Origin of the sequence: Leclercia sp. LTM14 (assembly GCF_023736175.1) — a bacterium.
Taxonomy (GTDB): Bacteria; Pseudomonadota; Gammaproteobacteria; order Enterobacterales; family Enterobacteriaceae; genus Enterobacter; species Enterobacter barmai.
This window is the reverse complement of record NZ_JAIKTT010000015.1, coordinates 1-57671: the sequence shown is the minus strand read 5'-3', so window position 1 is coordinate 57671 and position 57671 is coordinate 1. Positions and strand designations below refer to the sequence as shown.

Annotated in this window: 51 protein-coding genes, 1 rRNA gene and 4 pseudogenes (1 of these 56 running past the window's edge); 32 read left to right on the top strand and 24 right to left on the bottom strand. The window is 55.5% G+C overall.

The window, feature by feature from the left end; all coding sequences use genetic code 11:
* Both rhaR and rhaS (K5I40_RS22255) read right to left on the bottom strand, forming a co-directional pair.
* Positions 1-834, bottom strand: partial view of an HTH-type transcriptional activator RhaR gene (gene rhaR / locus K5I40_RS22260; protein ID WP_139563839.1) — the 5' portion only. Its footprint begins 15 nt before the window's first position; only the first 834 of its 849 coding nucleotides appear in the window; it begins with the start codon at positions 832-834; its stop codon lies beyond the left edge, outside the window.
* A gap of 74 nt (positions 835-908) precedes the next feature.
* Positions 909-1745 carry an HTH-type transcriptional activator RhaS gene (gene rhaS, locus K5I40_RS22255; protein ID WP_223075627.1) on the bottom strand — a complete coding sequence of 279 codons (837 nt, stop codon included), beginning with the start codon at positions 1743-1745 and terminating at the stop codon, positions 909-911.
* A 303-nt stretch (positions 1746-2048) separates the two neighbouring features.
* Here rhaS (K5I40_RS22255) and rhaB point away from each other — a divergent pair, with 303 nt between their 5' ends.
* The 9 genes and pseudogenes from rhaB to rhaM all read left to right on the top strand — a co-directional run bounded on the left by rhaB (position 2049) and on the right by rhaM (position 11916).
* Positions 2049-3518: a rhamnulokinase gene (gene rhaB / locus K5I40_RS22250; RefSeq protein WP_223075628.1), complete on the top strand. Its 1470-nt coding sequence runs from the start codon at positions 2049-2051 to the stop codon at positions 3516-3518.
* Positions 3515-4774, top strand: coding sequence for an L-rhamnose isomerase (gene rhaA / locus K5I40_RS22245; protein ID WP_223075629.1), 1260 nt, complete (start codon positions 3515-3517; stop codon positions 4772-4774). Before rhaB ends, rhaA begins: the two co-directional genes overlap by 4 nt.
* Before the next feature lie 96 nt (positions 4775-4870).
* Positions 4871-5701 carry a rhamnulose-1-phosphate aldolase gene (gene rhaD / locus K5I40_RS22240; protein ID WP_223075630.1) on the top strand — a complete coding sequence of 277 codons (831 nt, stop codon included), beginning with the start codon at positions 4871-4873 and terminating at the stop codon, positions 5699-5701.
* An 81-nt stretch (positions 5702-5782) separates the two neighbouring features.
* On the top strand, positions 5783-6769 hold the full coding sequence (gene rhaS, locus K5I40_RS22235) for a rhamnose ABC transporter substrate-binding protein (RefSeq protein WP_032615332.1): 987 nt from the start codon (positions 5783-5785) through the stop codon (positions 6767-6769).
* A gap of 81 nt (positions 6770-6850) precedes the next feature.
* Entirely contained in the window at positions 6851-8353 is a 1503-nt protein-coding gene (locus K5I40_RS22230) for a sugar ABC transporter ATP-binding protein (protein ID WP_039032156.1), read from the top strand.
* The gene (locus tag K5I40_RS22225; protein WP_156655385.1) at positions 8353-9357 is read left to right on the top strand and encodes an ABC transporter permease; all 1005 of its coding nucleotides are present in this window, start codon (positions 8353-8355) and stop codon (positions 9355-9357) included. The genes K5I40_RS22230 and K5I40_RS22225 overlap by 1 nt, the downstream gene beginning before the upstream one ends.
* The gene (locus K5I40_RS22220) at positions 9354-10358 is read left to right on the top strand and encodes an ABC transporter permease (RefSeq protein ID WP_039032158.1); all 1005 of its coding nucleotides are present in this window, start codon (positions 9354-9356) and stop codon (positions 10356-10358) included. The genes K5I40_RS22225 and K5I40_RS22220 overlap by 4 nt, the downstream gene beginning before the upstream one ends.
* Before the next feature lie 99 nt (positions 10359-10457).
* A pseudogene (gene fucO / locus K5I40_RS22215) lies at positions 10458-11605 on the top strand (lactaldehyde reductase).
* A complete protein-coding gene (gene rhaM, locus K5I40_RS22210) occupies positions 11602-11916 on the top strand; it encodes an L-rhamnose mutarotase (RefSeq protein WP_039032160.1) in 315 nt (104 codons plus the stop codon). The pseudogene fucO and the gene rhaM overlap by 4 nt, the downstream one beginning before the upstream one ends.
* On the opposite strand, the pseudogene K5I40_RS22205 reads toward rhaM, so the two are convergent.
* The 4 genes and pseudogenes from K5I40_RS22205 to K5I40_RS22190 all read right to left on the bottom strand — a co-directional run bounded on the left by K5I40_RS22205 (position 11904) and on the right by K5I40_RS22190 (position 17015).
* A pseudogene (locus K5I40_RS22205) lies at positions 11904-13177 on the bottom strand (MFS transporter). The gene rhaM and the pseudogene K5I40_RS22205 sit on opposite strands and share 13 nt — an antisense overlap.
* A gap of 44 nt (positions 13178-13221) precedes the next feature.
* Entirely contained in the window at positions 13222-15345 is a 2124-nt protein-coding gene (locus tag K5I40_RS22200) for an alpha-galactosidase (protein WP_223075633.1), read from the bottom strand.
* A 104-nt stretch (positions 15346-15449) separates the two neighbouring features.
* Positions 15450-16445, bottom strand: a complete 996-nt coding sequence (locus K5I40_RS22195; RefSeq protein ID WP_039032163.1) for a LacI family DNA-binding transcriptional regulator — start codon at positions 16443-16445, stop codon at positions 15450-15452.
* Positions 16446-16466: 21 nt separating this feature from the next.
* Positions 16467-17015, bottom strand: a complete 549-nt coding sequence (locus K5I40_RS22190) for a helix-turn-helix domain-containing protein (protein WP_039032164.1) — start codon at positions 17013-17015, stop codon at positions 16467-16469.
* 103 nt (positions 17016-17118) lie between these two features.
* Between K5I40_RS22190 and K5I40_RS22185 the strand changes: the two genes are divergently transcribed.
* Together K5I40_RS22185 and K5I40_RS22180 are read left to right on the top strand one after the other, a co-directional pair.
* The gene (locus tag K5I40_RS22185) at positions 17119-17778 is read left to right on the top strand and encodes an AzlC family ABC transporter permease (RefSeq protein WP_039032165.1); all 660 of its coding nucleotides are present in this window, start codon (positions 17119-17121) and stop codon (positions 17776-17778) included.
* Positions 17778-18101 (top strand): AzlD domain-containing protein, encoded by a 324-nt coding sequence (locus K5I40_RS22180; protein ID WP_223075634.1) that lies wholly within the window; start codon positions 17778-17780, stop codon positions 18099-18101. Before K5I40_RS22185 ends, K5I40_RS22180 begins: the two co-directional genes overlap by 1 nt.
* A gap of 41 nt (positions 18102-18142) precedes the next feature.
* On the opposite strand, the gene K5I40_RS22175 is transcribed toward K5I40_RS22180, so the two are convergent.
* A complete protein-coding gene (locus tag K5I40_RS22175) occupies positions 18143-18355 on the bottom strand; it encodes a YdgH/BhsA/McbA-like domain containing protein (RefSeq protein WP_223075635.1) in 213 nt (70 codons plus the stop codon).
* A gap of 302 nt (positions 18356-18657) precedes the next feature.
* Here K5I40_RS22175 and K5I40_RS22170 point away from each other — a divergent pair, with 302 nt between their 5' ends.
* The 7 genes from K5I40_RS22170 to K5I40_RS22140 all read left to right on the top strand — a co-directional run bounded on the left by K5I40_RS22170 (position 18658) and on the right by K5I40_RS22140 (position 26521).
* Positions 18658-21261 carry a sigma 54-interacting transcriptional regulator gene (locus tag K5I40_RS22170; protein WP_223075636.1) on the top strand — a complete coding sequence of 868 codons (2604 nt, stop codon included), beginning with the start codon at positions 18658-18660 and terminating at the stop codon, positions 21259-21261.
* A gap of 175 nt (positions 21262-21436) precedes the next feature.
* Positions 21437-21919, top strand: a complete 483-nt coding sequence (locus K5I40_RS22165) for a PTS sugar transporter subunit IIA (RefSeq protein ID WP_139563849.1) — start codon at positions 21437-21439, stop codon at positions 21917-21919.
* Positions 21916-23094, top strand: coding sequence for a glycoside hydrolase family 88 protein (locus tag K5I40_RS22160; protein WP_223075637.1), 1179 nt, complete (start codon positions 21916-21918; stop codon positions 23092-23094). The genes K5I40_RS22165 and K5I40_RS22160 overlap by 4 nt, the downstream gene beginning before the upstream one ends.
* A 14-nt stretch (positions 23095-23108) precedes the next feature.
* Positions 23109-23606 carry a PTS sugar transporter subunit IIB gene (locus K5I40_RS22155; RefSeq protein WP_139563851.1) on the top strand — a complete coding sequence of 166 codons (498 nt, stop codon included), beginning with the start codon at positions 23109-23111 and terminating at the stop codon, positions 23604-23606.
* An 11-nt stretch (positions 23607-23617) separates the two neighbouring features.
* Positions 23618-24418, top strand: coding sequence for a PTS sugar transporter subunit IIC (locus K5I40_RS22150; RefSeq protein ID WP_223075638.1), 801 nt, complete (start codon positions 23618-23620; stop codon positions 24416-24418).
* Entirely contained in the window at positions 24411-25253 is an 843-nt protein-coding gene (locus K5I40_RS22145) for a PTS system mannose/fructose/sorbose family transporter subunit IID (RefSeq protein ID WP_223075639.1), read from the top strand. Before K5I40_RS22150 ends, K5I40_RS22145 begins: the two co-directional genes overlap by 8 nt.
* A 569-nt stretch (positions 25254-25822) precedes the next feature.
* Positions 25823-26521 (top strand): oligogalacturonate-specific porin KdgM family protein, encoded by a 699-nt coding sequence (locus K5I40_RS22140; RefSeq protein ID WP_223075640.1) that lies wholly within the window; start codon positions 25823-25825, stop codon positions 26519-26521.
* A 30-nt stretch (positions 26522-26551) separates the two neighbouring features.
* Here the strand turns inward: K5I40_RS22140 and K5I40_RS22135 are convergent, their stop codons facing one another.
* From K5I40_RS22135 to fdhD, 3 genes are all read right to left on the bottom strand, one after another.
* Positions 26552-28063, bottom strand: a complete 1512-nt coding sequence (locus tag K5I40_RS22135) for a glycoside hydrolase 43 family protein (RefSeq protein WP_223075641.1) — start codon at positions 28061-28063, stop codon at positions 26552-26554.
* Positions 28064-28204: 141 nt separating this feature from the next.
* Positions 28205-28417, bottom strand: a complete 213-nt coding sequence (locus tag K5I40_RS22130; protein WP_223075635.1) for a YdgH/BhsA/McbA-like domain containing protein — start codon at positions 28415-28417, stop codon at positions 28205-28207.
* A 115-nt stretch (positions 28418-28532) separates the two neighbouring features.
* Positions 28533-29363, bottom strand: coding sequence for a formate dehydrogenase accessory sulfurtransferase FdhD (gene fdhD / locus K5I40_RS22125; RefSeq protein WP_223075642.1), 831 nt, complete (start codon positions 29361-29363; stop codon positions 28533-28535).
* A 441-nt stretch (positions 29364-29804) separates the two neighbouring features.
* Here fdhD and fdnG point away from each other — a divergent pair, with 441 nt between their 5' ends.
* Genes fdnG through fdhE form a run of 4 tightly spaced genes read left to right on the top strand, consistent with a single transcriptional unit; the run spans position 29805 to position 35328 of the window.
* Entirely contained in the window at positions 29805-32855 is a 3051-nt protein-coding gene (gene fdnG, locus K5I40_RS22120) for a formate dehydrogenase-N subunit alpha (protein ID WP_138370908.1), read from the top strand.
* A gap of 12 nt (positions 32856-32867) precedes the next feature.
* Positions 32868-33770 (top strand): formate dehydrogenase subunit beta, encoded by a 903-nt coding sequence (fdxH, locus tag K5I40_RS22115; RefSeq protein ID WP_223075643.1) that lies wholly within the window; start codon positions 32868-32870, stop codon positions 33768-33770.
* Positions 33767-34402 (top strand): formate dehydrogenase cytochrome b556 subunit, encoded by a 636-nt coding sequence (gene fdoI, locus K5I40_RS22110; protein WP_039032173.1) that lies wholly within the window; start codon positions 33767-33769, stop codon positions 34400-34402. The genes fdxH and fdoI overlap by 4 nt, the downstream gene beginning before the upstream one ends.
* Positions 34399-35328, top strand: coding sequence for a formate dehydrogenase accessory protein FdhE (fdhE, locus tag K5I40_RS22105; protein ID WP_039032174.1), 930 nt, complete (start codon positions 34399-34401; stop codon positions 35326-35328). The genes fdoI and fdhE overlap by 4 nt, the downstream gene beginning before the upstream one ends.
* Before the next feature lie 39 nt (positions 35329-35367).
* Here the strand turns inward: fdhE and K5I40_RS22100 are convergent.
* Together K5I40_RS22100 and K5I40_RS22095 are read right to left on the bottom strand one after the other, a co-directional pair.
* A pseudogene (locus K5I40_RS22100) lies at positions 35368-35496 on the bottom strand (PIN domain-containing protein); the annotation flags it as partial.
* On the bottom strand, positions 35495-35737 hold the full coding sequence (locus K5I40_RS22095) for a ribbon-helix-helix domain-containing protein (RefSeq protein ID WP_039032175.1): 243 nt from the start codon (positions 35735-35737) through the stop codon (positions 35495-35497). The gene K5I40_RS22095 and the pseudogene K5I40_RS22100, both read right to left, overlap by 2 nt.
* Positions 35738-35937: 200 nt before the next feature.
* Here K5I40_RS22095 and K5I40_RS22090 point away from each other — a divergent pair.
* Positions 35938-36199: pseudogene (locus tag K5I40_RS22090) on the top strand (alpha/beta hydrolase); the annotation flags it as partial.
* Positions 36200-36371: 172 nt separating this feature from the next.
* The gene (locus tag K5I40_RS22085) at positions 36372-36932 is read left to right on the top strand and encodes an Ail/Lom family outer membrane beta-barrel protein (RefSeq protein ID WP_223075644.1); all 561 of its coding nucleotides are present in this window, start codon (positions 36372-36374) and stop codon (positions 36930-36932) included.
* A gap of 63 nt (positions 36933-36995) precedes the next feature.
* Here the strand turns inward: K5I40_RS22085 and fabY are convergent, their stop codons facing one another.
* From fabY to typA, 5 genes are all read right to left on the bottom strand, one after another.
* Positions 36996-37937, bottom strand: coding sequence for a fatty acid biosynthesis protein FabY (fabY, locus tag K5I40_RS22080; RefSeq protein ID WP_039032178.1), 942 nt, complete (start codon positions 37935-37937; stop codon positions 36996-36998).
* Between the two features lie 44 nt (positions 37938-37981).
* Positions 37982-38419 carry a D-aminoacyl-tRNA deacylase gene (dtd, locus tag K5I40_RS22075; protein ID WP_138370912.1) on the bottom strand — a complete coding sequence of 146 codons (438 nt, stop codon included), beginning with the start codon at positions 38417-38419 and terminating at the stop codon, positions 37982-37984.
* On the bottom strand, positions 38416-39297 hold the full coding sequence (locus K5I40_RS22070) for a virulence factor BrkB family protein (protein ID WP_039032180.1): 882 nt from the start codon (positions 39295-39297) through the stop codon (positions 38416-38418). Before K5I40_RS22070 ends, dtd begins: the two co-directional genes overlap by 4 nt.
* Complete coding sequence (gene yihX, locus K5I40_RS22065; RefSeq protein WP_223075645.1) at positions 39291-39890, bottom strand: glucose-1-phosphatase; 600 nt, start codon at positions 39888-39890, stop codon at positions 39291-39293. Before yihX ends, K5I40_RS22070 begins: the two co-directional genes overlap by 7 nt.
* A gap of 130 nt (positions 39891-40020) precedes the next feature.
* On the bottom strand, positions 40021-41844 hold the full coding sequence (typA, locus tag K5I40_RS22060) for a ribosome-dependent GTPase TypA (RefSeq protein ID WP_039032182.1): 1824 nt from the start codon (positions 41842-41844) through the stop codon (positions 40021-40023).
* 388 nt (positions 41845-42232) lie between these two features.
* Between typA and glnA the strand changes: the two genes are divergently transcribed.
* The 4 genes from glnA to K5I40_RS22040 all read left to right on the top strand — a co-directional run bounded on the left by glnA (position 42233) and on the right by K5I40_RS22040 (position 46527).
* Positions 42233-43642, top strand: a complete 1410-nt coding sequence (gene glnA / locus K5I40_RS22055; RefSeq protein WP_039032183.1) for a glutamate--ammonia ligase — start codon at positions 42233-42235, stop codon at positions 43640-43642.
* A 188-nt stretch (positions 43643-43830) separates the two neighbouring features.
* Positions 43831-44880 carry a nitrogen regulation protein NR(II) gene (glnL, locus tag K5I40_RS22050; protein WP_039032184.1) on the top strand — a complete coding sequence of 350 codons (1050 nt, stop codon included), beginning with the start codon at positions 43831-43833 and terminating at the stop codon, positions 44878-44880.
* Positions 44881-44891: 11 nt separating this feature from the next.
* A complete protein-coding gene (gene glnG, locus K5I40_RS22045; protein WP_039032185.1) occupies positions 44892-46304 on the top strand; it encodes a nitrogen regulation protein NR(I) in 1413 nt (470 codons plus the stop codon).
* A 112-nt stretch (positions 46305-46416) separates the two neighbouring features.
* Positions 46417-46527: a YshB family small membrane protein gene (locus K5I40_RS22040; RefSeq protein ID WP_072036742.1), complete on the top strand. Its 111-nt coding sequence runs from the start codon at positions 46417-46419 to the stop codon at positions 46525-46527.
* A gap of 75 nt (positions 46528-46602) precedes the next feature.
* Here K5I40_RS22040 and hemN read toward each other — a convergent pair whose 3' ends face one another.
* Positions 46603-47976: an oxygen-independent coproporphyrinogen III oxidase gene (hemN, locus tag K5I40_RS22035; RefSeq protein WP_138370914.1), complete on the bottom strand. Its 1374-nt coding sequence runs from the start codon at positions 47974-47976 to the stop codon at positions 46603-46605.
* A gap of 188 nt (positions 47977-48164) precedes the next feature.
* Entirely contained in the window at positions 48165-48677 is a 513-nt protein-coding gene (yihI, locus tag K5I40_RS22030; protein WP_139563865.1) for a Der GTPase-activating protein YihI, read from the bottom strand.
* A 581-nt stretch (positions 48678-49258) separates the two neighbouring features.
* Here yihI and yihA point away from each other — a divergent pair.
* Complete coding sequence (yihA, locus tag K5I40_RS22025; RefSeq protein ID WP_223075646.1) at positions 49259-49885, top strand: ribosome biogenesis GTP-binding protein YihA/YsxC; 627 nt, start codon at positions 49259-49261, stop codon at positions 49883-49885.
* Positions 49886-50195: 310 nt separating this feature from the next.
* Here the strand turns inward: yihA and polA are convergent, their stop codons facing one another.
* Complete coding sequence (gene polA, locus K5I40_RS22020; protein WP_223075647.1) at positions 50196-52988, bottom strand: DNA polymerase I; 2793 nt, start codon at positions 52986-52988, stop codon at positions 50196-50198.
* 436 nt (positions 52989-53424) lie between these two features.
* Here polA and K5I40_RS22015 point away from each other — a divergent pair, with 436 nt between their 5' ends.
* A complete protein-coding gene (locus K5I40_RS22015; protein ID WP_139563868.1) occupies positions 53425-54333 on the top strand; it encodes an acyltransferase in 909 nt (302 codons plus the stop codon).
* Positions 54334-54348: 15 nt separating this feature from the next.
* Here the strand turns inward: K5I40_RS22015 and dsbA are convergent, their stop codons facing one another.
* From dsbA to K5I40_RS22000, 3 genes are all read right to left on the bottom strand, one after another.
* The gene (dsbA, locus tag K5I40_RS22010) at positions 54349-54972 is read right to left on the bottom strand and encodes a thiol:disulfide interchange protein DsbA (RefSeq protein WP_039032191.1); all 624 of its coding nucleotides are present in this window, start codon (positions 54970-54972) and stop codon (positions 54349-54351) included.
* Positions 54973-54999: 27 nt separating this feature from the next.
* Positions 55000-55986, bottom strand: a complete 987-nt coding sequence (locus tag K5I40_RS22005; protein WP_223075648.1) for a serine/threonine protein kinase — start codon at positions 55984-55986, stop codon at positions 55000-55002.
* A gap of 75 nt (positions 55987-56061) precedes the next feature.
* Positions 56062-56331: a YihD family protein gene (locus K5I40_RS22000; protein ID WP_039032193.1), complete on the bottom strand. Its 270-nt coding sequence runs from the start codon at positions 56329-56331 to the stop codon at positions 56062-56064.
* Between the two features lie 68 nt (positions 56332-56399).
* Here K5I40_RS22000 and mobA point away from each other — a divergent pair, with 68 nt between their 5' ends.
* Both mobA and mobB read left to right on the top strand, forming a co-directional pair.
* The gene (mobA, locus tag K5I40_RS21995) at positions 56400-56984 is read left to right on the top strand and encodes a molybdenum cofactor guanylyltransferase MobA (protein WP_223075649.1); all 585 of its coding nucleotides are present in this window, start codon (positions 56400-56402) and stop codon (positions 56982-56984) included.
* Positions 56981-57496 (top strand): molybdopterin-guanine dinucleotide biosynthesis protein MobB, encoded by a 516-nt coding sequence (mobB, locus tag K5I40_RS21990; RefSeq protein ID WP_223075650.1) that lies wholly within the window; start codon positions 56981-56983, stop codon positions 57494-57496. The genes mobA and mobB overlap by 4 nt, the downstream gene beginning before the upstream one ends.
* 78 nt (positions 57497-57574) lie before the next feature.
* On the opposite strand, the gene rrf is transcribed toward mobB, so the two are convergent.
* Positions 57575-57671 (bottom strand): 5S ribosomal RNA (rrf, locus tag K5I40_RS21985); the annotation flags it as partial.

Here is a 57671-nt window from a genome sequence, read left to right as displayed (position 1 = left end):
GCTGCGATGCCGCCACTGAACCGGGGTCATCCCCACTTCGCGGTTAAACACCACCGAGAAGTAGTTGCTGTCCTCAAAGCCGCACTGCATGGCCACTTCGCTGACCATCAGCTCGGTATGCTGCAGCAGATACTGCGCATGGCAGATGCGCAGCTGGCGCAGATAGTGGTTAACCGTCATGCCGGTCTGGGTACGGAACTGCTGGCGCAGAGCGCGCTCGCTGCACTGCTCCTGCTCGCAAAACTTCTCCAGCACAAAGCTGCGGTTCAGGCTGCCGGAAAGCGCAGTGATCAGCTTATCCAGCAGCGCTTCCGGCTCGCTGGCTTCGGGGTTATCCGGGGCGTAGCGGTAGCGTCTGAGCATGATCGTCAGCTGGGCAAACAGCAGTTCCGCCAGTTCAAACGCATGAGGGTCGTCCTTCAGGCTCTCCTGCTCCAGCTGGGCGATGACCTGGCGCACCTGAGCCATGCCGTTGCTGCCGAGCCGCCAGTGCGCCGCGCCGCGGGCATTCAGAAAGCCGGGGATGTTGGCCCCCCAGTCCACGTTGAGCTTCAGCCGGTCGGGGCAGTAGATGATGTTCTGCAGCACCAGATCGTTCACCGAGGCGTAGGAGTGTTTGTCCTCGGCGCGGATATAAAACAGGTCGCCGCGGGTGATGCGATAAGGGCGATCGTTGAGGATATGCAGGCCGTTGCCGCGCCACACCAGCACCAGCTCGCAGAAATCATGGGTGTGTTCGGCAAAGACATTTTGCGGATAGCGGTCCGCCACCGCGACGGCCTGAGCAGCGGATGCAAAAAAATCGGCTCTGCGAAGAATCAACTGTCCTGCCACGTCACAACCTCTACCGGGGAATAACCTGACATTATTACCCGCTTTGCGGCAATAAAACGGTGATTTTCCTCGCGTTACTGAAGGGAGGCATCCCGGCCCTGGCGAATATCGCGCGGCGACCAGTTGAACTCCCGGCGAAACAGGGTCGAAAAGTGGTTACTGTCGCCAAAACCGCAGCGATAGGCGATATCCGTGACGCTATCATCGGTATGGCGCAGCAGATGGCGGGCTTTGATCAGCCGCAGACGGTTCAGGTAGCGCTGAGGCGTCTGACCGGTGTGCTGCTTCAGCTGACGATGCAGGGTGCGCAGCGACAGCGAGAAGTTATCCGCCAGCGTCTCCCAGCAGACATCCTCCGCATAGTGATCTTCCAGCCAGGCCATCAGCTGATTGAGCCGGGCGTCGTTATTCGCGGCCCCTTCAACCAGACTGCCCCGGCGCAGCAGCACCAGCAGCTGCATAAACAGGATTTCGCGGCTGGCGAGGGCGTGAGTCTCCAGGCCCTCTTCCGACTGCTCCATCTGGCTTACCAGCTGACGCACCTGTTGCAGCGTGGCCTGGTTCACCCGCCAGTGTGACGGATAATGGCCATCCTGCTCCTGAGGCAACAGCTGGTTCAATCCCGACAAAAACTGGAACGCTTCCGGAGAGCGATAGAGCACATTTGTCAGGCACAGGTTGTCGGTATGTTCGTACATGTGCCGGTCGTGATCGCGCACAAAGCACACCGTCCCGCCGCTGATGGTGTACGGCTGCCCGTTAAAGACATGGATGCCCGTCCCGTGCTCCACGATCACAATCTCATGAAAATCATGATGATGTTCCGGAAACGCAGCCTGGGGCAGCCGCGGCTCAATCGCCACAGGCGAGTGGCCTGAAGGGAAAAAATCCACGCTGTGCAGTACGGTCATAACGGGTCACCACCAGATGATAAGAGTTCTCAAAATAGTAATTTAGGGTTCCCCGGCTCACCTTAAATTTTCGACAGCAAATGGCGCAAACCCTGTCGCTTTTTCAAGAAACGGCGGGAAAGATCCGGAAATGCGGACACCGTCACACCGCCTGTTTTTGCCGCTAAAAACCGAAATTGTGAACTCTCTCACGTTCATCTTTGAATTCTTGCCAGCGCCTGAAATGCGCTGTCACTGGCAAGAAGGTCGCTTTCCCTTCCCTTTTTTACACTCACCGGCAATGACTTCAATAAGGATCGGACCATGACTTTCCGCCATTGCGTGGCTGTCGATTTAGGTGCCTCCAGCGGCCGGGTGATGCTGGCAAGCTACCAACGCGAGGAGCGCACGCTTGTGCTTCGCGAAATCCACCGTTTCATTAACTGCCTGCAGAAGCAGGACGGTTTTGACTGCTGGGATATCGACACTCTGGAAGCGGAGATCCGCACCGGGCTGAATAAGGTATGTGAAGAAGGCATTCGCATCGACAGCATCGGGATTGATACCTGGGGCGTGGATTACGTGCTGCTGGACAGCAACGGCCAGCGCGTGGGCCTGCCGGTCTCCTACCGCGATGACCGCACCGACGGAGTGATGACGCACGCCCTGGAGCAGCTCGGCAAAGCGGAGATCTATGGCCGCAGCGGCATTCAGTTCCTGCCCTTTAATACGCTCTATCAGCTGCGCGCCCTGGTGGAACAGCAGCCGGAGCTGGTGGCGAACGTCGCCCACGCCCTGCTGATCCCGGACTACTTCAGCTACCGCCTCACCGGCCAGATGAACTGGGAATATACCAACGCCACTACCACCCAGCTGGTGAACATTAATTCCGATAACTGGGACGAGAACCTGCTCAGCTGGACCGGCGCGTCGCGCGACTGGTTTGGCACCCCGACCCATCCCGGCAATGTGATCGGTCACTGGATCTGCCCGCAGAAGCATGCCATCCCGGTGGTGGCCGTGGCCAGTCACGATACCGCCAGCGCGGTGATTGCCGCGCCGCTGGCCTCAAAGGATGCGGCGTATCTCTCCTCCGGCACCTGGTCGCTGATGGGCTTTGAGAGCAAAACCCCTTATACCAGCGATAGCGCCCTGGCGGCCAACATCACCAATGAGGGCGGCGCAGAGGGTCGCTACCGGGTGCTGAAAAACATTATGGGCCTGTGGCTGCTGCAGCGGGTGCTGAAGGAGCAACGCATCAGCGACCTGGCGACCCTGATTAGCGAGACGGAAGCCCTGCCGGCGTGCCGTTTCCTGATCAACCCTAACGACGACCGCTTTATCAATCCGGCCAACATGAGCGCCGAGATCCAGGCCGCCTGCCGCGACACCGCCCAGCCGGTGCCGGAGAGCGCCGCCGAACTGGCGCGCTGCATCTTCGACAGCCTCGCCCTGCTGTATGCCGAGGTGCTGCACGAGCTGGCGACCCTGCGCGGGAAGCCGTTCAGCGAGCTGCACATTGTCGGCGGCGGCTGCCAGAACCAGCTGCTCAACCAGCTGTGCGCCGACGCCTGCGGCATTCCGGTGTTAGCCGGGCCGGTTGAGGCCTCGACCCTCGGCAATATCGGCATCCAGCTGATGACTCTGGATGAGCTGACCAACGTCGACCAGTTCCGCCAGGTGGTGACCGGCAACTACGGCCTGACCACCTTTAACCCGAATCCCGATCATGAGATTGCCCGCTACCAGGCGCAGTTTCAGCAACAACGACCGACTAAGGAGCTTTGCGCATGACCACTCAACTTGAACAAGCCTGGGAACTGGCTAAACAGCGTTTCGCCGCCGTGGGCGTGGATGTCGAGGAGGCTCTGCGTCAGCTCGACCGTCTGCCCGTCTCTATGCACTGCTGGCAGGGCGATGACGTCGCCGGTTTTGAGAACCCGGGCGGCGCGCTGACCGGCGGGATCCAGGCCACCGGTAACTATCCGGGCAAGGCGCGTAACGCCGCCGAACTGCGTGCCGATCTGGAGCTGGCCCTGAGCCTGATCCCAGGGCCGAAACGCCTGAATCTGCACGCCATCTATCTGGAGTCCGACGAGCCCGTCGAGCGTAATGCCATCAAGCCGGAACATTTTAAGAACTGGGTTGAATGGGCAAAAACCAACAAGCTGGGGCTGGATTTTAACCCCTCCTGCTTCTCGCATCCCCTGAGCGCCGACGGGTTCACCCTCGCCCACGCCGATGACGAGATCCGCCAGTTCTGGATCGACCACGTGAAGGCCAGCCGTCGCGTGTCGGCGTACTTTGGTGAGCAGCTGGGCACCCCGTCGGTGATGAACATCTGGATCCCGGACGGGATGAAAGACATCACCGTTGACCGCCTCGCCCCGCGTCAGCGCCTGCTGGCGGCGCTGGATGAAATCATCAGCGAAAAACTCAACCCGGCGCACCACATCGACGCCGTGGAGAGCAAGCTGTTCGGCATTGGCGCCGAAAGCTACACCGTCGGCTCTAACGAGTTCTACATGGGTTACGCCACCAGCCGCCAGACCGCGCTGTGCCTGGATGCGGGCCACTTCCATCCAACCGAAGTGATTTCCGACAAGATCTCCGCCGCGATGCTGTACGTGCCGCACCTGCTGCTGCACGTCAGCCGTCCGGTGCGCTGGGACAGCGACCACGTGGTGCTGCTGGATGACGAAACCCAGGCCATCGCCAGCGAGATTATCCGCCATGACCTGTTCGACCGGGTGCACATCGGCCTCGACTTCTTCGACGCCTCTATCAACCGCATCGCGGCATGGATTATCGGCACCCGCAACATGAAAAAAGCCCTGCTGCGCGCCCTGCTGGAGCCTACCGCCGAGCTGCGCGCGCTGGAAGCCGCAGGCGATTACACCTCGCGCCTGGCCCTGCTGGAAGAGCAAAAATCACTGCCGTGGCAGGCGGTATGGGAGATGTACTGCCAGCGTAACGATGCCCCGGCGGGCAGCCAGTGGCTGGATAACGTCCGGGCGTACGAGCAGGACGTTCTCAGAATTCGCAAGTAAACAACATTGCCGGGTGGCGCTTCGCTTACCCGGCCTACGTTTAGCTGTAGGCCCGGCAAGCGAAGCGCCGCCGGGCATTTTCAAAGGAAACACAGAATGCAGACCATCACTCAATCCTGGTTCGTCCAGGGCATGATCAAAGCCACCTCCGACGCCTGGCTGAAAGGCTGGGACGAGCGCAACGGCGGCAACCTGACGCTGCGCCTGGATGAAGCGGATATCGCCCCGTTTGAGGCGGATTTCCACGCCAAACCGCGCTACATCGCCCTGAGCCAGCCGATGCCGCTGCTCGCCAACACGCCGTTTATCGTCACCGGTTCCGGCAAATTCTTCCGCAACGTGCAGCTCGACCCCACCGCGAATTTAGGGGTGGTAAAAGTGGACAGCGACGGCGCGGGCTACCACATTCTTTGGGGGCTGACTGACGAAGCGGTACCAACCTCTGAACTGCCGTCCCACTTCCTCTCCCACTGCGAGCGTATCAAAGCCACCAATGGGAAAGATCGCGTGATCATGCACTGCCACGCCACCAACCTGATCGCCCTGACTTTTGTACTGGAGAACAACTCAGACGTCATCACCCGCCAGCTGTGGGAAGGCAGCACCGAGTGTCTGGTGGTGTTCCCGGATGGCGTAGGCATTCTGCCGTGGATGGTGCCGGGTACCGACGAAATCGGCGAAGCCACGGCGGCCGAGATGCAAAAACGCTCCCTGGTGCTGTGGCCGTTCCACGGCGTGTTCGGCAGCGGCCCGACGCTGGATGAGACCTTTGGTCTGATCGACACTGCCGAGAAGTCTGCCGAAGTGCTGGTAAAAGTCTATTCGATGGGTGGCATGAAGCAGACCATCACCCGGGAAGAACTGATTGCGCTGGGCAAACGCTTTGGCGTTAACCCTGTGCAGTCAGCGTTAGATCTGTACAAATAAGAACATCGCGCCCCGCTCATCGGGACGGGGCGAACCTACACCTGCAAACCCTACAAAACTCAATTAAGTGGAGTAAAAGCAATGAAAATAAAGACAAGCTTGATCCTCACCGTTGCCGCCCTGGCGTTGTCCGGTTCTGCTTTAGCTGAAGTGAAAATCGCCCTGGTGGCGAAATCGTTAGGTAATGGCTTCTTCGAAGCGGCAAACGTGGGTGCCCAGGAGGCAGCCAAAGAGTTGGGTGATGTCAAAGTGATCTATACCGGCCCGACGACCACCACCGCCGAAGCCCAGATCGAAGTGCTGAACGGGTTGATCGCCCAGGGCGTGGATGCGATCGCAATCTCCGCCAACGATCCTGATGCCGTGGTGCCGGTGCTGAAAAAAGCGATGCAGCGCGGGATCAAAGTGGTGTCGTGGGATTCCGGCGTGGCGAAAGCCGGTCGCCAGATCCACCTCAACCCGTCTAACAACGCGCTGATTGGCGAGACCAACGTCAAGCTGGCAGCTGAGGCGCTGAAAGCGCTGAACGTGGAAAAAGGCGACGTGGCGGTGCTGAGCGCCACGCCAACCTCCACCAACCAGAACACCTGGATTGCCGAGATGAAAAAGGTGCTGCCGCAGTACCCGTCCGTCAATCTGGTGACCGTGGCCTATGGCGACGATCTCTCTGACAAGAGCTACCGCGAAGCGGTAGGCCTGCTGAAAACCTACCCGGATCTGAAAGTGATCGTCTCGCCATCGTCGGTGGGCATCGTGGCGGCGGCGCAGGCGGTGAAAGATCAGGGCAAAATCGGCAAAGTATACGTCACCGGCTTAGGGCTGCCGTCTGAGATGGCCGGCGCGGTGAAATCCGGTGCCAGCAAGAGCTTCGCCATCTGGAACCCGATCGACCTCGGGTATGCCGCTACCTACTTAGCGGATGACCTGGTGAAAGGCACGGCAACCAAAGAGGAAGCCAGCATGGGTAAACTGGGCAAAGTGAAGCTGGATGCCGACGGCAGCGGCGCCATGGCCGAGCCGTTTGTTTACGATGCCAGCAATATTGATAAGTTCTCGAAAATCTTCTAACAACTTCGCCCCTCACCCCGGCCCTCTCCCCTATGGGGAGAGGGTTAGGGTGAGGGGTAATGGAATTTCTGGAGAACTATCATGACCCCATTATTGGCGCTTAACGGCATCACTAAGGTTTTCCCTGGCGTGCGCGCCCTTGAGAACGTGCAGCTTGAGCTCTGGCCCGGCAAAGTCACCGCCCTGATCGGTGAAAACGGCGCGGGCAAATCGACGCTGGTCAAAGTGATGACCGGCATTTACCAGCCCGACGCGGGCGAAATCCTCTATAAAGCGATCCCTATTCAGCTGCCAACCCCCGACTCGGCGCATAAGGTGGGCATTACCGCCATTCACCAGGAGACCGTGCTGTTCGATGAGCTGTCGGTCACCGAAAACATTTTTGTCGGCCAGTACCTCTATAAAGGCATTTTCAAAAAGCTCGACTGGCCGGAGATGCACCGCCGGGCGCAGGCGATCCTCACCCGTCTGGAGGTGCAGATTGATCCGCGCGCGACGCTGAAAACCCTGAGCATCGCCCAGCGGCATATGGTGGCGATCGCCCGGGCGCTGTCGTTTGACGCCCAGGTGGTGATCCTCGATGAACCCACCGCCGCCCTGTCCCAGCACGAAATCCTCGAGTTCTACCAGATCGTCGAACGCTTAAAGCAGGAGGGAAAAGCCATCCTGTTTATCTCCCACAAGTTCGACGAGATTTTTGAGCTGGCGGATCACTACACCATCCTGCGCGACGGCGTGTTTGTCGGCGCCGGGGCCATCAACGACATCACCGAAGAGCGGATGGTGGCGATGATGGTGGGCCGCGCGATAACCCAGACCTTCCCGAAAGTGGAATGCGAGAAAGGCGACACCGTGCTGGAGGTGAAGGATCTCTGCCATCCGACCGAGTTCGCCAGGATCTCCTTTACCCTGCGCAAAGGCGAAATCCTCGGCTTCTACGGGCTGGTGGGTGCCGGACGTACCGAACTGATGCAGGCGCTCTCCGGTGTTTCGCGCCCCTCTTCCGGCAGCATTGTGCTGAACGGTAAAGAACAGCATTTCCGCCAGCCGGCGGACGCCATCAAAGCCGGGATCGTCTGCGTGCCGGAAGAGCGCCAGAAGCAGGGGGCGATTATTGAGCTGTCGATTGCGCAGAACATCAGCCTGCCGCAGCTCAGCAAGCTCAACGCCAACGGCGTGCTAAACGACGATCGCGAGTGGCAACTGGCGGACGAATACGCCAAACGCCTGCAGGTGAAAGCCTTTAGCTGGAAACAGGCGGTGGAGACCCTTTCCGGCGGCAACCAGCAGAAAGTGGTGATCGGCAAATGGCTGGCGACCCACCCGGACGTCATCATTCTCGATGAACCGACCAAAGGGATCGATATCGGCTCCAAGGCGGCGGTGCACCAGTTTATGTCCGAGCTGGTAGGTCAGGGGCTGGCGGTGATCATGGTCTCCTCCGAACTGCCGGAAGTGATGGGCATGGCCGACAGAATTATCGTCATGCATGAAGGGTTAATGGTGGCGGAATACCAGGCGGGGGGCGCGACGGCGGAAACCATCGTCAGCGCCGCCAGCGGTGCCAGACAGGAGGCCGCATAATGGTGCAACAACTGCTTAAACACCGCGAAGCGCTGCTGGCGGCGGTGATCGTGCTGATGGTCATCGCCATCGGTACCCGCGTCCCGTCGTTTATCGCCCCGGGCAACCTGGTGGAGATGTTTAACGACACCTCGATTCTGATCATCCTCGCTCTCGGGCAGATGATGGTGCTGCTGACCAAAGGCATCGACCTGTCGATGGCGGCAAACCTGGCCCTGACCGGGATGATTGTCGCCCTGATCAACTTTAACTATCCCGAGGTGCCGGTCTGGGTGCTGCTGATCCTGGCCACCGCCTTAGGGCTGCTGATGGGGGTCATCAACGGCCTGCTGGTGTGGAAGATGGGTATTCCGGCGATTGTGGTGACGCTCGGCACCATGAGCATCTACCGCGGGATCATCTTTTTGCTCTCCGGCGGAGGCTGGGTCAACTCTAACCAGATGGGGGCTGATTTCCTCGGCCTGCCGCGTGCGTCGGTGCTGGGCTTACCGGTACTGAGCTGGTGCGCCATTGCCGCCCTGCTGCTGGTGGGCTATTTCCTGCGCTACAGCCGCACCGGACGCGCCCTCTACACCGCGGGCGGTAACGCCACGGCGGCGTACTACACCGGGATCAACGCCGGCAAAATGCAGTTCGTCAGCTTCTGCCTCTCCGGGGCGCTGGCCGGGTTCTGCGGCTATCTGTGGATCTCGCGCTTCGCGGTGGCCTATGTCGATGTGGCGAACGGCTTCGAGCTTCAGGTGGTGGCGGCCTGCGTGATTGGCGGCATCAGCACCATGGGCGGTACGGGCCGGGTGTTGGGTTGCCTGTGCGGCGCGCTGTTCCTTGGGGTCATCAACAACGCCCTGCCGGTAATTGGCGTGTCGCCGTTCTGGCAGATGGCGATTTCCGGGACGGTGATTGTGATTGCGGTGCTGCTCAATGAACGCGGCAACAAACGCAAAGGACGGCTGATCCTGCGCGATGCGGCGCTGGCACGTCAAAAACAGGCGGTGAGATCATGAGTAAAATTATGACGTCTGAAGAGATCAAAAATACGCCCGCTGCGTCGGGCATTTTCCAGCGCCTGCTGTGCTGGGAAGGTTTTCTGCTGGCGGTCACACTGGCCGTGTTCGTGGTCAACGCGCTGGCCTCCCCTTACTTCCTTAATATCTGGAACCTGTCGGACGCCACGTTCAACTTCACCGAGAAAGCGATCATCGTGCTGCCCATGGCGATGCTGATTATCGCCCGTGAAATTGATCTGTCGGTGGCCTCCACCATCGCGCTCAGCTCCACGGTGATGGGCTTTTGCGCGGCCGCCGGGCTGGATACGCCGTTGCTGGTCTGCGTGGGATTAGGCGTGGGCCTGCTGTGCGGGCTGTTCAACGGTCTGCTGGTGACCCGCTTCAACCTGTCGTCGATTGTCATCACCATCGGCACCATGAGCCTCTATCGCGGCATCACCTACATCCTGCTGGGCGACCAGGCGTTAAACACCTGGCCGGAGAGCTTCGCCTGGTTTGGCCAGGGATACGTCTGGGGTGCGCTGTCGTTTGAGTTCGCGCTGTTTATCGTGCTGGGGGCGGTGTTCGCCTTCGTGCTGCACAAAACCAACTTCGGGCGTCGCACCTACGCCATCGGCAATAACCCGACCGGAGCATGGTATTCCGGCATCAACGTCAAGCGTCACAACCTGATCCTCTTTGCCCTGGTGGGGCTGATGGCCGGACTGGCCTCGGTGCTGCTCACATCGCGTCTGGGCAGTACCCGCCCGACCATTGCGATGGGCTGGGAGCTGGCGGTGGTGACCATGGCGGTGCTCGGCGGGGTCAATATTCTCGGCGGTTCCGGCAGCATGGTGGGCGTGATTATCGCCGCCTTCCTGATGGGGCTGGTCACCTTCGGCCTGAGCCTGCTCAACGTGCCGGGCATCGTGATGTCGGTGATTATCGGCGCGATGCTGATTGTGGTGATCTCCCTGCCGATCATCACCCGCCGGATTATGCAGCGAAGACGGATCTAAATGCCGGGTGGCACTGCGTTTACCCGGCCTACGAACCGTAGGCCCGCGCAAGCGCAGCGCCGCCGGGCATAAAAATCACCGTAATTAAGGAGAATTATCATGAGCTTTATGTTGGCGCTGCCGAAAATCAGCCTGCACGGCGCAGGCGCAATCGGCGATATGGTTAAGCTGGTGGCGAACAAACAGTGGGGCACCGCGCTGATTGTCACCGACGGTCAGCTGGTGAAAATGGGCCTGCTCGACAGCCTGTTTACCGCTCTAGACGCGCAGCAGATGTCTTATCACCTGTTCGACGCGGTGTTCCCGAACCCGACGGAAGTGCTGGTGCAGCAGGGCTTTGCCGCGTTCCAGGATGGGCAGTGTGATTACATTATTGCCTTCGGCGGCGGCAGCCCGATCGACACCGCCAAGGCGATTAAGATCCTCACCGCCAATCCTGGTCCGTCTACTGCTTACTCCGGCGTCGGCAAAGTGCTCAACCCCGGCGTGCCGCTGGTAGCGATCAACACCACTGCAGGCACGGCGGCAGAGATGACCAGCAACGCGGTGATCATCGATTCGGCGCGTCAGGTCAAAGAGGTGATCATCGACCCGAACATTATCCCGGACATTGCCGTGGATGACGCCAGCGTGATGCTCGATATTCCGGCCGCCGTGACGGCAGCCACCGGCATGGATGCCCTGACCCACGCCATCGAAGCCTATGTCTCCGTCGGCGCCCACCCGCTCACCGATGCCAACGCGCTGGAGGCGATTCGCCTGATCGCCCATTGGCTGCCGGAGGCGGTCAACAACGGCCACAACCTCGTGGCGCGGGAGCAGATGGCTTTCGGCCAGTATCTGGCGGGGATGGCCTTTAACAGCGCCGGTCTGGGGCTGGTGCATGCCCTGGCCCACCAGCCGGGTGCCACGCACAACCTGCCGCACGGCGTCTGCAACGCCATCCTGCTGCCGATCATCGAAAACTTTAACCGCCCTAACGCCGTGGAACGCTTTGCCCGTGTGGCGCAGGCGATGGGCGTGGATACCCGCGATATGAGCGACGAAACCGCCAGCATGGAGGCGATCAACGCCATTCGCGCCCTGAGCACCCGCGTCGGGATCCGTCCGGCTTCAGCAAGCTGGGCGTGACCAAAGCCGACATCGAAAGCTGGCTCGACAAAGCCCTCGCCGACCCGTGCGCCCCCTGCAACCCGCGCAGCGCCAGTCGCGACGAGGTGCGCGAACTCTATCTGGAGGCATTATGATCCGCAAAGCCTTTGTGATGCAGGTGAACCCTGACGCTCATGAGGAGTACGAACGTCGCCACAACCCGATCTGGCCCGAGCTGGAAGCGGTGCTGAAAGACCACGGCGCGCACCACTACGCCATCTGGCTCGATAAAGAGCGTAACCTGCTGTTTGCCACGGTGGAGATTGAATCGGAAGAGCGCTGGAATGCGGTGGCGAACACCGACGTCTGCCAGCGCTGGTGGAAATATATGGGAGAAGTGATGCCCTCTAACCCGGATAACAGCCCGGTGAGCGCCGGGCTGAAAGAGGTGTTTTACCTGGCCTGATGTGTTAACGCTGCCGCGCTCGCGGCAGCGATCTCCCGCTTACCGCTCAACGTAAACGCCGACACCAGCGTAATCGCCAGCACAAAACAGCCCAGCATCAGATAGGTATCCTGGAAGCCGATCCGGTCATACATATTCCCGGCAAAGGCGGAGAGGAAAATCGCCGCCAGCTGCTTGGCAAAGTTAAAGCCAATCAGGTAGATGGTCGCTGACAGCCGGGTATCGAACACCCCGGTGATGTACTTAAATGCGCCCACCAGCAGGAAAGGGACTTCCAGCGCGTGCAGCATCTTCAGGGCTACCACTTCCATGGCGGTGGTGGCAATGATGACCCGATGATGCGCGTCGCCATAATCAGCCCCGCAATCAGCAGCGTATTTTTCGCACCAATGCGGTTAATGATCCACGGCGAGCAGAACATGATGATGGCGTTACAGATTTCGCCCGCGGTGGTCGCAAAACCAAACGCCCGCGTGCCCGCCTCCGGTGTGGCGAAGAAGGTTTTAAAGAAGGTGGCGAACTGCTGATCGAAGACGTCATACACGCAGGCCACGCCAATCACGTACAGAATGAACATCCACATTTTGCGCTGGCGGAACAGGTTAATCACCGTTCTGACGGTGATCTGCGGCTGGTTAGCGCCTAATGCGTTCATCACCTGGGCGGTCTGGTTGGGCTTCGGTTTTGCCACCACTAACAGTACCATCAGCACCAGCGCCGCGGCGGACCCCATCCAGAACACATACGAGGGATCAATGCCGAACAGGATGCCGCCCGTCGAGGCGCACAGCCCCCAGCCCAGGCAGCCGAACATGCGCGCCTTGCCGTATTCAAAGAAGCTGTTGCGGCTCACGCGCTCGATGTAGGCCTCAATAGCCCCCGATCCCGCCGAGAAGACAAAGCCGATATAGAGCCCGCCACTCAGCGCCCCGAGCCAGATATTGGTTTTCAGCAGCGGAGCGAAAACGTAGAGGAAGAACGGCGCGAACAGAAACAGCAGCACCGCGATGATCCACAGCAGGTGTTTTTTCAGCCCCAGCTTGTCGGACACCACGCCCAGCACCGGCTGGAACGAGATGGCGGAGAGCGAGATGCAGGAGAAGACAATCCCGGTATGGGTTTTATTCAGGCCGATGATATCCGACAGCCAGATCGGCAGGAACGGAAAGCAGGTGGCCATGATGAAGAAGTAGAGAAAGAAGAACGATCCGAAGATCCAGAAGTTCGGATTGTCTTTGTGGGTACAGGCAGTCGTGTTCATTATTTTTATCCTTAACTCAGGGCCGCTTGCCCGGCCCATTGCCCTTATACGCGTTCAACGCCAATCAGAATGGCGGTTTCCGGATCCAGAACCGGCAGCGCCAGCCCCGCCTGCATCAGCCATTCGCCGCTCACCGTTTGCGGTGCCTCCATCCAGGCCGGCAGCTTGCGCATGGTATGTCCCCCTTCGCCGGTCAGGCGGATATTGGGGTGATCCAGCAGCGTGATGCGGTACCGGGCGTTGGCCGCCAGTCCCGGCATGCGCAGCGGCATCATCAGGGTGTAATCCGGCATCGCCATCTGGCTGACGAGAAACAGCCCCTGGGCCTGATCCTGGCTCACGATCCCCTGCGCCAGGGTGGTGCTGTCGGGCATATCCATGCGCCACTGGGTGCCGCGATGGATCACCTCGCGCCACTGCTTATGCAGCGCCGCATAGTGCCGGTAGCCCTCGCGCTCCTGCTCGTCCACGGCGAGCGGGTCCAGCTCCAGCCCCATATGCCCGAAAAGTGCCGTCAGGCCGCGGAAAGCGATGCTGTGCTGGCGGAAGGTGGCATGGCATTTATGATGACCGATATGCGCGCCCATCACCTCCGGTGGGAAGAAGTAGCTCATGCCGCGCTGGATGGTATTCCGTTCCAGGGCGTCGTTGTTGTCGGACGCCCAGAAGCGATGGCAGCGGGTCAGCACTTCATAGTCGATACGTCCCCCACCGGAGGAGCAGGATTCAAACTCCACGTGCGGGAAGCGCTCGCCCAGAGCATCCAGCAGGCGGTAGAACTGTCGGGTCTGGGCGTCGGCGGCGGCCTTGCCGTTATGCCCCGGCTGCACCAGCTCGCGGTTCATGTCCCACTTCACATAGTCAATCTTATGCTCACCCAGCAGCCAGCTCATCCGCTCCAGAAGGTAGTTGAAGGCGGCAGGAATGTTAAGGTTCAGCACCCACTGATGGCGTCCGGTGGCCTGTTCGTACCCCGGCAGGGCCAGCACCCAGTCCGGGTGCGCGCGGTAGAGATCGGAGTTGGGGTTAATCATCTCCGGCTCGACCCAGATACCAAACTCCATCCCGAGATCTTTCACGTGGTTAATCACCGGCGTTAAGCCGTTGGGGTATTTTTGCTCGTCGAGATACCAGTCGCCCAGCGCGGCCTGGTCATTGTTACGCCCCTTGAACCAGCCATCATCAATGATAAAGCGCTCGACGCCCAGCGAAGCCGCCTCGGTGGCCATGCGCATGATGTACTCAGGATCGTGGTTGAAGTAGATCCCCTCCCAGGTGTTGAGATGCACCGGGCGCGGTTTGTTCTCCGGGAAGCAAATGATGTTGCTGCGCAGATAGCGGTGGAACTGCTGGCTCATGCCGTTCAGCCCTTGCGCGGAGTAGCTGGCGTAGAGGCGTGGCGTCCAGAGGGTTTCGCCCTCGCTAATCGCCATCTCACCCGGCAGATAAAGCGCTTCGGCCTGCAGATAACGACGGCCATCGGTTTTGGCCTCGGCGCGCAGGCGATGGTTGCCGCTCCAGCCCAGATGCACGCCCCAGACGTCGCCCTGCATTTCGCTGAAACCCGGCGTGCCGCTAATCAGCGCCGGGAAATGTTCGTGGGAGGTTTTCCCCCGGCGGTTTTCGAGAACAAAGCTGTCGTGTTCCAGCAGCAGGCGATGCGGCTGGAACTCGCGGATCCAGCGGCCATGAAACGCCATCACTTCCCGGGCACGTTCCGCCAGCGGCAGGGTGACGGCAAGGCGCTCAACCTGCCACGGCTGGCTTTTGAGATTGGTCAGACCGTGGCGAACGGCCAGCACGCCGCTGTCATCGAGGGCCATCTCGCTGGTCAGACGCAGACCGGCGTTTTGGTCTTCGGCGGTTATAGTCAGGGTTTGCCCCTGCTGCGATACCGCAACGGTACTGAACTTCGGCGAACCATCCAGCCCCTGGCGGTGGCCTTCAATGCCCGGCGCGCCAAACAGGCCGTGGGCCAGCTCCGCCATCAGCGTAACCGGCGAGTCAACGTCCAGTCTGCCGTTGGCAACCGGGCGGGAAAGCGTGGACGCATCCTGCGGCGAAAAGTGGCGAAGGTGGGGTCCCCAGTAAAGAATTTCGGCGAACGGGTGGGTTTTGATCACCACATCCACCGTTTCGCTCGCCAGTCGTAAAATAGCCTCTTGCATCGGACATCTCCTGTCATCGGGATATCCTGAGTTTTGATCCGAAACGTTTCGGATACAAACCAAAACGTTTCGGTTTTGTGATCGGCTTTAGAAATTGGGGAAAATTATGCCGTCTGGCCCGGAGAGAATTCCGGCTGCCACAGCACCTGCAGCTGGCTGAGTTCGCCGCCGTTAATCAGCTGCAGCACCATGTCGGCAATCTGCTTGCCCACCCCCTGACGAGTGGACTGGATCACCGCCGCCACGTCGATATCGACAATGCTGTCCTGCGGCAGGCCATCGTAGACCACCAGCGATACGGCGTGCTCGCCGGTTAAACGCCCCATCTGCGCCAGCGCCATCGCCGCGCCATCGCCGTGGGTGTTGCAGTCGGTGACGATCGCCGTCGGCGGGACATCCAGCGCCAGCAGTTCCTGCGTGGTGGTGTAGCCCGCGCGGCGTGAAGGCGGCATGGTGCGCAGCCATTCGCTGGAGAGTCCCGCCTCTTTCAGGGCAGCAAGGTAGCCCTGACGGCGCTGGGTGATGAACGCCTGATTGTGGCTTTCCCCCAGGTAGGCGATGCGCTGATGCCCGCGCGCAATCAGACGCTGGGTGGCGGTGTGGGTGCCCGCATAGTTATCAAAATCAAACCAGGCGTAGGGCTCCGGCAGATGGCTACGACCGAGCGCCAGGAAGGGGAACCCGGCGGCCTGCAGCTGTTCGAGACGCGGATCGTTATCGAGCGTGTGCGCCACAATCAGCGCATCCACGCGACGGCTTTGCACCATGCGCATATAGCTGTGCTTGTCGGCCAGGTCGTCGTCGGCAATCAGCAGTAAGTCGATCTCATGACGCGCTAACTCGTGGCTAATTTCGCCGACCATCTCCATAAAAACGCTGTTATTGAGCGGAACGGGATGCACCGGAAAGACCAGCCCCACGGCGTCGATCTTGCCCATCTTCAGGCGGCGGGCAAGGGTGTTCGGGCGATAGCCACGTCGCTGCGCTTCGGCCTCCACGCGGGCGCGCGTCTCGCTGGAAACGTCAAAATAGCCGTTGAGGGCGCGGCTTACCGTCGTTACCGACAGTCCCAGTTCTTTAGCAATGGCTTTAAGCGACATGATTATCCGTGTCTTTGGGTATTAGTTTTGTTCCGACACCATGAGCGCATAGGTATCGGGCTCAAGGGCTTTGAAGATGTGCGCCTGGTCGGCAGGATAGCAAATATAGTCCCCCTGCCCCAGTTCCTCGGGTGCGTCGATCAGGCCAATCAGCGCCCGCCCCTTCATCACAATAATATGTTCGACCGAACCCGGCGGGTGCGGATGCGAGATACGGTCGGCGCCGGGCTGGGCCATCAGGATGTAGATATCGCGTCGCGCGCCCGGCGGGCAGGCCGCCAGTAAAATTGCCTCATAGTTTGCCTGTTCAGCCACCACTTTGGTGCCTTCGCCGAGGCGGATAACCTGGGTGGCAGGCTGATGAGGTTCAAGCAAACGGGCAAAGGGGATATCCAGCGCCACGCACAGCGACCACAGGGTTTCGAGGCTGGGATTGCCGTTGCCGGACTCCAGCTGCGAGAGTGTGGATTTGGCGATCCCGGCACGACGGGCAATTTCCGCCAGTGAAAGCCCGGTCCGCATGCGCTCTCGCACCAGACTTTTCGCGATCACGCTAATTGGCTGCGTCATAAAACGGCCTCTTGTACTGTTATATCGAACGAATCGTTCATCTTGATAAACGAATTTATTGCGTTCATTATAATGGATACTCGTTCGATATGGCTAAATTTGTATGAAACACTCTCTCTCAAGTCTTAAAGGCGACACCATCAAAGCGATTATCCTGGTGTGCCTGGCGGTGGGGGTCGTGGGGATGTCCTACGGCTCGCTGGCGATGGCGTATGGCTTTCCGCTGTGGGTGCCGTTTGTGCTCTCCATTTCGGTGCTGGCGGGCGCGTCGGAGTTTATGTTTATCGGCATCGTCGCCAGCGGCGGCAATCCGCTTGCCGCGGCCGCCGCCGGACTGCTGGTCAATGCCCGCCATGTGCCCTTTGGCGTAACGGTGCGCGAGCTGGTCGGCAAACGCGGCGCCAGCTTGCTGGGCTGCCACATTATGAACGACGAAAGCGTGGTGTTTGGCCTGTCGCAAAAAACGCCGGAACAGCGCAAGGCCGCCTACTGGCTCTGCGGTCTGGGCGTGGCAATCATCTGGCCGTTGGGCACCCTGCTGGGGGCGATGGTCGGCAAGCTGCTGCCCGACCCGGAAACCATCGGGCTGGATGCGGTATTCCCGGCCATTTTGCTGGCCTTAGTGGTGCCCGCCTTCAAAAACCGCACGACGCTTATCCGCGCCTGTAGCGGTGCGGCGCTGTCGCTGGCCGCGGTTCCCTTTGCGCCGGTGGGTCTGCCGGTGTTGCTCTCTCTGCTTGGCCTTGCGACGAGGAAGAAATAATGGAAAACATGACCGTCTTTATTCTCGGCATCGCCCTGCTCTCTGCGGGCACCTACCTGATGCGTCTCGGTGGAGCAAAACTGGGCAGCCGGTTAGCGCTGTCGGAACGCTCCCAGGCGCTGCTCTCGGATGCGGCAACGGTACTGCTGTTTTCGGTGGCGCTGGCGACCACCTTCTACGAAGGGGAACATTTTGCCGGAATGGCGCGGGTGTTGGGCGTGGCGTTTGCGGTATTTCTCGCCTGGCGCAAAGTAACGTTGATTTTCGTGATCGTGGCGGCGGCAGTGGTGACGGCGCTGTTACGCCTGGCGGGCATAAACTAAAAAAGCGCCCCGGGGGCGCTCTTTCGACAGATGCTTTGTGCTTATTTGCTCAGTTCAGCGGTCATGTGCACACGGTTACCGGTGAAAGCCTGAGTAATGGTGTAAGACGATGCGCCAGCCTGCTGAGCCTGAGCGGCAATTTTCGCTTCTGCGCCGTCAATGGTGCTGGCAGATGCGGTGACAGACTGAGCAGCGAAAGAACCGAAAGAAGTAGCCAGAGCGATAACAGCGACAAAAGTTTTGATGTTTTTCATGATAGAGACCCTTGCGATAAGTTGTTTGTTGTAAGGCGTTGCGCCTTGATGTGATAAATAATAGGCCTCATCACCGACAACTGAAAGCGGAAGGATTTGCTAATATCATTCAAAATTACTGATTTAAATTCATGCTTTTAATCCCATACAAAATTCCCGGCGATCGGGATCACATTCCAGTCAAAACAGGGTTTCATTTTCACGTCACGACGGGGAAAGTAATCAGTGTCGAATCATAAAGTTAGTGTCTAGCGTCTAACTACTTTCGACACTTTTTTCTACTCTACGCAGGACGATAACTGATGGCTCTGTCAGCGAAAGAAAAGTTATTCCACAAAATTTTAACGCATTATGCTGCCAGCCCTTCTGGTTTCACGGCTCAGGACTGCGCTGACTTTATGCCGGTTAACCGCAGCGTTCTGAGTCATTACCTGAACAGACTGTGCGATGACGGTCAGTTAAGTAAGGAAAATACCCGTCCCGTACGCTTCTATGTGCGCCAGAACCCCTCCGAAATGTCATCGACTTCGCATTTAGTGTCGAAAAGAGAGGACGTATTCCAGAATCTGATTGGTGCGCAAGGGAGCCTGGCAGAGGCAGTGGCGCTCTGTCGTTCTGCAGTTGATTACCCGGGTGAAGGTTTGCCGGTTTTGATCTCAGGTGAAAGCGGTGTGGGAAAAAGCCATCTGGCGATGCTCATTCATCGTTATGCGGTGGAGCGTGGCGTCGTTGCTGCGGTGAAACCTTTTGTTGAGCTTAACTGCGCAGATTACGCCAATAATCCTGAGTTACTGTCAGCCACCCTTTTTGGCTATACCCGTGGTGCTTTTACGGGGGCCGATCGTGAGAAGCGCGGCGCCTTTGATGAGGCCGACGGTGGTTTTCTGTTTCTGGATGAAGTACATCGCCTGTCGGCGGAGAATCAGGAGAAGCTCTTCCTGTTCATGGATAAAGGTTATTTCTATCGTCTGGGGGATAACCGAACCCGCCACCCCGCCTCGCTGCGTTTTATCTTCGCCACCACTGAAAACATCGATACGGTATTACTCAATACCTTCCGCCGACGGATCCCGGTACGCGTGACGCTGCCCAACTACCTGTCGCGTTCGCTAACCGAACGGGTTGCCCACGTTAGCCATTTTTTACAGCAGGAAGCACGCAGCTTGCGGCGGGATATTCACCTCGATAATTCACTTATGCACCAGTTGGTGACCTCCCCGGTACGCGGGAATATCGGCGAGCTTAAAAACCAGATCAAAGTGATGTGCGCCAGCGCGTGGAGCGATCGTCGCGAGGCGGAGGTCATCTCGCTACGGAGCGCACAGACCAGCGGCGAAACCCTGGTGATTTCTGCCCGCCAGCCTGGTAATGCGCCTGATGCCAGCATAGTGATCCCGAAAGCCATGCACGATGCGGTGATCTTTCGCGAGTTCTGCCATAGCGGCAACGTCCTGTTATTGAACCGTAAGATGGAACAGTTGCTGACCTCGGTGAGCGGTATCATGGCGCCGGATGCCATTTATAGCGGCTATTTGTGGCAAAACACTATGCACGCAATAAATGAACTGGAAATCCAGACCGGTATTCCGTGCGGGCAGGAGATCCGTAAAGCGGTCTGGCTCTGTATGAGCTATGCGTTAAATACGCCCCATCAGCCAGACGCGGTCAGTGAGCTGCTAAACATATCAGATTACGTCTCAGGCAAAGCCCGACTGCTGGCCGAAGAGTGCCTCGCGCTGCTGGCAAAGCATGTAGTTAATCAGCCTCTGCCCTTGCTGATGCCGCTTCTGAGCTGCGCGTTTCACACCCAGGCCGGAGAAGATGACCTTATCCAGGGCATTATTGTCTCGCATGGCCGTTCTACCGCCTCCAGTATTGCTAGCATAGCCAACCAGCTTACCGGCGGCTATTACTTCAAAGCGTTTGATATGCCCAATGCGACATCTACACGGGAAATTATCGATTTATTGATCACGCATCTTTCCCGCCTCAGGCAAGGAGCGGGATTAATCATCCTGGTGGATATGGGGTCGCTGAAGGAGATCTACGAAGAGATTAAGCTTCATCTGCACGGCGAGCTGCTGGTGATTAATAACGTCAGCACCGCAATGGCGCTGGATATTGCCTCCAGAATTCAGGAGCAGCAGTCGATGGAAGCCATTATCGAAGAGACGAAAGGCGCTTATGAGGTGGAAGCACGCTACTACGCGGGGATGCAGCCCGGCAATAAAATCATCATTTCCTGCATCTCTGGTGAAGGCATCTCACGAAAGTTAAAAGATATTGTCCAGCGTTACCTCGTTCAGGAAAGCATCGACATCATCACGATGGAATATGACGACCTGAAATGGAAAATTACCCGCGCCGACCCGGCGCTGAACGGCACGCGCCTGATCATTACCACCACCGATCTGGAAGCGGGCTACATCCCGCTGATCAGCGTCGAGCAATTGATTAAAGAGAAGACCCAGGTCCTGAAACGCGACTACTTTCACGGGCTGCTGACGGACGGCGGACTTGAGCCGATGGTGGAAGAGGTGGTGAAACTCTTTACCGTAGAAGGCGTGGCCAGCCGGCTGAACTTCCTCAATCCCGTCGTCATCATCGATGAAGTGGAAGCGGTGATTAAACAGTACGAAGCATTCTATAAAATCCATTTCGAGAGCTACCTGCGCATCAACCTCTTTATGCACATTGCGCTGATGATTGAACGGGTCATGGTCAATAACGGCGTACGCCAGCGCGAAGAGGCGCAACTCACGCCAGAGCAGACAGCCTTCGTTGCCGTGCATGACACCTTTTTCCAGGCGCTGAATCGCAAATACAACATCACCCTCCCTCTCACTGAAGTGCTGATGATTTACGAAATTATGGAACCGTGGATCGCCCCCGATGCTCTTTCGTGATCCGTGTCGCCAGCGCAGGCTGGCGCATGCTTCGACACTGCGTTAACACCTCTTTCCGACACTAAAATCAGCGTCCAGGAATGCAAATTAAACCATATATATCAATAAATTGAAAATATGGCACAGGGTTTGCAAATCCATCATCAGATACCCTGGAAAGCGTAAGGAATACCCCATGCGAGAGATGTATGTCGCAACCCATGGCCGCTATGCCGAAGGCATTATTTCGGCTCTGAATTTGTTAATTGGCGACGATCATGGCATCACACCGGTTTGTGCATACTGCGGCGAGATTGGATCCACAGCAGAGCTGGCCGTTCGCTTTGATGCGATGGCCCGGCAGGCAGCCAGTCGAGGCAACGAGCTGGTGCTGTTTACCGATATGCCTGGCGGCAGCGTCAACAACACGGCCGTACAGATGATGATCAAATATCCCCACGTGCAGGTCGTCAGCGGGGCAAACCTGATCATGCTTATGGAATTCTGCATGTCCGAACATGACGAAACGGCTCTGCGCCTTCAGGACGCGATAGCGGCGGCCAGCGGGGCAATGCAATACATGAACGTCTTACCTGAGATCGCTTCGGCCCGTCAGGCGCAACATGCAGATGCCCGGGATGGCATTGACGATTTCTTTACCCTGGAGGATAGCCAGTGAAGGTCGCACTCGAAACGCTGGATACGCGATACAGCCTGCCGCAACCCGGTCTGGATCCTCGCTGGTTACAGGACGCGCTTGCTCAGGTTATTCGTCAGGTAGATGTGATGTTGCCACGATTTACAACCACCTTCCCTGCCGCCAGCGCGACGGAGGGCCGCTATCCAGCTGTCGAAAAGGTCGACTGGACGGAAGGATTCTGGACCGGAATGCTGTGGCTGGCCTGGGAAGTCACCGGCGATAACAAATATCGCGCGGTGGCAGAGGGCCTGCTCGACAGCTTCGAAGAGCGCCTCGATCGCAGAATTAAAGTTGATACTCACGACCTGGGTTTCCTGTATTCGCTCTCCTGCGTGAACGCCTGGAAACTCACTGGCAATACCCGCGCCCGCAACCTGGCATTACGCGCCGCAGAGTTGCTGTACCAGCGCTTTAACGCTACGGCAGGCGTGATTCAGGCATGGGGTGATCTGAGCGATCCGGCGCGCCAGGGCCGGATGATTATCGACTGCAATCTCAATGTTCCCCTGCTGTTCTGGGCTGCCGACGAGACGGGTAACCAGGCCTGGCGTGAAGCAGCCACCCGGCACCTGGCGCAGGCGGCACGCTACTTAGTGCGCGATGACGCTTCAACGTTTCACACCTTTTATATGGATATCCACAGCGGAAAGCCGCTGCGCGGAGATACCCATCAGGGCTTTAGCGACAGCTCGTGCTGGGCTCGCGGCCAGGCGTGGGGAATTTATGGTTTTGCCCTGAGCTTCACCCACACCGGCGACACCACCCAGCCGGAGCTTTCTCGCCGCCTGGCTCACTATTTCCTCAACCGCTTGCCCGAGGATTTCGTCTGCTACTGGGATCTGATCTTCACGCCCGACGATAAGGCCTGGCGCGATACTTCAGCAGCAGCGATTGCCGTTTGTGGACTGGCTGAGTTGCTTAAACAGCTTCCCCTGACGGATCCGCTACGGCCTGCGTATGGCAATGCTATCACGCTGATTATGCAAAATTTACATCAACATTACTTCGCGGATCCGCAAGACGGCCTGCTTCGCGAAGGCGTTTATAACTTTGGCCGCAATATGGGGATTAACGAACCTAACCTGTGGGGCGACTACTTCTATTTTGAAGCCCTGGTTCGCCTTTCCCGCGTCTGGACACCCTACTTCTGCTAAACCGGAGCTATACCATGATTTCTTTAGTTCGTATTGATGATCGTTTGATACACGGCCAGGTTGCCGTGGTCTGGACCAAACATCTGGGCGTAAACCGCATTCTTGTTGCCAACGACCAGATCGTGAATAACGACGTGCAGAAAATGTCGCTACGCATGGCGGCACCCGACACGGCCAAATGCGCCATTATGGCGGTCAAAGACGCAGGTGATGTGCTGAACGATCCGCGTTCAGAAAGCATGAAAATAATGGTGATCGTGAATAACGCTGCGGATGCGCGCCGTCTGGTGGAGCAGGTTCCCGGTATTAAAACACTGAACGTCGCCAATTTCGGGCGTATTACTGACAACCTTGCTGCGAAAACACGTATCAGCGATACCGTCTATGTCACGCCAGAAGATGTGGCTGACTTTCAGGCTATTGCCGCACGCCATGTCGCTGTTGAATATCAGGTTCTGCCCTCTCATCCGGTGAAAAACCTGATTGAGATGCTGGCAAGCGCCGTCAATTAATCGAGGTCGCTATGTTAACGTCTGCATTTCTTGTCGCGTTGATCATGTTCCTGGTTAAAACCGCTGACCATACGCTGGGCCAGCCTCTGATTGAGCGTCCACTTGTCTGTGGCGCGCTGGTCGGCCTGGTACTGGGCGATCTTGAGCAGGGTATTATTATCGGGGCCACGCTGGAGCTAATTTTCCTGGGCACCATCACCATTGGTGGCTCTGTTCCGGCCGATCTGGCCGTGGGCTCCGTACTGGCGACGGCCTTTACTATCCTCACCCACGCCGAACCCCCGGTCGCCGTGGCGCTGGCGTTACCTATCAGTCTGCTGGCGGTCTTCGTTTATCAGGTGCTGAAGCTGGTCTATACCGGACTGGTCGAAAAATATGACGCCTTACTCGATCAAGGCCGGGACCGTACCGCCCTGGCGCTAACGCTGGGCATGACGTTGTTTTACGGTGTCCCCTTCGCCCTGATCGCCTTCTTTGGCATCCTGTTTGGCACCGATGTCATTCGTAGCCTGGTCGAAAGCATTCCGGGCACCGTAATGCGCGGTATGACGGCTGTTGGCGGCATTTTGCCCGCACTGGGTTTTGCCATTCTGTTGAAAGCGCTGTGGAACAGAAATATTGCCGCCTTCTTCTTTATTGGTTTCGCCATGGCAGCTTATTTGAAACTGCCGATTATGGGCATCGCCATTATTGCCGCCTCGGTCGCAGTCTATCTCTGCTTCAACGAGTTCAACCAGCTAAAAGCAAACAAACAGGCAGGGGCAGCCGCACCAGCTTCTGTTGATGATAAGGATGGGTTCTTCAATGACTGATATCCAGATGAAAGACGTTACTGTTAGTCGCGAGGACAGAAGCGAGAAACAATTATTCCGTCAGCTTTTTATTCGTCAGTTCCCGCTGCTGGGAACCATGAATTTTACCCGTATGGAAGGGTTAAGCTACGGCTGGGCGCTGGCACCGATGTTGAAAAAAATCTATGCCAACGATCCCCATCGCTATCTTGAGGCGCTTAAACGCAACAGCCAGTTTTTCAATACCAACCAGCATCTGGCGCCGTTTATTATGGGCCTGACGCTGTCGATGGAAAAAGAGAACGCGGCTAATCCCAACTTTGATACCTCCAGCATTAACGGGATCAAAGTGGCGCTGATGGGCCCCTTTGCCGGTGTGGGCGACTCCTTCTTCTATGGTGTGCTGCGTATTATTGCCACCGGCATTGCAATCGGCCTGGCATCTCAGGGGAATCCGCTGGGTCCCTTACTGTTCCTGTTGCTTTATAACATTCCAAGCTATCTGCTGCGTTATTACGGCGGCGTAATGGGTTATCGTCTCGGCTCAAAATATATTGCCGAAGCGACGCAGTCGGGATTATTAAGTTGCATTACCAAAGCCTCATCGATAATGGGATTAATGATGGTGGGCGCAATGAGCGCCAGCATGGTGAAGTTCACCACCACCTTTCAGACCACCATTGCCGGGCAGCCTTTTGTCTTACAGGATATTCTCGATAAAATTTGTGTAGGCTTAATACCGCTGATATTGGTTCTGGGATGCCTGAAACTTCTCAATAAGAAAGTCAGCCCAAATAAAGTGCTACTGCTGTTAATCGCCCTTGGCTTTGCCGCTGCGGGGATTGGAATAATCTAAAATCCTCAGCCCCTTTCTCAGGAAGGGGCTAATTATCTGGAGTGAAAATGACCTGACAAGCCGCTTGCTTTTCAAATCAGCCTGAGAAGTTTCATCAGGTTTACCTTCCTCCTCATATCGATCACATCAGCTCCCGTATCAACTTCTTACCGGATCTTATTTCAATAGAAATATCGACACTTTTTTCCTGCGCTACGGCGCCATATTTATCAATACCGGCCGTCACTAAGCCAGAACCACCAGTAGCATCTTCACTTCTCTATGCTCTGCCAAATGTCCATCTCATCAGCCATATTGCAAGTTCTCAGATTAATGAAACGCGTCGCGTGGTTAATTATATTCTTGACCAGTTTCTGCTGTGGCTAAAAAAACTCATTGTCTCAATTAAATGTGATGACATTCTCAAAGAGTGTTTGTATTGCGTCTAAAAAAATGAAAATCGCGACTTTATTTATAAAGTGTCTAACTGTCAGCCATAACTCCCTATAAACAATAGAAATAACTTCCTGGCATGCTCCTTGCTATTTATTCAGAGCATTACCCTATTTTAAATAACGACAGGAATAAAAATGAAAAAGTTACATGCGTTAGTGCTTGGATTTCCGCTTGCCTGTTTTTCACTGAACACGCTGGCAGCCGCTACCTGGATTGATAATCGATATGCCCATACAACCGCCTCAGAAAAGAATCAATATAAAGTCGGTCTTGGGCATATTTTTGATAATGGTGCAGGCGTTTTAGCCTCCGCTATGTACGATTTAGGCCAGGACTTTGATCAAATGAAAAGCACCTTTCAGGAATTTGAGGGCTGGTACCCCTTACCATTAAATGAAAAATGGTCCGTGACACCTGGTGGCTTGACGGATATTGATTCAAACGGAACTAAACTGGCTCCATATATCAGTCTGGATTATAAGTTCAGCAAACAGTTAAGCTTCAGCGGTCGTTATCGTTATAACCATATGACCCATAAAGAACGCGATTTTAACGGTGAGATGGATTATAACGACAGCCACCAGTTCGATTTATTTATGAACTATCAGGCAACCGAGAAATTATGGTTACAACTCAACCCGGAATTTTTCGTTAATACCAATGATTTTAATGCTGCCAACGGCCAAAAAACCCACTGGGAGCCGAGTATTGTTGCCCGCTATCGCATGGATAAACACTGGCTACCTTATGCGGAAATTGCCTGGCTGGATCAGGATCAGAACCATGACGATCAGGTTCGCTTCCGCCTCGGTATTCGCTATTACCTGGACTAAATATTTTGGGGCAGCAATGCTGCCCCTGTTTCAACGCATAGCCACCGTAAAGCGGGAAAAGCGCACGTAGCCATGGCGATCGCTGTTCTGACCGCGGGCGTAAATGCCCATCCTGGCACCAATCCATTTCCCTGCCCCTGCTGAAAATTGTGGGGCGACTTCATTCCATTCCGCGCCTGGCAGTTGATAGCCGAAATGCACGATGCCGTCATAATCAACCCGTAAACCAAGCACAACCTGCTTTTCATCAAACAGATCGACGATGGGTATAGACGTCGAATTCAGCTCGCCTTTATCGTCTATCCAGCCGTGATCCAGACAAAGTTGCGCCCCTGTTTTGCCATTCACGGCACGCAGGGCAGCAAAGCGCTGACCATATACCACCAGCCCGCCCTCCTCCATATCATGACAAAACTCAAGCGACAGGGGAGTTCGCACCGAAAAACGTTCGGCCGGGAAGTTTTGCAATAAAAGCTGTGGAAGATGATAAATAGCGTGATTGTTTTCTGACGCGGTACAGGTTAAATGCAGACCTTTCTCCCCCTCGGTTAACCACTCCTTTTGGGGGTTCGCCTGCCACTGCCACTGTAGCCCAGGCTGCCCGTTAGCAAAATCATCACTGGTTTGTAGCGAACAGGGTGACAGCGGAAGCTGAGGCACCAGATGAACACCGACGGGCTGCCCTTTATGCGTGCCATCAAGACATTCACCAATCTGTGGCCAACCGTCGCTCATCCAGCGCAGCGGCTGAAGGTGAATAATGCGCCCGTAGACCCCCTTATCCTGAAAGTGGAAAAACCAGTTTTCGCCATTTTCCAGTTCGATCCAGGCACCCTGATGCGGACCGTTGACGGCACTATTTCCCTGATGCAGCACATCACGACTTTCCCATGGTCCCTCCAGGGTGGCAGCACGTAGCACCGTCTGCCAGCCACGTTTTACGCCGCCTGCCGGTGCAAATATCCAGTACTCGCCGTTACGCTTATACAGCTTCGGCCCTTCCAGGGTGGGGAGCGAGGGTGTGCCATCAAAAATAATGCGACCATCGTCGAGCAGCCTGGTCGCATCAGGTGACATTTCGAAAAGCTGCAGCTTGTTTTTCACGCCGCTGCGGCTGAAAGCAAATGCATGGATCAGCCATGCGCGGCCATCATCGTCCCAGAACGGACAGGGATCTATCCAGCCCGGGGCCGCTTTAAGGCAATAAGGTTCACTCCACTCACCCAGCGAATCATCAGCATGTGAAACATAGATCCCTTCATCCGGTAGACTGTAAAACACCCAATAACGGCTGTTATGAAAGCGGATCGCCGGAGCCCAGACGCCTTTGCCCGGCTGGGGGGCATCGTATTCAGGCGACGGGAGTCTTTTTACAATGTGGTTGACGATTCTCCAGTGAATGAGATCGCGTGAATGGAGCAGCGGTAAACCAGGCAACAGATGAAAACTGGACGCCACCATCCAGAAGTCGTCCCCCTGTCGAATGACATCAGGGTCGGCAAAATCGGCATGAATAATCGGATTTTGGTAGAGCAGCGGCATATCGGAACCTTATGTTAGTTAATCTTCCCTGCGCTGCAATTTTCAGACCATCAAAAAATAACATTACTAAACAATGGATTAACCATGATTTAGACACAAAAAAAGCGCCCCGGGGGCGCTCTTTCGACAGATGCTTTGTGCTTATTTGCTCAATTCAGCGGTCATGTGAACACGGTTACCGGTGAAAGCCTGAGTAATAGTGTAAGACGATGCGCCCGCCTGCTGAGCCTGAGCGGCAATTTTCGCTTCTGCGCCGTCAATGGTGCTGGCAGATGCGGTGACAGACTGAGCAGCGAAAGAACCGAAAGAAGTAGCCAGAGCGATAACAGCGACAAAAGTTTTGATGTTTTTCATGATAGAGACCCTTGCGATAAGTTGTTTGTTGTAAGGCGTTGTGCCTTGATGTGATAAATAATAGGCCTCATCACCGACAACTGATAGCGGAAGGATTTGCTAATATCATTCAAAATTACTGATCAATAATCAGGCGTTGCGGATGGGTATATACCGTGGCTTTTCCTGGCTTGCAGAAACCCACCAGCGTCAGGTTGCAGCGCTCGGCCACCTCAACCGCCAGGGTGGTAGCTGCGGATACCGCAAACAGGATCTCCACGCCGCACATCGCCGCTTTTTGCACCATCTCATAGCTTGCCCGGCTGGAGACCAGCGCGGCTCCCTGCTGCCAGAAGGCGCTTTCGCCAGCCCGTCGGCCCAGCAGCTTATCCAGCGCCACGTGGCGTCCGACGTCTTCGTGCCCGCCGGCAATTTCGCCCGACGGCAGTACCCAGGCGGCGGCGTGGGTACACCCGCTCAGGTTCCCTACCGGCTGTACCGAGTTAAGATTTTGCAGCGCAATATTGAGGTTGGTCAGGGTAAAGGTCTGGGTGAAGGGCAGCGGCGCGATGGGTTTGCCGATGTCGTTCAACTGCTCCACGCCGCAAACCCCGCAGCCGGTCCGCCCGGCCAGCGCGCGGCGGCGCTCCTTGAGGGCCATAAAGCGTCGGCTGGAGAGCTCGATTTGCACTTCCATGCCGTTGCAGACCGGGACCACATCCATCCCGTAGATCTCCTGCGGGTGGTCGATAATCCCTTCCGAGAGGGAAAAACCGAGGGCAAACAGGGGCAGATCTTTTGGCGAAGCCATCATCACGACGTGCGAGATACCGTTATAAACCAGCGCCACGGGCACTTCCTGCGCCAGCCAGTCCGCAACGGGCTGGTTGAGCTGCGGGGGTCTGCGCACCTCACAGGTCACAACGCCGACGGGCTGGGAGGGGGTATCTCGGTTCTCTTTTGACACGACTTCATTCCTGGGCAACTTCGCAAGTAAGGGCGCTATTGCACCACAAATAGCGGGACTTCGCGCCGGAGATGGATCAATTTTTCAGTAGAGCAACTGTCAGGCGGCCTTACTCCCTGTGGGGGAGCCCGTTGAGCGGGTTGCTACAGCCTTGTAACACGCAGGGTTAATAAAGTGATTTAGTTCACATTTTTAAATTAGCACGCTTAGATTTCGTTCACGTTGTTTTAACTCCATTCAAACAAGCCTACCGACAATGTGGTATTCTGAGCCATATCCCTCGCGGAATTGAGGGAATAAAAGATCCCATCCCTTTCCGGTTATTTTGTAACCGTAAAGTAAAACTATATGCACCTGAATAATGCGCGTTGCAGGTAAGCAGCAAAACGCACCTGCGACACGCCCTGTAAAAGGTGGCAATGTCGAAACAAGGAGTGACCCATGCAGGTCAGCAGAAGGCAGTTCTTTAAGATCTGCGCTGGCGGTATGGCAGGCACCACGGCAGCAGCACTGGGCTTTGCGCCCGGCGTCGCGCTGGCGGAAACACGGCAGTACAAACTGCTGCGCACCCGCGAAACCCGTAATACCTGTACGTACTGCTCCGTCGGTTGTGGGCTGTTAATGTATAGCCTCGGCGACGGTGCGAAAAACGCCAAAGCATCTATTTTCCATATCGAAGGCGACCCGGATCACCCGGTTAACCGCGGCGCGCTGTGCCCGAAAGGGGCAGGTCTGGTGGACTTCATCCACTCGGAAAGCCGTCTGAAATTCCCGGAATATCGCGCTCCTGGCTCCGACAAATGGCAGCAAATTAGCTGGGAAGAGGCGTTCGATCGCATCGCCAAGTTAATGAAGCAAGACCGCGATGCCAACTTCATGGCGCAAAACGCCGAAGGCACCACCGTCAACCGCTGGCTCTCCACCGGCATGCTGTGTGCGTCTGCCTCCAGTAACGAAACCGGCTATTTAACGCAGAAATTCACGCGCGCACTCGGTATGCTCGCGGTCGACAACCAGGCGCGTGTCTGACACGGACCAACGGTAGCAAGTCTTGCTCCAACATTTGGTCGCGGTGCGATGACCAACCACTGGGTCGACATGAAAAACGCCAACCTCATCGTTGTGATGGGTGGGAACGCGGCAGAAGCGCATCCGGTGGGGTTCCGCTGGGCGATGGAAGCCAAAATCCACAATGGCGCGAAGCTGATTGTCGTCGATCCGCGTTTCACGCGTACGGCGTCGGTTGCCGACTTCTATGCTCCAATTCGTTCCGGTACTGACATTACTTTCCTGTCAGGCGTATTGCTGTACCTGCTGACTAACGAAAAATATAATCGTGAATACACCGAGGCCTACACCAACGCCAGCCTGATCGTGCGTGAGGATTACAGCTTCGACGACGGCCTTTTCAGCGGCTATGACGCGCAGGCACGCAAGTACGACAGAACCAGCTGGAACTACGAGCTGGATGAAAACGGCTTTGCGAAACGCGATACCACCCTGCAACATCCGCGCTGCGTGTGGAACCTGCTGAAAACGCACGTCTCCCGCTATACGCCGGAGATGGTCGAGACCATCTGTGGTACGCCGAAGGCCGACTTCCTGAAGGTGTGCGAGTACATCGCCGAAACCAGCGCTCACGACAAAACCGCGTCGTTCCTCTATGCCCTGGGCTGGACGCAGCACTCCGTCGGCGCGCAGAACATCCGTACCATGGCGATGGTGCAGCTGCTGCTCGGCAACATGGGGATGGCAGGCGGCGGCGTTAACGCCCTGCGCGGTCACTCCAACATTCAGGGCCTGACCGACCTCGGCCTGCTGTCGCAAAGCCTGCCGGGCTACATGAACCTGCCGAGCGAGAAACAGACCGATCTCCAGACCTACCTGACGGCCAGCACGCCTAAGCCGCTGCTGGAAGGCCAGGTTAACTACTGGAGCAACTACCCGAAATTCTTCGTCTCGATGATGAAGGCTTTCTATGGGGATAAAGCCACAGCCGAGAACAGCTGGGGCTTTGACTGGTTGCCGAAGTGGGACAAGGGTTACGACGTTCTGCAGTACTTCGAGATGATGAACCAGGGCAAGGTCAACGGCTATCTGTGCCAGGGCTTTAACCCTGTGGCCTCGTTCCCGAACAAGAACAAGGTTGTGGCGTCGCTGTCGAAGCTGAAGTTCCTGGTGACCATTGACCCACTCAACACCGAAACCTCGACCTTCTGGCAGAACCACGGCGAGTCGAACGACGTTGATCCGTCGAAGATCCAGACCGAAGTGTTCCGTCTGCCCTCCACCTGCTTCGCGGAAGAGAACGGCTCTATCGTTAACTCCGGTCGCTGGCTGCAGTGGCACTGGAAAGGTGCGGACGCCCCGGGTATCGCCATGAACGACGGCGAGATCCTGGCCGGTATCTTCTTGCGTATGCGTAAGATGTACGCGGCTGAAGGCGGCGCTAATCCGGAGCCGGTGCTGAACATGACCTGGAACTACGCGACGCCGGAAAATCCGCAGCCAGAAGAAGTGGCGATGGAGAGCAACGGCAAGGCGCTAGCGGACGTGATCGACCCGGCCACCGGCACCGTGCTGGCGAAGAAAGGCGATCAGCTCAGCACCTTCGCCCACCTGCGCGATGACGGCACCACCTCCAGCGGCTGCTGGATCTTCGCCGGTAGCTGGACGCCGAAAGGCAACCAGATGGCCAACCGCGATAACGCCGACCCGTCGGGCCTCGGCAACACGCTGGGTTGGGCATGGGCATGGCCGCTGAACCGCCGCATTCTCTATAACCGTGCCTCCGCAGACCCACAGGGCAAGCCGTGGGATCCGAAGCGTCAGCTGCTGAAGTGGGACGGCGCGAAGTGGGGCGGCGTGGATATTCCGGACTACAGCGCCGCCGCACCGGGCAGCGATGTCGGGCCGTTTATCATGCAGCCGGAAGGGATGGGCCGCCTGTTTGCCATCGATAAGATGGCGGAAGGGCCGTTCCCGGAACACTACGAGCCGTTTGAGACGCCACTGGGCACTAACCCGTTGCACCCGAACGTGATCTCTAACCCGGCAGCCCGTATCTTTAAGGGCGATCTTGAAGCGCTGGGTAAAAAGGACAAGTTCCCGTACGTGGGCACCACCTACCGTCTGACCGAGCACTTCCACTACTGGACCAAGCACGCGCTGCTCAACGCTATCGCGCAGCCGGAACAGTTCGTGGAGATCGGCGAGAAGCTGGCGAACAAGCTTGGCATCGTTCAGGGCGATACCGTAAAGGTCTCCTCCAACCGCGGCTATATCAAGGCCAAAGCGGTGGTGACCAAGCGTATTCGCACCCTGAACGTTCACGGGCAACAGGTGGACACCATCGGTATCCCGATCCACTGGGGTTACGAAGGGGTGGCGAAGAAAGGGTTTATTGCCAACACCCTGACGCCTTTCGTCGGCGATGCGAACACGCAGACGCCGGAGTTTAAGGCCTTCCTCGTGAACGTGGAAAAGGTGTAACGGAGACGACTTATGGCTTATCAATCGCAAGACATTATTCGTCGTTCCGCGACTAACGGTCTTACCCCCGCGCCTCAGGCGCGGGACCACCAGCAGGAAGTGGCGAAGCTTATCGACGTGACCACCTGTATCGGCTGTAAAGCCTGTCAGGTGGCCTGTTCGGAGTGGAACGATCTGCGTGATGAAGTGGGTCACAACGTCGGGGTTTACGATAACCCTGCCGATCTGACCGCCAAATCCTGGACGGTAATGCGCTTCTCGGAAGTGGAACAGAACGACAAACTGGAATGGCTGATCCGCAAGGATGGCTGTATGCACTGCGCCGATCCGGGCTGCCTGAAGGCCTGTCCGTCTGAAGGCGCTATCATTCAGTATGCCAACGGTATCGTCGACTTCCAGTCTGAGCAGTGCATTGGCTGCGGCTACTGCATCGCCGGCTGTCCGTTTGACGTGCCGCGACTGAACCCGGAAGACAACCGCGTCTACAAATGTACGCTGTGCGTCGACCGCGTGAACGTCGGCCAGGAGCCGGCCTGCGTGAAGACCTGCCCAACCGGCGCTATCCACTTTGGCTCCAAAGAGGATATGAAAACGCTGGCGGGCGAGCGCGTAGCCGAGCTGAAAACCCGTGGTTACGACAACGCAGGCCTGTACGATCCGGCCGGTGTTGGCGGTACGCACGTGATGTACGTGCTGCACCACGCCGACAAGCCGAATCTCTATCACGGCCTGCCGGAAAAACCGGAAATCAGCGCCACGGTTAAATTCTGGAAAGGCATCTGGAAACCACTGGCCGCCGTCGGCTTCGCGGCAACCTTCGCTGCCAGCATCTTCCACTATGTCGGTGTCGGTCCGAACCGTGCAGACGAGGATGAAGACAACCTGCATGAAGAGAAAGACGAGGTGCGCAAATGAAAAGACGTGACACCATCGTGCGCTACACGGCGCCGGAACGTATCAACCACTGGGTCACCGCCTTCTGCTTCATGCTGGCGGCGATAAGCGGGCTGGGATTCTTCTTCCCCTCCTTCAACTGGTTGATGCAAATCCTGGGTACGCCGCAGCTGGCACGCATCCTGCACCCGTTCGTCGGGGTGGTGATGTTCGCTTCATTCATCATCATGTTTTTCCGCTACTGGCACCACAACCTAATCAATCGGGATGATATCTTTTGGGCGAAGAATATTCGTAAGATCGTCGTCAACGAGGAAGTGGGTGATACCGGACGCTATAACTTCGGCCAGAAATGCGTATTCTGGGCGGCGATTATCTTCCTGGTACTGCTGCTGGTGAGTGGCGTGATCATCTGGCGTCCGTATTTCGCGCCTGCTTTCTCAATCCCGGTGATCCGATTTGCGTTAATGCTGCATTCATTTGCAGCAGTGGCGTTGATTGTGGTTATCATGGTGCATATTTACGCCGCCCTCTGGGTGAAAGGCACCATTACCGCGATGGTGGAAGGCTGGGTAACCAAGACATGGGCGAAGAAACATCACCCACGCTGGTACCGGGAAGTCCGCCAGAAACAGGAAAAGCCATCTGAATGAGTATTCGCATAATCCCGCAAGATGAGCTGGGTTCGAGCGAGAAACGCACGGCGGAAGTGATTCCGCCGTTACTGTTCCCCAGACTTAAAAACCTCTACAACCGCCGCGCGGAACGCCTGCGCGAGCTGGCTGAGAGCAACCCACTCGGCGACTATCTGCGCTTTGCGGCGCTGATCGCCCACGCCCAGGAAGTGGTGCTGTACGACCATCCGCTGCAGATGGACCTGACCGCGCGCATCAAAGAGGCGAACGCCCAGGGCAAACCGCCACTGGATATCCACGTTCTGCCGCGCGATAAGCACTGGCACAAGCTACTGCACTCCCTGATTGCCGAGCTGAAGCCAGAGATGAGCGGCCCGGCGCTGGCGGTGATCGAGAACCTCGAAAAAGCCTCTGAGCAGGAGCTGGAGCTGATGGCGAGCGCGCTGTTTGCCTCAGATTTTGCCTCCGTCAGCAGCGACAAGGCCCCCTTCATCTGGGCGGCGCTGTCGCTCTACTGGGCGCAAATGGCCAGCCTGATCCCCGGAAAAGCTCGTGCTGAGTACGGCGAAGCGCGCCAGTTCTGCCCGGTGTGCGGTTCGATGCCGGTGTCGAGCATGGTGCAAATCGGTACCACCCAGGGCCTGCGCTATCTGCACTGCAACCTGTGTGAAACCGAGTGGCACGTGGTGCGCATCAAATGCAGCAACTGCGAGCAGACCCGCGACCTGCACTACTGGTCGCTGGAAAACGAACAGTCTGCGGTGAAAGCCGAAAGCTGCGGCGATTGCGGCACCTACCTGAAGATTCTTTATCAGGAAAAAGACCCGAAAGTGGAGGCCGTCGCCGACGATCTCGCCACGCTGATTCTGGACGCAAAAATGGAGCAGGAAGGCTTTGCCCGCAGCTCTATCAACCCGTTCCTGTTCCCGGGTGAAGGGGAGTAATTTCCTGTAATCGTGCCGGGCGGCGCAGGCTTGCCCGGCCTACAGTTGATAAGGCGAAACGACCCCTGCTATCCCGGCGAAATCTTTTGTATTTCGTGAGATTAATGGGCAATTTCTGCTTTGAGCTGTAGCCAGAATAATGGCATCCGGCAGTTTTATTCCATGCTCACCACTCATCACGCAGTTTACGCTCGTACTCAAGCCCACCTTCTTGCTCATTACCCCAAAGACCCAGCGCATCACGAATAACTGAAGAACTTTGCTGGTCGAGATACTGCTCTATTGCTTCTCGTAGCAACTCAGCGCGAGGCTGGTTTCGCAGTTGTTTGAGGTTATCGAGTCGCTGAATGACGTTATCCGACAAATCGATCGGTATTCTGCCCATTTCAAGTTTCGCCAATAGAGTCATATATCATCCCAGCATCTCGTCAACGGTTAATTTTCAGGCAAAATACACGTTATTAATTTGTGGTTAAAGCGAATTATTGAGGCAGCGCGCGCTTTTGCGAGCCGCTTTCCAGATTTAAATCCCCACCAAAATCCTCTGTTTTCATCTGCATAAAACCAGGCTATAAAACTGTTTATTCATACAGGTAAAGGAAAGCACTCATGGCACTGGAAAAAGGTATTGATCAACTGGTTCAGGAGTTTATCGCCGCAGGGAAACCCTCTTCGCGTAGCCAGAGTATTGATGACCGGAGAGCAGGCTACGTTGCCAGTACGGTGCTTGCCGGGGAGAGTGAAACTCGTGTTCAGGCAACAACGCAGGAGCTCGACGGAATCACTTTTCGCATTTTTTTCGCCGCTCAACGCACCTGAAAGGCTGCCCGCCATTATCTATTATCACGGCGGGTGTTTTGTCAGTAAGGGGAATAAATTAAGAATAACCATAATGACGATAAAGTAATTAAAGTTTGCACCGCCAAAATCTGCACAGCAGAATAAATCGCCCAAAGCAATGGGATAAAGGAAGAATAATCATCACATTCCCCTCCCACCATTATTGTTAATTATCTAACTTCTTTGATTAATGGATTATATCAATGAATAAATTTTCTCTGGCGATTTTACTGACAGCCTCCCTCACCAGCAGTATGGCACTGGCAAATAATCACACTTTTTCTGTTGGTTTTGCGCACAGCGAAGTGCACGGCTTTGACAACCTGAACGGCGTAAATGCCCAGTACCGCTATGAATTCAGCTCACCATTTAGCCTGCTTGGCTCGTTCTCCTGGATGAAAGCGCACGCTAAGCAGGCATATTTAACGGGCAGCGATATTGTTCATAATGATATAGATCTGAATTATTACTCTTTGCTGGCAGGCCCGGCGTATCGTTTAAATGATTACGTCTCTTTCTATGCCGTTGGCGGCACAGCCTGGGTGAAGGCAACCGGAAATACTCGCTGGATGACTTACGGTAATAATGAAGTGAACCATAACGGTATTTCTGAAAAATCAGCGTCTTTTGCGTGGGGCGTCGGAATGGTAATGAACCCGTTCAACGTGCTCTCTATTAATCTCGGCTATGAAGGCACGAAAGCAAATCTGGATCGCAACAAAGCAATAAATGGTTTCAACGTCGGCATGGGCTACCGTTTTTAAACCAGCGGGCTGGCTTTAAACGAGAGTTACCCGTTTCACCTGGGTAACTCTCAACGCTGGATATTACTCTTCCTCGTTCCCGCCCTCTTCATAGGCGCCAAACGGCTTCGCGGGCAGCACGATATAGGTTCCTTCAAACACCGCGCCTGAGGTCTCGTCGCCGAACAGCTCCACCAGCATCTGCACGCGGGCTTTGCGACCGCGGGCCAGGCGATCGAGATCGCCGCTCAGGGAGCCTAAATCAGCCACGGCACTCGGTTTACCGGTGATGGGACGACTGTAGCGGATATGGGCGTCGGCCAGAATGATGGTGCCGCCAAGGTGGCGCTCACGCAGCATCAGCCAGATAAGCCCCCAGCCGGTAAGCGTGGCCAGCGAGAACAGGCTGCCGGCAAACAGCGTGTGGTGCGGATTCTGGTTGCCGATTTCCGGCATGGTGGTGATAAATTTCTGCCCGGTATACTGCTGAATGCGCACACCCATCTTTTCACTCAGGGGAATGTGCTGATACCAGGCCTGCTGCAGCTGACCGCACCAGTCGGCGCGATGGAGAATATCATCCAGCGAGGCAATGGGTTTGATCATCAAAAAGTGACGAATCGGGGTGGTTTGCGGCGCGGTGATTTCGCCCTGATTAATGAAACCCAGCTTGGCAAAAAACTCCACCGCGTCTTCGCGCGCGCTACAGGTGACGCGCTTCACGCCCTCCTGACGCGCCACGGACTCCAGCGTCATCGCCATCAGCGTGCCGAGACCTTTATCCTGCACGGAAGGGTGCACCGCCATAAAGCGGATAGAGGCTTCATTATCGGCATTGATATACAGCCGTCCTACGGCGACAAGGTTGCCCTCTTCATCCATCACCATCTGGTGATGCGCCATGGCGTCCCAGGCGTCGCGTTCCGACCCTTTGGGCTGATGTAATGGCTTACGCAGCATCTCCCAGCGGAACTGGTAGTAAAGCGCTAACTCTTCTTCTGTTTGCGGTACTCGAAGGTGATACATAGCTGTACTCTCTCTGGTTACCCGCGGCCATACCGTCAGCTCACTCATATCTGGAGCCAGAAAGTGACAGGGCCATCATTGACCAGCGAAACCTGCATATCTGCAGCGAATCGTCCGGTCTGTGTATGCATCTCTTGCTGGCGGCAACGCCCGACAAAATAGTCATAAAGCGCTTCTGCCCGATCCGGCGCAGCCCCTTTAGAAAAGCCAGGGCGCATGCCGCGCTCGGTATCGGCTGCCAGCGTAAACTGTGACACCACCAGCACGCTGCCACCCGCCTGCTGGACGTTAAGGTTCATTTTGCCATCCGCATCGCTGAAGATGCGGTAACCCAACACGCGCTCGCACAGGCGGTTGGCTTTTTGCTCGTCGTCATCCCTTTCGACACCCAACAGGACTAAAAGTCCCGGACCAATTTCGCCCGTCACGTCCCCCTCCACGGTGACGCTGGCACGGGTTACGCGCTGAATCAATGCAATCATGGTTGGTCTGCTTCTCGTTGTTTTTCGGCTTCTGCTGCTTTTTTTAGCTCGCGGTATACCCCGAGAGTGACAGTAATTTCCGCGCCAAGCAAGACGATACACCAGGTCCAGTATACCCAGACAAATAAAATGGGGATCACCGCCAGCACGCCATAAATCAGCTGATAGGAGGGGAACATGGTGATGTATAGCGCGAACCCTTTCTTGCCCAGTTCAAACAGCAGAGCGGCAACCAGCGCCCCTGTCATCGCATCCCGGTTAGGCACGCGCGTCGTCGGAACAATGCTGTAAAGCAGCCAGAAAGAGAGCCACGAGAGGAGAAGCGGGAAGATGCGCAGCACATCGTCAATCACACTGTTGAGTTCGCTGGCCCAGCGTAACGAGAGCAGATAGGAGCTGATCGCCAGGCTGGCCCCGGCCAGCAGCGGCCCCAGGGTCAGGATCATCCAGTAAACCGCAAACGAATACACTTTCGGACGCGCGCGGGTGCTGCGCCAGATAGTATTCAGCGCACTGTCAATGGCATACATCAGCAGCAGCGCGGTGACGATAAGCCCGCAGGCACCTACCGCCGTCATCTTGCTGGAGTTAGCAACAAACTGCTCAATGTAATTCTGGATGACATCACCGGTTGCCGGCATGAAGTTGGCAAACACAAAATGCCGCAGCTGCAGGCTGACATCAGAAAACATCGGAAAGGCGGCAAAAAGGGCAAAGATAACAGCCACCAGCGGCACAAGGGAGAGCAGCGACACGTAGGCAAGATTGCCTGCCAGCGTCGTCATGTTGTCCTCGTCGATGCGGTGCCAGAGAAGTTTTAGCCACGCACGAAACGGCCTGGTGTGGTGGCTGGCTTTTTGATGAACGTTTTTTAGCATAACTGCTTCGCAAAGTAGTCGGGTATCGTCTGTATTCCGGTCACCAGAATTGACGTGATACCCAACTGGTTAGCTCCCTCTATATTATCGACGTTATCGTCAAAAAAGACGGCATCCCCGGCAGAGAATCCTTCAGCCTGCAGAACGGCCTGGTAGATGCGCGCTTCCGGCTTACGCATTCCCATCTCCTGGGAGAGATAGATCTTATCCGCTGCCGCTTTCACTTCGGGATACTCTTCCGGCCAGAAGGTTGTGTGCAGACGATTGGTATTGGAGAGCACCACCACCCGATGCCCCTGCTCGCGCAGTTTGTGCATGATGGCAATCACGTCAGAGCGGATACCGACAAAGATAGCCTGCCAGCCGTGGGAAAATTGTTCGTAACTGAGCGAAAGCTCCATCTCCTGACAGAGCTTTTCGGCAAAGACTTCATCGGTTATTTCACCGCGCTCATGCTGATGGAAAGCCTCGCCCATAGTAAAACTTTGCTTTAGCGTGGCCAGCGGAACGCGGCTGAAATTACTCCATGCACCCAGCACACGATTGAAGTCGATATCGACGATTACGTTTCCTAAATCAAAGATATAGAGCATGTATTTCTCCTTTTCGCCGTGAAAAGTAACTGTAGCGGGAAAGAAGATGTTTGGCTATGAGGCGCGGAGCACCCCTGAAAAGAAAAAACCCCGCCAGAAGGCGGGGTTTCAGAGGACGGAGAGAAGAAAATTAATCTTCTTTCGGACCGCGCATTGCGCGTTTACGATCGTTCTCAGTCAGGTGACGTTTACGGATACGGATAGACTGTGGAGTCACTTCTACCAGTTCGTCGTCATCGATGAATTCCAGAGCCTGTTCCAGAGTCATCTTAACCGGTGGAACCAGAACCGTTGCTTCGTCAGTACCGGACGCACGCATGTTGGTCAGTTTCTTACCGGTCAGGCAGTTTACAGTCAGGTCGTTAGAACGGCTGTGAATACCGATGATCTGGCCTTCATAAACTTCTGCACCGTGACCCAGGAACAGCTTACCGCGATCCTGCAGGCTGAACAGGGCGAACGCAACTGCTTTACCCTGACCGTTGGAGATCAGAACGCCGTTGTTACGCTGGCCAACTTCGCCCGGACGAACGTCGTCGTAGTGGCTGAAGGTGGAGTACAGCAGACCAGTACCGGAAGTCATGGTCATGAACTCTGAACGGAAGCCGATCAGACCACGGCTTGGGATCACGTAGTCGAGACGTACGCGGCCTTTGCCATCTGGATTCATGTTTTTCAGGTCGCCTTTACGCTCACCCAGTGCCTGCATTACAGAACCCTGGTGTTGCTCTTCGACGTCCAGCGTTACGTTTTCGAACGGCTCTTGTTTACGGCCGTCGATTTCGCGGAAGATAACTTTCGGACGGGAAACCGCCATCTCGAAACCTTCACGACGCATGTTTTCGATCAGAACTGACAGGTGCAGCTCACCACGACCGGAAACACGGAATGCGTCAGCATCCGGCGTTTCTTCAACACGCAGCGCAACGTTGTGCACCAGCTCTTTGTTCAGGCGGTCAAGGATCTGACGGGAGGTAACGAACTTACCTTCTTTACCACAGAACGGAGAGGTGTTGACGTTGAAGAACATGGATACGGTTGGTTCATCAACGGACAGGGCCGGCAGCGCTTCGACGTTCTGCGGATCGCAGATGGTGTCGGAGATGTTCAGCTCACCCAGACCGGTGATGGCGATGATGTCGCCCGCTTCAGCGATGTCGCTATCGATACGCTCCAGACCCAGGTGAGTCAGTACTTTACCGACTTTACCGTTACGGGTTTTGCCTTCGCTATCGATGATAGTAACCTGCTGGTTAGGCTTCACTTTACCGCGCTTGATACGACCAATGCCGATTACACCAACGTAGTTGTTGTAGTCGAGCTGAGAGATCTGCATCTGCAGGGTACCGTCGAGATCGACGTTTGGCGCAGGAACACGGTCAACAATCGCCTGGTACAGCGGGGTCATGTCTTCAGCCATGTCTTCGTGGTCCAGACCTGCGATACCGTTCAGCGCAGAAGCGTAAACGATCGGGAAGTCCAGCTGTTCGTCGGTGGCGTCCAGGTTTACGAACAGGTCGAAGACCTGATCAACAACCCAGTCAGGACGCGCGCCAGGGCGGTCAACTTTGTTGATAACCACGATTGGCTTCAGACCATGGGCAAATGCCTTTTTGGTTACGAAGCGCGTCTGCGGCATTGGGCCATCCATTGCGTCAACGACCAGCAGCACGGAATCGACCATGGACATTACACGTTCAACTTCACCACCGAAGTCGGCGTGCCCCGGGGTATCAACGATGTTGATACGGTAGTCATTCCATTTGATAGCGGTGTTTTTAGCGAGGATGGTAATCCCACGCTCTTTCTCCAAATCGTTGGAGTCCATCACGCGTTCTTGAGTTTCGGCACGCGCATCGAACGTACCGGATTGCTGCAGCAGCTTATCAACCAGGGTAGTTTTACCATGGTCAACGTGCGCGATGATGGCGATATTACGCAGATTTTCGATCACAACTTTGCCTCAGGCATTTAGAAATAGCGCGTTATTGTACACGGATTAATCGCACTACAAAACAGGATCACAAACATCCCCCGCAAACAAGTATCGCAGAGATGCTTTGTGATCGCTTTCACGGAGCGGTAAAGGGGCACTTTAACGTAAATTGCACCAATATGGTGCTCAATGTTCACATTGAAGCACTATACTGGTGCAACAAAACCATCCTGGTGCAGCCCTTTTGCACTATGGTGCGCATGATAACGCCTTTTTGGGGTGTTTTAAAAGTTGGCACAGATTTCGCTTAGTAAAAATACGGCAACAAAAGGCAACATCGCCTGCCTTACACAGAATTTGAAGACCTCGTTACCACGACGACAATGACCAATCTGGAGAGTTAAGTATGTCCGCTGAACACGTTTTGACGATGCTGAACGAACATGAAGTGAAGTTTGTTGATCTGCGCTTCACCGATACCAAAGGTAAAGAACAGCACGTCACTATTCCTGCTCATCAGGTGAATGCCGAATTCTTTGAAGAAGGCAAAATGTTTGACGGCTCCTCGATTGGTGGCTGGAAAGGTATCAACGAATCCGACATGGTACTGATGCCTGACGCATCTACCGCGCTCATTGACCCGTTCTTCGAAGAGTCTACCCTTATCATCCGTTGCGACATCCTCGAGCCAGGCACCCTGCAGGGCTACGACCGCGACCCACGCTCCATCGCTAAACGCGCTGAAGAGTACCTGCGCTCCACCGGCATCGCAGACACCGTTCTGTTCGGACCAGAGCCAGAGTTCTTCCTGTTCGACGACATCCGTTTTGGTGCGACCACGTCCGGTTCCCACGTTGCTATCGATGATATCGAAGGCGCATGGAACTCCTCCACCAAATACGAAGGCGGTAACAAAGGTCACCGTCCAGCCGTTAAAGGCGGTTACTTCCCGGTTCCACCGGTTGACTCTTCACAGGACATCCGTTCTACCATGTGTCTGATCATGGAAGAGATGGGCCTGGTTGTTGAAGCACACCACCATGAAGTTGCAACTGCTGGCCAGAACGAAATCGCCACCCGTTTCAACACCATGACCAAAAAAGCGGACGAAATTCAGATCTACAAATACGTTGTTCACAACGTTGCGCACCGCTTCGGTAAAACCGCGACCTTCATGCCAAAACCAATGTTTGGCGACAACGGTTCCGGTATGCACTGCCACATGTCCCTGTCCAAGAACGGGACTAACCTGTTCGCTGGCGACAAGTATGCGGGTCTGTCCGAGCAGGCTCTGCACTACATTGGCGGCGTAATCAAACACGCTAAAGCGATCAACGCCCTGGCGAACCCAACCACTAACTCCTACAAGCGTCTGGTCCCAGGCTACGAAGCTCCAGTTATGCTGGCGTACTCTGCCCGTAACCGTTCTGCTTCTATCCGTATTCCAGTGGTTGCTTCTCCGAAAGCGCGTCGTATCGAAGTGCGCTTCCCGGACCCGGCTGCTAACCCATACCTGTGCTTCGCAGCGCTGCTGATGGCTGGTCTTGACGGTATCAAGAACAAGATCCACCCGGGCGAAGCAATGGACAAAAACCTGTACGACCTGCCGCCAGAAGAAGCGAAAGAGATCCCACAGGTTGCAGGTTCTCTGGAAGAAGCCCTGCTGGAGCTGGACAAAGACCGTGAGTTCCTGACTGCAGGCGGCGTGTTCACTGACGAAGCGATCGACGCTTACATCGCCCTGCGTATGGAAGAGAACGACCGCGTTCGCATGACTCCGCACCCGGTTGAGTTCGAACTGTACTACAGCGTCTAATCATTAATCCCTGTCGCGCGGACTTTTTCCGCGCGAGATTGATAGCCGTTTTTTTGTTGCCGTGGAAACTTTTCAGCCCATCTTCGGATGGGCTTTTTTCACCGTCAACAAGCTGATCTCACGCGCTTTTTACCGCGGAAACGCTATACTGCACTAAAATGGTGCAAACGACTCCAGGAGACTGCTGAATGGCAACTGGCACGCTGCCCGATGCTGGGCAGATCCTCAATTCTCTCATCAACAGCATATTACTGGTCGACGACGAGCTGGCGGTGCATTACGCCAATCCCGCGGCCCAGCAGTTGCTGGCGCAAAGCTCGCGCAAACTGTTTGGCGCGCCGCTGCCCGAGCTGTTGAGTTATTTTTCCCTGAACATCGGCCTGATGCAGGAGAGCCTGCAGGCAGGACAGGGCTTTACCGATAACGAAGTTACGCTGGTGATCGACGGGCGCTCGCATATTCTGTCCCTGACCGCGCAGCGGCTGCCGGAAGGGCTGATTCTGCTGGAAATGGCGCCCATGGATAACCAGCGCCGCCTGAGCCAGGAGCAGCTTCAGCATGCCCAGCAGATTGCGGCCCGCGATCTGGTGCGTGGCCTCGCCCATGAGATTAAAAATCCACTTGGCGGCCTGCGCGGTGCGGCACAGCTGCTCACCAAAGCCCTACCCGACCCGGCGCTGGCGGAATACACCAACGTTATTATTGAGCAGGCCGATCGCCTGCGTAACCTGGTGGATCGCCTGTTAGGGCCACAGCAGCCCGGCATGCATGTTACCGAAAGCATTCACAAAGTGGCCGAGCGCGTCGTGAAGCTGGTGTCGATGGAGTTGCCGGACAACGTCAGGCTGATTCGCGATTACGATCCCAGCCTGCCGGAACTGCCGCACGATCCCGACCAGATTGAGCAGGTATTGCTGAATATCGTGCGCAATGCCCTGCAGGCATTAGGCGTGGAAGGCGGAGAAATTATTCTGCGCACCCGCACCGCGTTCCAGCTGACGCTGCACGGCACGCGCTACCGCCTGGCGGCACGTATCGACGTTGAAGATAACGGTCCGGGCATCCCTTCCCATTTACAGGACACGCTGTTTTACCCGATGGTCAGCGGCCGTGAAGGCGGGACCGGGCTTGGCTTATCGATTGCCCGTAATTTGATAGATCAGCATTCCGGCAAAATTGAATTTACCAGTTGGCCGGGTCATACCGAGTTTTCGGTTTACCTGCCAATCAGGAAATAGAGGGTTAGGTTATGCAACGAGGGATAGTCTGGGTAGTTGATGACGATAGCTCCATCCGCTGGGTGCTCGAACGGGCGCTTACCGGAGCAGGTTTAAGCTGCACTGCGTTTGAAAGTGGCGCTGAGGTGCTTGATGCCCTCACCACCAAAACCCCGGATGTGCTGCTGTCCGATATCCGTATGCCGGGGATGGACGGGCTGGCGCTGTTAAAACAGATCAAGCAGCGCCATCCGATGCTTCCGGTCATCATAATGACCGCCCACTCCGATCTGGATGCGGCCGTCAGCGCCTATCAGCAGGGTGCGTTCGATTATCTGCCAAAACCGTTCGATATTGACGAAGCGGTGGCGCTGGTTGAGCGCGCCATTAGCCACTATCAGGAGCAGCAGCAGCCGCGCAATGCCCCGGTTTTCGGCCCCACCACCGACATCATTGGCGAAGCGCCGGCAATGCAGGATGTGTTTCGCATCATTGGCCGCCTGTCGCGCTCGTCCATCAGCGTATTGATCAACGGTGAGTCGGGTACCGGTAAGGAGCTGGTCGCGCATGCCCTGCATCGCCACAGTCCGCGTGCCAAAGCCCCGTTTATCGCCCTGAATATGGCGGCGATCCCCAAGGATTTGATTGAGTCCGAACTGTTCGGCCATGAAAAAGGCGCCTTTACCGGGGCCAATACCATCCGTCAGGGTCGCTTTGAGCAGGCCGACGGCGGGACGCTGTTCCTGGATGAGATTGGGGATATGCCCCTCGACGTCCAGACACGTCTGCTGCGCGTGCTGGCGGACGGCCAGTTTTACCGCGTGGGCGGCTATGCGCCGGTTAAAGTGGATGTGCGCATTATTGCCGCCACCCACCAGAACCTCGAACTGCGCGTCCAGGAGGGGAAATTCCGTGAAGATTTATTCCACCGCCTGAACGTCATTCGCGTTCATCTCCCGCCGCTGCGCGAGCGTCGTGAAGATATTCCGCGTCTGGCGCGCCATTTCCTGCAGGATGCCGCCCGCGAACTGGGTGTCGAAGCCAAACTGCTGCACCCGGAAACCGAAGCGGCGCTGACGCGTCTGGCCTGGCCGGGCAACGTGCGTCAGCTGGAGAATACCTGTCGCTGGCTGACGGTGATGGCTGCCGGTCAGGAAGTGTTGATTCAGGATCTCCCGCCAGAGCTTTTCGAAACCCATGTTCCGGAAAGCAGCACCGGGCAGAGCCTGCCCGACAGCTGGGCGACGCTGCTGGCGCAATGGGCCGATCGCGCCCTGCGTTCCGGTCATCAAAACCTGCTCTCCGAGGCGCAGCCCGAGATGGAACGCACGCTGCTTACCACCGCGCTGCGCCATACTCAGGGCCATAAACAAGAGGCAGCACGCCTGCTTGGCTGGGGTCGCAATACCCTGACGCGTAAGTTAAAAGAGCTGGGGATGGAGTGATGCTCTCTTGCAGTGTAAAGAGAGTTAATCGAACGCAAACTGGTGTTATTTTGCGCTTTACTGTTCCGATGAGTTAAGTATGATCTCGCCCGGGAAAACGGGGGGGATCATCATGCTGGAATCAATCGTGAATATGTTGTCTGGCGCAGCAGTCGAAAGCCATACGCCGCAAACGGCCGTTGCCGCGGTATTGTGTGCGGCGCTGGTTGGGCTGTTTAGTTAGATGCTTCGCTTACCCGGCCTGCATTTCGCGCTTTTGTAGGCCGGGTAAGGCGAAGCCGCCACCCGGCAGTACGGCTTAAATCACGCGCGAGAACTGCTGCATACGGGCTTTCTGCCGCAGATAGGCGTCAAAGCACATACAGATATTACGAATCAACAGACGTCCTTTCGGCGTCACCTCAATCGCACTCTCCGTCACATCCACCAGCCCGTCTTTCGCCAGCGGCGCCAGCAGCTTCATGTCTTCCACAAAGTAATCGGTAAAGTTGAGATCCCACTGCGCTTCGACCGCGCTGAAGTCGAGACGGAAGTTGCAGATCAGCGCTTTGATCACGTCCCGGCGAATGCAGTCGTCGCGGGTTAGCGCGATGCCGCGCCACAGGGCATTGCCGGTCGCATCCACCTGCTGGTAGTAGAGCTTCAGCTCTTTCTGGTTTTGCGCATAGCAGTCGCCAATCATGCTGATGGCCGAGACGCCCATCCCCAGCAGATCCGTATCGCCCTGAGTGGTATAACCCTGGAAGTTGCGGTGCAGGACACCTTCGCGCTGGGCAATGGCCAGTTCGTCATCCGGACGGGCGAAGTGATCCATACCGATAAACTGGTAGCCGGTCTGGGTCAACGAGGTGATGGTTTCCTGCAGGATATCCAGCTTTTGCTGGGCGGAAGGCAGGTCGGCATCCTTGATTTTGCGTTGGGCAGCAAACAGCGTCGGCAGATGCGCATAGTTAAACACGCTCAGGCGATCCGGATTCAGCTCCGCCACGCGCCTCAGCGTAAAGGCAAAGCTCTCAGGCGTCTGCTTCGGCAGGCCATAGATCAGGTCAATATTGGTGGAGGTGAAGCCAATCTCCCGGGCGTGATTCAACAGGGCAAAGATAAACTCTTCATCCTGCTCACGGTTGACCAGGCGCTGGACCTCTTTGTTAAAGTCCTGCACGCCCATACTCAGGCGGTTAAAACCTTCGGCACGCAGATGATCGAGCACATCCAGCTCGATTTCGCGCGGGTCCACTTCGATAGAGATCTCAGCATCCGCATTGAAACGGAAGTTATCCCGCAGCAGGGTCATCAGGCGGCTGATTTGCGCTTTATTCAGATAGGTTGGCGTACCGCCGCCCCAGTGCAGTTGGCTGACATGACGGCCGGCAAACTGCGGCGCACGATGCAGGATCTCCTGTTCAAGCGCATCCAGATATTGGTCCGCCTTATGCTGCTGACGGGTCACAATTTTATTGCAGCCACAGAAATAGCAGAGCTTGTGACAGAACGGGATATGAACGTACAGAGAAAGCGGACGGTCAGGATAACGCGCCACGGCCTGCTGAAATTGGCTATCACCGAAGGCGTCGGAAAACTCCAGCGCAGTAGGATAAGAGGTATAACGCGGCCCGGAATAGTTATATTTCTGGATGAGGGCCAGATCCCAGTCGATGGTTGGTACAGACATGCTCACTCCTTCCGTTGGTGTCGCGTTCGTATACGGCGGCCCGTTCTGACCCCTGTGCGGGCCACGAATCGGGTGCGCAGCCACTTCTGTCGCCGCGACAACCGCCGTAGTTTAACGAATAACCACACCAGATAACATATAACCGGAAGGGTTATAAGCAGGACGAGTGAGCCTGCCGGGTGCAAATGTTAGTTTCCACCTTTCAACAGGCGCATCATATCTTCCTGTTTTTCTTCTTCTTCATCTTCGTCTTCATCATCATAGGAGAGACCCAACTGTTGCATCAGTTCATCGATACGATCCAGTTTGGCATCAACCCATGATTGCTCTTCAGCATTCAGGGCTTCGCCCTCTTCAAGACGTTCCAGCAGCGCGTCCAGGCGCTCATCGTTCTCCAGCATATCCAGCTCGGCCTGCGGTGAAAGCATAGGTTTCTCGCTCTTCGGTTTGTGCTGCCTGGTGACCGGGGCATCGGTCACGCCTAATGGAACAGGTGTTTTACTGCCGATACGCGGGTCTTTCTGCTGTTTGTTCTTCGCAGACGCGCCCGAAGTACCGCCACTCGCGCGGCTACCCGCAGCATGACCACGATGCTTTTTATCGCGTTTGCGATCGCGCGCTTCCTGATTCAGTTCTTCGCGCGTTTTGCGGCGTGCTTTTGCAGGACGTTTAGCGCCTGCAGCGGAGGTCGGTTTTTTCATGTTGTTTTGTCTTTAAGTCGTTTTCTTCAGTATAGAATTGCGGCGAAATCTAGCAGAAAGCAAGCAAAGAAAAAAGGCGACAGAGCAATCTGTCGCCTTTTTTCCTGACTCATAACCCATTACGGGTCTGACAATCCCTGTTTGCTTACAACTCACCCTGTTTGTCCGTTAGCAGGTACCGTCCGTGATATGTTCCGTTTCCCTTTAAAACGCCTCCAGGCGTACGTCTTCCTGACTGTCCTGTGTCTTCGCCTCCTGGCGCTCCTGACCCTCATCCTTGAGTCCGGTTCCTGTCGGCATCCTCGCCGTTGAGCGCTACTTTACCGTTTCCAGCTGTACGCACAAGCCACAAACGCCGTTTATCCGCGACTTTCAGACTAAGACTACACGTTAATGGATTGATTTTAATGGTTTTGAAATTTTATAGCCCTGCGATTTTTCTTAAATCTCCCATAGTTCAAATGGCAGATCTCTCACAAAGCCAGGGGTTTTTACTTACAGCCGTATTGCCGATGGGAAAAGCCTTTTCTCTCTGTTCAGGTATAATCCCCCCAACGTTACGAATTTCTGGAGACAACCACGTGACCAACCTGAATTATCACCAGACGCATTTTGTTCTTAGTGCGCCTGATATTCGCCATTTACCCGCCGATACGGGTCTCGAAGTGGCATTTGCTGGCCGGTCTAACGCGGGGAAATCCAGCGCTCTGAATACCCTGACCAATCAGAAAAGCCTGGCCCGTATCTCTAAAACGCCTGGCCGTACCCAGCTAATCAACCTGTTCGAAGTCGCGCCGGGCAAGCGCCTGGTGGACCTGCCAGGTTACGGCTATGCAGAAGTTCCGGAAGAGATGAAGCTCAAGTGGCAGCGCGCCCTGGGTGAATATCTGGAAAAACGCCTGTGCCTGAAGGGCCTGGTTGTCCTGATGGATATTCGTCATCCGCTTAAAGATCTCGATCAGCAGATGATCTACTGGGCCGTCGAAAGCGGGATCCAGGTGCTGGTGTTGCTCACCAAAGCTGACAAGCTGGCCAGCGGCGCGCGTAAAGCGCAGGTAAACATGGTGCGCGAAGCGGTTCTGGCGTTTAACGGTGACATCCAGGTCGAAGCGTTTTCTTCGCTGAAGAAGCAGGGCGTGGATAAACTGCGTGAGAAACTGGATACGTGGTATAGCGAACTGGAACCCGCGACAGAAGCGGATCAGTAAAGATGAGCGCGGCGATGTCCGCGCTTTTTTTGCGCTGTTTTTTCTTTGCCGCAATAAAAAACGCCCCAGTCATTACTGACTGGGGCGGCTAAAATATTCAGCCAAATCCGATTACGTGAAGTAAAAGGTCTGAAAGATAGAACATCTTACCTCTGTACCCTACGTGAATAACTCTACCCTTTTTTAGACTACAGACAAAGCACTTTTTGTAGTTTTTTTTCATTCTTTACATAGGGAATTCTAATGATCATCACAAAACGTTCATGGATATGTTGCTTACTTACAGAAACAGTTGATATGCCATAAACACTTAGTGAGCTTGATCCCAGTTTTCTCCGTGACCCACTTCCACCAGCAACGGCACGTCCAGTTTCACGCTGTTCTCCATCAATTCGTGGATTTTTTTCGACACGGATTCCAGATCGTCTTTATGCACTTCGAACACCAGTTCATCGTGAACCTGCATGATCATCCGCACCCGCGGCTGCTCTTTCTCCAGCCAGGCGTCAACAGCGATCATTGCACGTTTAATGATGTCCGCAGCCGTTCCCTGCATTGGGGCGTTGATTGCAGCACGCTCAGCGCCGGCACGTCGGGCAGCATTGCTGGATTTGATGTCCGGCAGATAGAGGCGACGCCCTTCCAGGGTCTCGACATAGCCTTTCTCTTTCGCCTGAGCACGCGTGTTTTCCATATATTGCAGAACGCCCGGATAGCGCTCGAAATAGAGATCCATATACTTCTGCGACTCTTTACGCGGAATGTTGAGCTGGCGGGAGAGACCAAAGGCGCTCATGCCGTAGATCAGACCAAAGTTGATCGCTTTAGCACTGCGACGCTGTTCCCCGGTAACGCTCTCCAGCGACATACCAAATACTTCCGCCGCCGTTGCCCGGTGAATGTCCTGCCCTTCAGCAAAGGCGGTCAACAGGCCTTTATCCCGGGACAGGTGCGCCATGATGCGCAGCTCAATCTGTGAATAGTCAGCAGAGACAATGATGTAATCCTCTGGCGCAATAAACGCCTGACGAATACGACGCCCTTCTTCATTACGCACCGGAATGTTTTGCAGGTTAGGATCGGTTGAGGACAGGCGCCCGGTGGCCGCCACGGCCTGATGATAAGAAGTATGCACGCGGCCCGTTTTCGGGTTGATCATCAGCGGCAGCTTATCGGTGTAGGTCGATTTCAGCTTTGCCAGGCCACGGTACTGAAGGATCACTTTTGGCAGCGGATAGTCCAGCGCCAGCTCCTCAAGCACCTCCTCAGAGGTGGACGGCGCGCCGCCAGGGGTTTTCTTCAGCGGCTTGATACCCTGCTTTTCAAACAGGATGGTCTGCAGTTGTTTGGTGGACGAGAGGTTGAACGGCTCGCCGGCAATCTCATGCGCTTTTTGCTCCAGCTCGTTCAGGCGCAGGGCGATCTCCTCCGAGTGCTTATGCAATACAGCCGGATCGATCTTAACGCCGTTGCGCTCGATGCGGGACAGCACCGGCACCAGCGGCATCTCGATATTCTGGAACACGTTCAGCGGCCCGGCGTCTTTTTCGAGCTTAGGCCACATCTTCAAATGCAGTTGCAGGGTGACATCGGCATCTTCCGCAGCATAGTGTCCGGCCTCTTCCAGCGCGATCTGGTTAAAGGTCAGCTGATTCTTGCCCTTACCCGCGATCTGTTCAAAGGTAACGGTTTTATGCTTTAGCCAGCGGTCAGAGAGGGAATCCATATCGTGACGACCGGCTACGCTGTCGAGGATATAAGACTCCAGCATGGTATCGAACGCAATACCGCGCAGCTCGATGCCGTAGTTTTGCAGGATACCGCGGTCGAACTTCAGGTTTTGCCCCACCTTCAGCGCTTTTTCGTCTTCAAGGATTGGCTTGAGGAGTTCGAGCACGCGCTCACGCGTGAGCTGCACAGGTGCGTCGAGATAGTCGTGAGCCACCGGTACATAGGCGGCGACGCCAGGTTCTGTGGCAAATGAGAGGCCCACCATATTGGCGGAGACGTTATCGAGGCTGTCGGTTTCGGTATCAAAGGCAAATACCGGCGCCTGCTTCAGTCTTTCAATCCAGCCCTGTAGCTGTGCTTCATCAAGGACGGTTTCGTAATGCTCGGAAGAGAGAATGCTGGCGGCTTCTTCTACCGCATCTTCTGCATCAATCACCAGGGTCTCTTTTGGCTTCGCCGCTGGTTTAGCCCCTTTTGCCTGCAGCCATTTCCCCGCTTCAACGTCGGTGATCCAGCGTTTGAACTCATATTGCTTAAACAAGCCAAGCAGCTCTTCAGCAGCAGGTTGCTGCACTTCAAGCTGATCGCAGGTCAATTCCAGTTCGACGTCCGTTTTGATGGTTGCCAGCTGATAGGAGAGGTATGCCACCTCTTTGTTCTGCTCAAGCTTCGCGGCCATGGTTTTTGCACCGCGGAAGGTCAACCCGGCAATTTTATCCTGCTCGCTGTAAAGCGTATCCAGCCCGCCCAGCCCCTGTAGCAGCGCCTGAGCCGTCTTCTCACCCACGCCCGGCACGCCAGGAATGTTATCGGAGGAGTCGCCCATCAATGCGAGGAAATCGATGATCAGTTCTGGCGGCACGCCATACTTCGCCACCACCTCTTCCGGTCCAAGAATGGTGTTGGTCATGGTATTAATCAGGGTGATCCCCGGCGTGACCAGCTGCGCCATATCTTTATCGCCAGTACTGATCAGTACCGGACGGCCCATCTTCTCGGCTTCTCGCGCCAGCGTACCGATAACGTCGTCAGCCTCTACGCCCGAGACGGCCATTAAAGGCAGCCCCATCGCTTTTACCATCTTATGCAGGGGTTCAATCTGCGCGCGCAGATCGTCCGGCATCGGCGGACGATGGGATTTGTAATGCTCGAACAGCTCATCCCGGAAAGTTTTGCCTTTCGCATCGAAGACTACGGCAGCATGGCTCGGCTGATACTGCATGATCAGACTACGCAGCATATTCAGCACGCCATACATTGCGCCCGTAGGCTCTCCTGCGCTGTTAGTCAGCGGAGGAAACGCATGATACGCCCGGTAGAGGTAAGACGAACCGTCGACGAGAATAAGCGGATTTTCGGGGATCTGAACCATAATGTCCGTGCCTTTAAGGAATTTATGGATAAAGGATGCCACAGAAGGATGAAAACATCAGTTTTTCACGGCCAATACAGCCAAAGATTTTGTGATCCTCAGGATCGCTCGCAAATCAAATCTGTGGATAAGTTTGTGAATACTTTCTAACACCTGGATTAATTGTGCTGAAAGTAGATCGTTCATCTAAATATTATTATTAATAATCAGATAATTATCATTCGATCTCGATCTCATATTTTCGGTTGATGACAATTTACTCCATGTGGATATAAGCCACGCCATTTTGGCGACACAGGATTTTTCTCCACAACGCGTGCAAATCATTCGTCCCGCCAAGTTAAAGCGCCATCATTTGGCAGTTTTCTGGTAAAATCAGCGCCCGGTGTCTGTTTATCAGGCGCTTACCATAGCTAACTACCTGAAAACATTCATCATGCCTAGACTGCTGGCTGCGATCATACTCCTGTTAAGCATCGCATTAACTATTCTGGTCACCATTGCCTGTTCTGTGCCGATCATCATCGCCGGAATAATTAAACTGCTTTTACCCATTCCCGTCGTCTGGCGTGCTGTATCTGCATTCTGCAACTTTATGATGTACTGCTGGTGTGAAGGCCTGGCGGTACTGCTCCGCCTTAACCCGCATCTGAAATGGGACGTTCAGGGTCTGGATGGTCTCAACAAGAAAAACTGGTATTTGCTCATCTGCAACCACCACAGCTGGGCCGATATCGTGGTGTTATGCGTGCTGTTCCGCAAACATATTCCGATGAACAAGTATTTCCTCAAGCAGCAGCTTGCCTGGGTACCCTTTATTGGCCTGGCCTGTTGGGCGCTGGATATGCCTTTCATGAAGCGCTACTCCCGCAGCTATCTGATTCGCCATCCTGAACGCCGCGGCAAAGATGTTGAAACAACCCGTCGCTCTTGCGAGAAGTTTCGCGCGCACCCCACCACCATCGTCAATTTTGTTGAAGGCTCTCGCTTTACCGAAGAGAAAAAGCAGCAGACCCGCTCATCCTATAGCAACCTGCTGCCACCAAAAGCGGCCGGGATCGCCATGGCGCTGAACGTACTGGGTCAACAGTTCGATAAATTACTGGACGTGACGCTGTGTTATCCGGAAAACGATAAGACCCCGTTTTACGATATGCTCAGCGGTAAGTTAACGCGGATCGTGGTGCGTATTAATCTGGTGCCAGTGGCGGAAGAGTTACATGGGGATTATGTTAACGATAAGAACTTTAAGCGACGTTTCCAGCTCTGGCTGAATACGCTATGGACGGAAAAAGACGCGCTAATCACCAGGATTAAAGCCCAATACAAAAACGCCGGTCATTGACCGGCGTTTTCTTTATTACTTCTTCTCAACCAGATATTTCACGGTATCGGCATACTGCTGCACGAAGATGTCCATGCTGCTGGTATCCATACCCTGCATATTCAGCTGGTATTTACCGTTAACGTACATAGCTGGAACACCACGCAGTTGCAGATCGGCCGCCGCTTTTTCCTGCTGTGCGACCAGAGATTTCACCACAAAGCTATTCCAGGCTGCATCGTATTCTTCACCCTTCACGCCCGCATCAACAAATACTTTACGGATATCGGCAGTGGTTTGTACGGCCTGAGTTTTCTGCACGGCTTCAAACATTGGCGCAGTGATTTTGTCTTCCACACCCAGGGCCATCGCTACTGCCCACGCCTGCGTTAAGTCTTTACCCAGCGGGCCAAGAAACTCAACGTGATACTTGGTCATTTTAGTGCCTTCTGGCAGCTTTTTCTTCACGTTATCGGAAACATGAAGAACCTGCTCGAACTCATAGCAGTGCGGGCAATAGAATGAGAAGAACTCAAGAACCTGAGGTTCTCCGGCAACAGGTTTGTCGAGGGTAATATACTGTTTACCATCGGTGAACTGTGCAGCCGAAGCGCTAAATGCCAGAATCATACCTGCCAGCGCCAGCCATATTTTTTTCATGATCAACTCTCTCCTGGATGTGTTCGATTAATACATTGGCGTTAATTGCAAAGGGGGTTCCTGCAGAACCTTTACCTGTTCAATAAATGTGGATATCTGGTTACGCCAGTAATCTTCCCCGGTAAGCCACGGGAAGTTTCTGGGGAACGCGGGGTCGTCCCAACGCCTGATTAACCATGCAAGATAATAAACAAAACGCATGGCGCGTAAAGGTTCGATTAATGCAATTTCGTCTGAATTAAAGGGACTGAACTCTTCATAGGCTTCGATAATCGTCTCAAGCTGCATCCGCTGCTCGGCTTTATCGCCATTCAGCAGCATCCAGAGATCCTGAATAGCAGGTCCCATTCTCGCATCATCGAGATCGACAAATAATGGCCCGTCACGCCAGAAGATATTTCCGGCGTGGCAATCGCCGTGCAGGCGCAGCGTTTTGACGTTGTTATCCCAGCGCGCGATAACGGCATTAATTAAGCCATCCGTCGCGGCAAGAAAATCAGCTTTCAGACCTGAAGGGATAAGCGCGGATGTTTCAAATACCTGGCGCGGTTCGAGAAGATATTCCTGAATACCGATGACAGGACGCGAGGTAAAAGCACTCTTCCTTCCCGTCTGGTGAATGCGCCCCAAATAACGGGCAACCCATTCCATCTGATCGATATTATCGGCTTCAAATTGCCGACCACCGAGACTGGGAAAGACAGCAAAATAAAATCCCTGGTGCGACAGCAGCGTCTGACCATTGAATTTAATGGGTGCAGCAACGGGAACATCATCGGCGACCAGGTCGAGCGCGAACTGATGCTCTTCCTGAATCTGATCGGCTGACCAACGCTGCGGGCGATAAAATTTCACGACGAAGCGCTGACGATCCTCATCCTGAAACTGGTAGACGCGGTTTTCATAACTGTTTAATGGGGTCAGACCTGAGTCCACCCGGATGCCCTGCTCAAACAGAGCATCCATAATGGTATCCGGGTGTAAGGTCTGGAAAGTAAAGGCCTGGTCGTTCATCCGATCATCCGGAAATTATACGAATGATTCAGGATATCATTTAACGGCGATTACGGTGGCGCCTCTTACAAGCTTTTACTCTTTAATTACGCCACGCGCGCGCAGCAGGGCCGTTTTGAAATCCTCTTCATAATCTTTCTGAATACCGGGGATCACGGCATCTTTGCCGGAATCGCGCATTTTCAGGTGATAGATCAGGATGTCATCAGAAAGGTCGGCCAGTTCACCCTCGTAGCCTGACTCCTGCGCCAGTTTCTGTAAGAATTGCACCAGGTTAAGTTCTGGCTCTTTTTGCCAGGCTGGCTGGAGAAGTTCGATAACTTCATTCAGACGTTTACATTTCATGGTAATACTCCTTTCATTTAGAGTGACACGTTATCAGGGTCAATCCCACAAGAAAAGAGGCGATATTCGTGAGCCAGATAAGCACGATCACCGGTGTAGTTTTAGCCGGCGGCAAGGCGTCCCGTATGGGCGGAGTTGATAAAGGTCTGCAGGAGCTGAACGGCATACCGTTATGGCAGCATGTTGCACAGAGGCTAAGTAAACAAGTGAGCTCACTCGCTATTAGTGCCAACAAAAATCTCGCCGTTTATCAGGCAAGTGGATATCCCGTCTATCCCGATTTGCTGGCAGATTTCCCCGGGCCGCTGGCTGGCATACTTTCCGTTATGCAGCAGTGTGACGCGGAGTGGTTTCTGTTTTGCCCCTGCGATACGCCGTTCATTCCTGATTATCTGGCTGAACGCTTTGTTCAACAGAGGGAAGCGGCAGCCGTTGTCTGGGCGCATGACGGCGAGCGCGATCATCCAACCATCGCGCTAATGCACCGTAGGCTGATGCCAGAATTACAGAACTACCTGGCTGCGGGAGAGCGTCGGGTGATGGTCTTCATGCGGCAGGCTGGCGGACATCCTGTCGATTTTAGCGAGATGAAACAGGCATTTATTAATATAAATACCCTCGAACAGATAGACACTATGCAGAGGCACCAATGATACCTGTTTTAGCGATCGCCGCCTGGAGCGGTACGGGTAAAACCACCCTGCTAAAAGCCATTATCCCGGCACTTTGTGCCAGGGGCTTGCGTCCGGGGCTTATCAAACATACCCACCACAATATGGATGTCGATATTCCCGGTAAAGACAGTTATGAACTACGCAAAGCTGGCGCGGCACAAACTATTGTCGCCAGCAGTCAGCGTTGGGCATTAATGACCGAGACGCCGGATGAAAGGGACGTTGATCTTCCTTATCTCATTAGCCGGATGGATCATTCGACGCTGGATCTGGTTCTGGTTGAAGGTTTTAAGCATGAGCCCTTGGCCAAGATCCTGCTGTTTCGCAGCGATACAGGGCATGACATTAATGAATTAACGCTTGATGAACATGTTATCGCGGTAGCCAGCGACATTTCACTGTCGCTTCATGTACCGGTATTAGATATCAATGATGTGGAGGGCGTTGTCGATTTCATTCAACAATGGATGAGGTCTTTCCAGGCCGGGTAAGGCGGAGCTGCCACCCGGCTTTTCCGCGCATATGGCAAAAAACCCCGTACCTTACGGTACGGGGTTTCTTTAATTTATGCCTGGCAGTTCCCTACTCTCGCATGGGGAGGCCCCACACTACCATCGGCGCTACGGCGTTTCACTTCTGAGTTCGGCATGGGGTCAGGTGGGACCA

What these genes read in the sequence shown, in the direction of transcription:
- rhaS (WP_223075627.1), bottom strand. Translation starts at nt 1,745, where the DNA reads ATGACCGTACTGCACAGCGTGGATTTTTTCCCTTCAGGCCACTCGCCT.
- K5I40_RS22150 (WP_223075638.1), top strand. Translation starts at nt 23,618, where the DNA reads ATGTTAACGTCTGCATTTCTTGTCGCGTTGATCATGTTCCTGGTTAAA.
- rhaD (WP_223075630.1), top strand. Translation starts at nt 4,871, where the DNA reads ATGCAGACCATCACTCAATCCTGGTTCGTCCAGGGCATGATCAAAGCC.
- K5I40_RS22175 (WP_223075635.1), bottom strand. Translation starts at nt 18,355, where the DNA reads ATGAAAAACATCAAAACTTTTGTCGCTGTTATCGCTCTGGCTACTTCT.
- yihX (WP_223075645.1), bottom strand. Translation starts at nt 39,890, where the DNA reads ATGCTCTATATCTTTGATTTAGGAAACGTAATCGTCGATATCGACTTC.
- K5I40_RS22040 (WP_072036742.1), top strand. Translation starts at nt 46,417, where the DNA reads ATGCTGGAATCAATCGTGAATATGTTGTCTGGCGCAGCAGTCGAAAGC.
- fabY (WP_039032178.1), bottom strand. Translation starts at nt 37,937, where the DNA reads ATGTATCACCTTCGAGTACCGCAAACAGAAGAAGAGTTAGCGCTTTAC.
- mobB (WP_223075650.1), top strand. Translation starts at nt 56,981, where the DNA reads ATGATACCTGTTTTAGCGATCGCCGCCTGGAGCGGTACGGGTAAAACC.
- glnL (WP_039032184.1), top strand. Translation starts at nt 43,831, where the DNA reads ATGGCAACTGGCACGCTGCCCGATGCTGGGCAGATCCTCAATTCTCTC.
- glnA (WP_039032183.1), top strand. Translation starts at nt 42,233, where the DNA reads ATGTCCGCTGAACACGTTTTGACGATGCTGAACGAACATGAAGTGAAG.
- glnG (WP_039032185.1), top strand. Translation starts at nt 44,892, where the DNA reads ATGCAACGAGGGATAGTCTGGGTAGTTGATGACGATAGCTCCATCCGC.
- K5I40_RS22230 (WP_039032156.1), top strand. Translation starts at nt 6,851, where the DNA reads ATGACCCCATTATTGGCGCTTAACGGCATCACTAAGGTTTTCCCTGGC.
- fdxH (WP_223075643.1), top strand. Translation starts at nt 32,868, where the DNA reads ATGGCTTATCAATCGCAAGACATTATTCGTCGTTCCGCGACTAACGGT.
- K5I40_RS22220 (WP_039032158.1), top strand. Translation starts at nt 9,354, where the DNA reads ATGAGTAAAATTATGACGTCTGAAGAGATCAAAAATACGCCCGCTGCG.
- K5I40_RS22195 (WP_039032163.1), bottom strand. Translation starts at nt 16,445, where the DNA reads ATGTCGCTTAAAGCCATTGCTAAAGAACTGGGACTGTCGGTAACGACG.
- K5I40_RS22145 (WP_223075639.1), top strand. Translation starts at nt 24,411, where the DNA reads ATGACTGATATCCAGATGAAAGACGTTACTGTTAGTCGCGAGGACAGA.
- dtd (WP_138370912.1), bottom strand. Translation starts at nt 38,419, where the DNA reads ATGATTGCATTGATTCAGCGCGTAACCCGTGCCAGCGTCACCGTGGAG.
- K5I40_RS22225 (WP_156655385.1), top strand. Translation starts at nt 8,353, where the DNA reads ATGGTGCAACAACTGCTTAAACACCGCGAAGCGCTGCTGGCGGCGGTG.
- K5I40_RS22190 (WP_039032164.1), bottom strand. Translation starts at nt 17,015, where the DNA reads ATGACGCAGCCAATTAGCGTGATCGCGAAAAGTCTGGTGCGAGAGCGC.
- hemN (WP_138370914.1), bottom strand. Translation starts at nt 47,976, where the DNA reads ATGTCTGTACCAACCATCGACTGGGATCTGGCCCTCATCCAGAAATAT.
- rhaA (WP_223075629.1), top strand. Translation starts at nt 3,515, where the DNA reads ATGACCACTCAACTTGAACAAGCCTGGGAACTGGCTAAACAGCGTTTC.
- K5I40_RS22000 (WP_039032193.1), bottom strand. Translation starts at nt 56,331, where the DNA reads ATGAAATGTAAACGTCTGAATGAAGTTATCGAACTTCTCCAGCCAGCC.
- rhaM (WP_039032160.1), top strand. Translation starts at nt 11,602, where the DNA reads ATGATCCGCAAAGCCTTTGTGATGCAGGTGAACCCTGACGCTCATGAG.
- K5I40_RS22070 (WP_039032180.1), bottom strand. Translation starts at nt 39,297, where the DNA reads ATGCTAAAAAACGTTCATCAAAAAGCCAGCCACCACACCAGGCCGTTT.
- K5I40_RS22135 (WP_223075641.1), bottom strand. Translation starts at nt 28,063, where the DNA reads ATGCCGCTGCTCTACCAAAATCCGATTATTCATGCCGATTTTGCCGAC.
- K5I40_RS22085 (WP_223075644.1), top strand. Translation starts at nt 36,372, where the DNA reads ATGAATAAATTTTCTCTGGCGATTTTACTGACAGCCTCCCTCACCAGC.
- rhaB (WP_223075628.1), top strand. Translation starts at nt 2,049, where the DNA reads ATGACTTTCCGCCATTGCGTGGCTGTCGATTTAGGTGCCTCCAGCGGC.
- K5I40_RS22165 (WP_139563849.1), top strand. Translation starts at nt 21,437, where the DNA reads ATGCGAGAGATGTATGTCGCAACCCATGGCCGCTATGCCGAAGGCATT.
- polA (WP_223075647.1), bottom strand. Translation starts at nt 52,988, where the DNA reads ATGGTTCAGATCCCCGAAAATCCGCTTATTCTCGTCGACGGTTCGTCT.
- yihI (WP_139563865.1), bottom strand. Translation starts at nt 48,677, where the DNA reads ATGAAAAAACCGACCTCCGCTGCAGGCGCTAAACGTCCTGCAAAAGCA.
- fdoI (WP_039032173.1), top strand. Translation starts at nt 33,767, where the DNA reads ATGAAAAGACGTGACACCATCGTGCGCTACACGGCGCCGGAACGTATC.
- K5I40_RS22015 (WP_139563868.1), top strand. Translation starts at nt 53,425, where the DNA reads ATGCCTAGACTGCTGGCTGCGATCATACTCCTGTTAAGCATCGCATTA.
- K5I40_RS22095 (WP_039032175.1), bottom strand. Translation starts at nt 35,737, where the DNA reads ATGACTCTATTGGCGAAACTTGAAATGGGCAGAATACCGATCGATTTG.
- K5I40_RS22130 (WP_223075635.1), bottom strand. Translation starts at nt 28,417, where the DNA reads ATGAAAAACATCAAAACTTTTGTCGCTGTTATCGCTCTGGCTACTTCT.
- K5I40_RS22170 (WP_223075636.1), top strand. Translation starts at nt 18,658, where the DNA reads ATGGCTCTGTCAGCGAAAGAAAAGTTATTCCACAAAATTTTAACGCAT.
- rhaS (WP_032615332.1), top strand. Translation starts at nt 5,783, where the DNA reads ATGAAAATAAAGACAAGCTTGATCCTCACCGTTGCCGCCCTGGCGTTG.
- K5I40_RS22155 (WP_139563851.1), top strand. Translation starts at nt 23,109, where the DNA reads ATGATTTCTTTAGTTCGTATTGATGATCGTTTGATACACGGCCAGGTT.
- K5I40_RS22200 (WP_223075633.1), bottom strand. Translation starts at nt 15,345, where the DNA reads ATGCAAGAGGCTATTTTACGACTGGCGAGCGAAACGGTGGATGTGGTG.
- K5I40_RS22005 (WP_223075648.1), bottom strand. Translation starts at nt 55,986, where the DNA reads ATGAACGACCAGGCCTTTACTTTCCAGACCTTACACCCGGATACCATT.
- dsbA (WP_039032191.1), bottom strand. Translation starts at nt 54,972, where the DNA reads ATGAAAAAAATATGGCTGGCGCTGGCAGGTATGATTCTGGCATTTAGC.
- K5I40_RS22140 (WP_223075640.1), top strand. Translation starts at nt 25,823, where the DNA reads ATGAAAAAGTTACATGCGTTAGTGCTTGGATTTCCGCTTGCCTGTTTT.
- fdhE (WP_039032174.1), top strand. Translation starts at nt 34,399, where the DNA reads ATGAGTATTCGCATAATCCCGCAAGATGAGCTGGGTTCGAGCGAGAAA.
- K5I40_RS22180 (WP_223075634.1), top strand. Translation starts at nt 17,778, where the DNA reads ATGGAAAACATGACCGTCTTTATTCTCGGCATCGCCCTGCTCTCTGCG.
- K5I40_RS22185 (WP_039032165.1), top strand. Translation starts at nt 17,119, where the DNA reads ATGAAACACTCTCTCTCAAGTCTTAAAGGCGACACCATCAAAGCGATT.